Raw genomic sequence first — 55416 nt, forward strand, 5'->3', positions numbered from 1 at the left:
CGAGAAGGAGCCGGATGGTGGTGTGGGTGGCTTGGTCGCCGGTGACGGTGGCGACCAGCCGAGCGCCGTACCGGTCGTACTTGGTGTGGTAGGCGGTGTCGATGTCGGTATGGAGCGGGTCGTCGGCGGTCAGGCGGGTGAAGTCGACGTCGCGTTCCACGCCGCCGGCCCGGATGCGTCCACGGCCGGCGGCGACCGCCCGCCGGAACCAGGGGTTGTCGGTGCCGTAGGCCGAACGCACGTAGATGCTGGTGCCGACGGCGACGGTCCACATGGTGATGTAGCGCCGCAGGGTGCCGTCCTTGCGGTACGAGGCCAGCTTCAGCTCGGTGGCGCCGCCGATCCGGGTCAGCTCGTCGGGCGTCCAGCCGTTCTGGGTCACGTCATCTCCTCCTTCGCGGGCCTGCTTCACGGCCGGACCAGGACCTGGAGGGCCTCGCGGTCGTCCATCGCTCGGTAGCCGGCCGCGATCTCGTCGAGCGCGACTTCGCGGTCGAAGACCTTGCCGTGGTCGACGGTTCCATCGAGCACGGCGGGCAGCAAGGTCTCGATGTAGGCGCGGGCCGGGGCGGGACCGCCGGTGAGCGTGATGTTGGGTCCGAACAGGCTGCCGAATCCGACCGGGGCGGCCTCGTACTGCGGTACGCCGACCCGGCTGATGACACCACCTGGCCGGACGACACCGACGGCCTGCTCGTAGGCGGGCATGTGACCGACAGCCTCGATGACCACGTGGGTGCCATCGCCTCCGGTCAGCTCGCGGACCTTGGCGATGCCCTCCTCGCCCCGCTCGGCGACGACATCGGTGGCGTGACCGTGGTCCGCGGGTTGACGTTCGCCTTGATTGCGGCGTGGTAGCCGGTCCCGTACACGTCGGACAGCGTCAGCAAGGACGGGATCAGCGCGGACGTCTCCTCGACCGGTACTGCGACAAGCGTGCCGTCGGCGAGCGGGACCCGGACCGCCTCGGCCTGTCCGCCGCCGACCCCGGCACTGTTCCAGAATCCGCCGCACCGGCAGGAGGTGTGCAGTCGCACCACGCGCACGATCGCGTCCGTCGGCTCCTTGACGATCGGATCCGGCACGTCCACCACCAGAACGTCGCCGGCGCCGTACATGTAAGTCGCTCGCATCGAAACTCCTTGCTCAGTGCTGGGTGAACACGTCTCTGGCGACCGTGATCGCGGACATCGCCCGCGGCCAGCCGGCGTAGAACGCCAGGTAGATGATCGCTTCCTTGAGCTCGCTCTCGGTCAGGCCGTTCTTCTCAGCTCGGGCGCCCGGTCACGGTTGCTCCTGGTTGTACTCGGGATCGGTCACGTGATCGCCCCAGGTGGTCTCCGGGCCGTCGCCGGCGCCTTCCCAGATGGCCAGATGGGTCATGAAGTGGGCGTCGGCGGCGCCGTGCCAGTGCCACTCGCCGGGTGGGGTATGCACGGTGTCGCCGGGTCGCATCACGATCACCTCGCCACCGCGCGCCTGGACCAGGCCGACCCCCTCGGTCACGTGCAGTGTTTGTCCGACCGCATGCTTGTGCCACGCAGTACGCGACCCCGGTGCGAAGTGCACGGAGTTGACCCGCACCCGCGACGGCTCCTCACCGCGGTAGATCTGGTCGAACCAGACCTCACCGGTGAACCACTCCGCCGGCCCTCTACCGGTCGGTGCCTTCGACAACTTCTTCGCCACGAATCGTTCCTTCCTTCGAAGTCAGCACGGTGATCAAGCACAGCACCAGCAGCCCGCCGGGGTGGGACGGGGTCGGGGAGTCACGGTCCCAGTGAAGGGGTATCGGCGCTGTTGTGGGAGGACCTGCTGATCCAGGTACTGGCAGTCCCTCCTTCGCCGGCTCGGCGCCCCCTACCGTGGAGGCATGGACAACCGAGCAGAGGTCCGCGAGTTCCTCTCGTCGCGCCGGGCCCGGCTCACCCCCGAGCAGGCAGGCCTACCGGCGGACGGCGGGAATCGCCGTGTCAAGGGCCTCCGCCGCGAGGAAGTGGCGATGCTGGCCGGCCAGCGTCCTGGAAGTCCTCGAGGCCATCACCGAAGCCCCCGCCTGGGTCCGCAACGCCCGCCACGACCACCTCGCCGCGAACCGGCTGGACGTCGCGTTGTACGCGCCGATGCTCGCCGACCCCCGACGGCCCGCTGGGCCGCCCACAACGTCCGCTTCCACCGCACCGGCCGGAAGAAACTCCACCACCCCGCCGTCGGCGACCTGGACCTCAACTTCGAAGCCATGGAGCTGCCCTCCCACCCCGGCCTCACCCTGCTCGTCTACACCGCTCCCAAGAACACTCCTACCGCCGACAACCTCAAGCTGCTGAGCGCCTGGGCGGCCACCACTCAGGTCGGGTCCTGATCGAGTGGTTTGTCCGGGGTGGCCAGGAATCGTGTGGGGTCGCCGCCGGCGCTGGCGGTTGAGGCCAGCCACGCCTGCAGGCCCGCGGGGTCGCGGCGCTCGAGCTCGTCGAGGCATCGCTCGCGCGCCTTCACGATGCGCAGGCGGGCTGACAAGGTTGCCGCTTGGCTGAGTGCTTGGTAGCTCTCATGCCACTCCCGGCACAGCTGCCGCGTGCTGACGGGAACCCGCGAGGGTGCCGAGTGACGACCGAGCCGGCGCAGACACCACTCGATCGCCCACGGTGAGCTCGCACCCAGCAGCACGAGGAGATAGGCCGCACCCTCATGAAGTACGGCGGCCAGTCCGAGAACGCCGAAGATCGCGAGACAGATGGTGACTGGTCGCAGTACGGAATGCGGCGTGACAGGCGCGCGCCTGCCCGCGACCACACCGGCCGCGGCAGTCGTGAGCGTGAGGACGACCGCCACGAACACCACCGGGACCCACAGCTCTCCAGGCAGCAGGACGGCACCGGCCGCTACTCCGGCTGCGAGGATGACGCAGCAGAGCCCTCGCCAGATCATCCGATAGACCGTCATCCGGCGGTCGCCTCGGCGACTCGCCCGTACTCCTGCCAGCCCGTCAGCAGATGCTCGGCGAACAGGTTGTCCACCACCACCGAGCACCGGGCGCCGAACAGTACGTCGGCAATCGCGTCGGGATGCTGTTGCACGTAGCTCGCGCAGAGGTCGTGGGCGGCGATCTGCTCGTGGACGGCGTCGGCTTCGACGTGTTCCGTGAAGTAGCGAGCCTGCTCATCCGACGCGCCGAGTCTCGCGGCGCCGGCGGCGTACTGGCGGTTGGGAAGCGTCGAGGTCATCTCGAGTGCGGCCAAGTGCCCGAGGAGCGCGGGCGTCCAGCGGCGATGGACCGCGAACAGCGACATCACGTTCGACACCGCCAGCGTGACCGCCGGGACCTCCGGGACGTAGTGGCCGTAGCTGTCGTCGAGTCCGAGCCAGCGCATCGTCGTACGGAACAGCTCGGAATGCATGCGCTCCGGGCGACCACCGCCGTACTCGTCGGACTGGATCTCGACCAGCGCCGCCTTGGCAGCACCGTCCAGGCGCGGGATGCCGAACGTGTGCGGGTCGGCCTCCTTGAGTTGGTAGACGGACCGGTTGAGCACGAACTGCCGGAACTGCTCCACCGTCGCATGCCGACGCAGGTACGGCGCCAGTCGCGGACCATCATCGGCGTCGAGCACAGCGCGCAACTGCTGTGCTACCGGTCGATCGGTCGGCAGGATCCGGCAGTTGCCCTCCAGCCAGCCGATCCAGGGCCGCTCCAACTCGGTGCGGAACGCGATGACGACCGGATCCCACTGGTGATCGGGGTGTACGCCGTCGAAGCCGCGGTACTGCAGTTCGTACGCGACCCAGAGGGCGAGCTGGAGATCGTCGTCGTACGGCCGGCCGGACGTCCCGACCTCAGGCGCTGCGTTGTCTTGTCCGGTGAGCCGGTCGTTCAGCCAGGCGCTGAGCGGCCCACGTGGCGGTGGTAGCTGCATGCGCGAACCGGTACCCGGCGGATAACGGCCGCGAATCAGGGTGGGTACCGCCTGTTCATGACCTCGAAGGACGAGCGCCCGGCCGAGATCCGCGCGTACCCCGACGGCCCGCTCCTGGTCCGCGGCGACTTCCAGCTCCTGGACGAGAACGGCGATCCGATCCCGGCCCAGCGCCGTACCATCGCCCTCTGCCGCTGCGGCCGCACCGGCATCCCACCCCTCTGCGACGGCACGCACACCCTCCCCCGTCCAACCGCCTCCCGGTGAAGACCATCATCAACACCGCGTAACCGCCCGACGGTTGATCGGCGCCCGCAACAATCCAGCTACGAAGTCGTCGCCTCCGCGCCGCCGCGAAGCTGATCCCGCCGCCGCTCGAGGACCTCGAGCACCGCGCCCCGCTCCCCATGGTTGCGCTCGTACCCGATCAACTGCTCCACCTGCTGAAGATCAAGCGTCCCGATCCGCCCCGCCAACGCCCCAGCCGGCACTCCCTCGAACTCCGGCAACGGCAAAGACCCACGCCCGCTGGTCACAAAGCCCTCCTCTCCTCCGCGAAGGCCCCCAGTACCCACTGACCAAACGGCCGACCACTGCTTAACTGGGGAGTGGGGCCGCCTCGGCGTTGTCTGTGGTGGGTGGGGTCATGCGTGCCTCCTCCGGATCACCGACGACCAGATCCACGACCGCTTCAGGGAGAACTTCTTCAAGGTCCGCGACGCCGCCGCCCTCACCTGGCAGACCAGCAAGTACGAAACCCCCAGCGACCACAACTTCAACTGCAAGTAGTCCTGGTCCTCAGCCTTTCAGGCCGGTGGTGGCGACTCCTTCGACGATGCGTTTCTGGAAGACGAGGAAGATGACCACGACGGGGACGAGGGCGATGACGGACATCGCGAACATCGGTCCCCACAGTGATGCGCCGCCCATGTTGTCCATGAAGCCGCTGAGCGCGACCGGGACGGTCTGCTTGGCCGGGTCGGTGAGGTAGATGAGCTGCCCGAAGAAGTCGTCGTACGTCCAGACGAAGGTCAGGATCGCGGTCGTCACCATCGCCGGGGTGAGCAGCGGCAGGATGATGTGCCAGTAGATCCGGGCCGGGCCGCACCCGTCGATGACGGCAGCCTCGTCCAGCTCCTTCGGGAGGCCGCGGATGAACTGGACCATCAAGAAGATGAAGAACGCGTCGACGGCGAGGAACTTCGGCACGGTCAACGGCAAGAACGAGTTGACCCAGCCGGCCTGGAAGAACAGGTAGTACTGCGGGATCAGCAGCACCTGGTGCGGCAGCATGATGCTGCCGAGCATGACCGCCAGAGCCGCGCCGCGGAACCTGAAGCGCAGCCGGGCGAATGCGTACGCCGCCATCGAGCAGGACAGCACGTTGCCGACGACGCAGACGCAGGCGACCAGGAACGAGTTGACGATCGCGGCGCCGAACGAGTTGCCGGCGCCTTCCCAGCCGGTCGCATAGTTGGACAGGTCCCACGACCGCGGGACCAGCGAGGTGGTGGTGAAGATGTCGCCGGCCGGCTTGAGCGAGCTGCTCAGCATCCAGGCGACCGGGTAGAGCATCAGGACCACCCCGCACAGCAGTACGGCGTGGCGCGCCCAGGCGAAGCGGCGGCGGTCAGTGTTCGTCGTCATAGAAGACCCAGTAGCGTGAGAAGAGGAAGTTGACGGCGGTGATCGCGGCGATCCCGACCAGCAGGACCCAGGCGATGGCGGAGGCGTAGCCCATCTTGACTCGACGAACGCGGCCTTGTAGAGGTACAGGCTGTAGACGAGCGTCGACTCGGCCGGACCGCCTTGGCCGTCGCCGACGACGTACGCCTGGGAGAAGGTCTGGAAGGCCCCGATCACCTGCATGACGAGGTTGAAGAACAGGATCGGCGTCAGCAGCGGCAGAGTGACCCGGAAGAACCGGCTGACCGTCCCGGCCCCGTCCACGCCGGCCGCCTCGAGCAGGGTCCGCGGGATCTGCTGCAACCCGGCGAGGAAGATCAGCATCGGCGTGCCGAACTGCCAGACGGCGAGCGCGACCAGGGTGTAGATCGAGTAGTCGGGGTTCGAGACCCAGCTCGGCGCGTCGATGCCGAACGCGCCGAGGAACTGGTTCACGACCCCGTCGCCGGTGAACAGCTGTCGCCACATGATCGCGACCGCGACACTTGCCCCCAGCAACGACGGCAGGTAGAACACGGCCCGGTAGAACGACAGGCCCCGCAGCTTGGTGTTCAGCACCATCGCGACGGCGAGCGCGATCGCCAGCTTCAGCGGCACCGACAGGCCGACGTAGACCAGCGTCACCTTGATCGACTGCAGGTACGTCGCATCGTCGGTCAGCAGCTCGCTGTAGTTCTGGCCGCCGATCCAGTGCGGGCTGCCGAGCAGTCCGAAGTCGGTGAAGGAGAAGTACAGCGAGGCCGCCATCGGGCCGAGCGTCAGCAGGACGAGGCCGAGCAGCCAGGGCGTCAGGAACAGCGCACCCCAGCGGCCCTCCCGACTCCGTCCGGCGGTACGTCGTTCGCCCGGTGGCGGACTGCTGTCCCCGCTTTCCGGGGCCGACGTGTCCGGTTCGCGAGCTGTCACTGTCGGCATCTGCTCAGCCCTTCAGCGCCTTGGTCGCGTCGGCGATCAGGCTCTTGGCCGCCTCGGCGACCGACATCTTGCCGAAGGCAACCTTGTCGGCGAACGTCTGGAACGCGCCCGACACGTCGCCGCCGCCGGCCGGGAAGACGACGTTCTCCAGCGGCGTCTGATGCTTGTCCACCAGCGCGAGGTGGGTGAACTCGCGGGCCTGGTCCGGAGTCGCCGACGACTCGACCGCGGCACGGTTCTCCGGGTTGTTCGGGACGCCGAGCTGAGTCCTGATCAGCAGGGCCGCGTCCGGATCGTTGACGAGCCCGTCGAGGATCTGCGCCGCCTTCTCCGGGTTCTTGCTCCGGCCGTAGACGGCCCAGACGCGGGACGGCCGGATGTAGGCTCCGGGCCGGTCGCCCTGCGGGTAGGTGGTGGAGCCGAGCGGGCGCCCGGCGAGGGTCTGGTTGGACAGGATGCGGTTGGAGAAGTCGAAGTTCATCGCGGCCTTGCGCTTGACCAGGTTGTTGTTGTTGAAGTCGGCGGCCGCCGTGACCTCCGCGGGCACGGCGGCGCCGGTGTCGCGCAGCCGCTGCCACAGCGTCCAGAAGGCGACGAGATGGTCCTCGGTGAAACCGAGCGCGCCGTCCGGGGTGAAGAGCTCGGCGCCGTGGCCGCGCGCGTAGACCTGGAAGGTCTGCAGATCCCGGCTCGCGTCGCTCGTGCCGTACGGCTTGCGCGCGTTGGCAGCCGACACTTCGGTCGCGATCCTGGTGAAGTCGTCCCAGGTCCAGGCCGGGTCGAGCGTGGTGATCCCGGCCTTCGCGAACGCGGCCTTGTCGTACAGCAGGCAGAACGAGTTCACGCCGGTGCCGATGCTGTACTGCTTGCCGTCGACCTGTGCGCCCTTGAGCAGCTGCTGGTCCCACTCCCCGGTCCGGATGGTGCCCGGCAGGTACTTGCCGAGGTCCAGGGCGGCGTTGCTCTTCACGTAGTTGCCCAGGTCGATCGTGTTCGCGAGGAAGATGTCGGGCCCGTCACCACTCGCGATCTGGGTCCGCACCTTGGTGAAGAACGCGGCGTCGCCGCCGAACTCGGACTGGACGGTGACACCGGTCAGCTTGGACTGGATCCTCTCCAGCGCGAGGCCGACCTGCTTGGTGCGCTCGGCGTTCCCGTCGTACGCGACCCGGATCGTCACCGTGCCGCCGCTACCCGATCCGGAGCCGCCACAGGCGGTCAGGAGGCCGGATCCCAGCGCGAGGCCGCCGAGCTGCAGGACTCGCCGCCGGGAGATGTGTGCTGCCATGTCGAAGTTCCTTCCACTTTTCAGGAGAACGTGAGGTGCAGGTAGGGCCGGTTGCCGGCCGCCTCTTTGCTGGTGACGCCGGTGTGCGGGCCGTAGCTGGGAACGGTCGAGGCGACGGCGAGGCTGATGGGCCGGCCGCTGTCGATCCGCGAGCGGACGTATTCGGTGATGTCGGCCGTGCGCCAGGCGGCTGTGCCGTCGAGGGCGAGGGCGCCGAGCTGGGCGCCGAGCGGCGGGCGGTTGTTCCAGGTCAGCGTGGACTCGGTCCAGTCGCCGTCCACCGCGTACACCCCGTTGACCGTCGAGGTGGCCGTTCCGTCGTCGATCCCGCCGTACAGCTGCAATGTGGCGGACGCGATCGTGCCGCGGACCGCGGACGGGTCGAACGTCAGGTAGGCGACTCGGTCGAAACCGCTGTTCAGGCCCGGGTTGTTGCGTACTTCGAGGGCGGCCGCGTTGCCGTACGTCGTACCCGCGAAGGAACCGTTGCGCACGAAGCTGTCGGCGGTCACGTCGACCCGCGACGGGTCGATCACCTTGATCGGCGTGCGCGCGACCTTCAGCACCGGCGGCGCCGTGACCATGGCGGCGATCGACGTGGTGCCACCCGCTGTGCCGGTGACCCGACCGTTCCCGTCCACGTCCGCCACCGTGGGGTTGCTGCTGGCCCACGTGATCGCCGCGGTGGTGAGGTCTGCGGGCCGGCCGTCGGTGCGGCTCCCGGTCAGGGAAAGTTGCGCGCTGCTGCCGAGAGTGAGCTCAGGCGGCGCAGCGAGGGCGACAGTTCCCAGTACGACGGGCCGCGGTGGAGCATCGGCGTTCGCGTCGGCAGTGCTCCCGTACAGGCGGACCTCGAGGACGCTGTTGTAGTTGCTGGCGGAGTTGCCATGACCGACGAGCCGCACATACCTGGCAGTCGCTGTCGGGAGGCCGTAGACCTCGAGGTCGTCCGTAGTCCCGGACGACACGACGCCGGCCCGGGCGGTCCGCCAGGTCACGCCGTCGCTTGAGGTCAGCAGGTCGAACTTCGCGGTCCGCCGCGCTCCGTTGTAGAAGGCCACCGCGACCGCGCCGACGGAGCGTGCGCGACCCAAGTCGTAGGTGATGTGCTCCCCGTCCCCCGCAGCGGACCATCGGGTCGCCAGACTCCCGTCGACCGTGTTCGGCGCGGCGTTGCCGTCGTCGCTGCTGGCCCTGGCCGACGCGACCGGATACGACCGGCCGGCCTTCCCTGGCTGCCGAAAGTGGATCTGGTACGACGGTCCGCGCCGCCCGGACCGATACGTGCTGACAGTGGCGACCCCCGACACGCCCGCGGCCTGGGAGACGACTGCAACCACGTCCGACTCGGTCGAGGCGAGGACCTTCGGTGCACTGCTCGCGGTCCAGGGCAGGGTCACGTCGTACCGGTAGCGACCGGGTTCGAACTCGGTCAGCTGCTTGCCGCCGACAACGAGCGCCTTGAGGGGTGCCGAAGCCGCCGAACCCGTGTCCCACGACGCCAACGGTGAGATCGTCGGCGCGGCCGGTGGTTGCTGTTCGGTGGCCAGCGGGACCGCGCGGAGTGCGACGGTCGCATTGCTGACATCAGGAATGTTGACAATCAGCTTGCGGACACCGGACTGCGGGTTCTGTCCGGACGGCGCGGGGCTGCCGGCCAACGGGGTCGCGTCGCCGACCAGGATTCGCGCGCTCGAGGGCGCCAGCAACTGGACCCACAACCGCTGACCGCCCCGGTACAGGGTGGCGGACCGCCCGTCGGCCGCGACCACGACGTCGGCGCGAGTGTGCAGGAAGGACCAGTAGTCCGTCGGCTGGCCGGCCTGGACCTCGTCCTGGATCAGTACCTGCCTGCGGTCGTCGAAGAGCTTCACCCCGCGTTGGGCCCGCTGCACGGTCCCGCCGTACATCCCGGTGAGGTCGGTGATCTCGTGCCACTGCTGTGCGGTCGATCCGGTCTCGACGACGGGCGCGCCGTTGGTCAGCGCCGTCTGCGGGTTCGGGCCGCTGCCGAGCTGCATGGTGTTCTGGCCCTCGGCCCGCGCGACGTAGTAGTCCCACCGTCCGCCGGCGTTCTTCCTCCAGTCGAAGTACCCGGGCAGGCTGTAGCTGTCACCGCCGAGATCGTCGAACCAGCGGACGCCGTTCGCGTCCATCACGAGGTCGCCGGCATCCAGGTTCTCGTGCGCGACCACCTGGTCGTAGCCGGCGCGGAGTCCCTTCGTCGCCACCGAGACGGCGTACGGGTCGCCCCACGCACTGCGGGCCGTGGCCACCTCGGCGCCATGGAACGTCCAATCGGTCCAGCCGGGATGCGTGACGCCGGTCGTGCGGCTCGGGTCGTACCAGAGAATGTCCAGTGGGCTGGCCGATCGATCCGCCCGCGCGGCCTCCCAGGCGGCCAGGTACGAGCGGTTGTACCGGCTCGCCAGCCACATCATCGAGGGCAGGTGCCAGCCGGACGTGACGGCGCCGAACAGGTCCGTGCCGCCGTCACCGAAGTTGAACACCTCGCCACCCGCACCCGTGACCTGGATCGGGAAGTCACCGGTGATGGACAACCCCGGCAGCGCGGACAGGCCGAAGTCGGTCCCGACCGCGGTCTTGAACGCAGCCAGGTACTGGACCAGGTACTCCGTTCCGTACGCCCAGTAGACCGGACTTTCGGCGTACCCACCGCCGGGGTTGTACTCGCTGATGCCGTTCTGGATCGAGGTGATGCTCTTGCGCAGCACCTGATCGGCCAGCTCCGGACTCTCGTCACCGATCGCCAGCGCACCCAGGGCGACCGCGTTGCAGACGAGGTTCCAGTTGTGCGTCTGCGTGTAGAAGCTGGCCGGCTGCACGTAGACCGTCAGCGCCGGCTGGAGCGCCTTGGTCTCGATCGCCGTGCGGATCGTCGCCCGCTGGGCGGCGGACAGGTAGTCGTACAGCCAGTCGTAGCCGACGGCAACCGCATTGGTCATCTCGCCGACGTCGAGGAAGTGCGACGGATTCCAGTCCGGGAACGCCGAGGCCGCGAGCAGTTCCTCGGCCGCGCGGGCGGCGTACCGGCTGTCACCAGTCAGCCGGTACACCAAGGCCAGCGAGTAGACCCGGCGCTTCACCTCGCGGCTCGTGTCGACGCTGTTGGGTGGCGACTTCGGCGTCGTACCAAGGGCCGCGTCTGCGTCCTTGCGCACCTTGGCGAACCAGCGCTGCAGCCTGGTGTCGGTCTGCAGGCGCCCGCTCGCCGTCGTGAAGTCGGCCTGGCGGGCGAGCAGGCGGGGATGCTGCGGGGTCAGGAGCGCCACCACGCTGTCGGGTGGCTCGATGGCGGCAGGCGCGGCCGTGGCCTGGGGCCCGAGGTTTGCGGCGAGGGCGAGGGCCGTGGCGAGACCGACGGCAGTCAACCGCCGGCCGAGGTGAGTGAGGTGGGACCGCATGGCACGACCTTTCGTCGAGGGATCGGGACGGCTCTTCATCCGCGATCTGCCGAGAAAGTTAAAACGGTTTCACACCCGGGTCAAGAGCCAGTGACGGTCAACTGCAAGCGTTTTCCATCGCATGAGGCGTCCAGAGTGCTAGGGTTTGGTACACCGATTTAACCGACTCGAGGAGCGGCGCATGAGCGATGGGCGGCCGAGCATCCGGGACGTCGCGGCCCGGGCCGGCGTCTCCGTCACGACCGTCTCCCGGATCCTGAACGGCAGCTATCCCCCGGCGCCCAAGACCCGGGACAAGGTGATGCGGGCCGTCCAGGAGCTCGACTACGTCGCCAACCCGCACGCCCGCGCCCTGACCCGCCAGGGCACCGGCACCATCGCACTCGTGGTCATGATGCTCGACGACGGGTTCCTGATGAATCTGGTCGAGAGCATCGCCACGGGGGTCGCCGAGGCCGGCAAGCTGTGCCTGATCGGCACCAGCGGAGGCGATCTCGACCGCGAGCTCGCCGTACTGCGGCAGATGCACGCCCAGCACGTCGAGGCGATCATCCTCGTCGGCGCCGTGGTCGAGAGCGACGAGTACCGCGAGCGGATGAGCGCCTTCGCCGCCCAGCTCAGACAGTCCGGCACTCGTCTGGTGCTGTGCGCACGGCCGCCGATCGACCCCAGCTTCCAGGACGCCTCGGTCGAGTACGACAACGAGGGCGGGGCGTACGCCGCCACCAGCCACCTGCTGTCCCGCGGCCACCGCAGGATCCTGCTCCTCGGCGGCCCCGACGGCCAGAGCATCACCACCCGGCGATCCATCGGCTACCGCAACGCCCTGCGCGACCTGGGCGGCGACCTCGACCCCAGTCTGGAGATCCACCCCGCGTGGAACCGCGAGAGCGGCTACGCCCGGATGCGTGAGCTCCTCGACGCGGGCCCGCCCGCGTTCACCGGCGTACTCGCACACACCGACCACGTCGCCGCCGGCGCCATGCAGGCACTGCGAGACGCCGGCCTCCGGGTCCCGGACGACATCTCGGTCGTGGGTTTCAACAACGACTCCTTCGCCGCCGACCTCCAGCTGACCACCGTCCACATCCCCGCCCGCGAGCTCGGCCGCACCGCCGCCGCCCTGGCCATAGCCCCCTCCCCCACCGAACCCCACACCACCCTCGGCACCCACGTGGTCATCCGCGACACGGTCCGCGCTGTTCGCCGATGATCGGCAGGTGACAGCAGTCGACGAAACTCCGGTTGAATTCGTCCGGAGGCTTGTCGGAAAAACCCGCGGTTCCTACAGTGCGCTCATGCCGAGTCGCGCCGGAGTTCAAGCCTTCGTCCGGCGAACTCATGAGGAGCGGGTCCTGGGCGCCCTCCGGGAGGGCGGAGCGATGAGCAGGGCCGAGATCGCGGAAGTGGTCGGGCTGTCGCGGTCGACGCTCTCGGAGATCACCGGCAGCCTGCTGCTCCGCGGCGCCATCGTGGTCGTGGACACCGACGCGGGGCGCCGCACGGGCAGCGGGCGGCCGGCCGAGCGACTGGCACTCGACCCGGGCTCCGGCCAGTTCATGGGCGTCGACTTCGGCCATCGGCGGGTGCACGTCGTGGTGGCAGACGCCTCGCACGAGATCCTCATGTCGGGATCGGCGCCGTACGAGAGCGACACCGCCTGGCCGGCCCGGATCGAGCGGGCGTTCGGGCTGATCGATCGGCTGAGCTCCGAGGCGCGTGTTCACCTCGGCGCCCTGCAGGGCATCGGGATCGGCGTGCCCGGCCCGCACCCAGGGCCTCCGACCGCCAGGCCGCGCCACGTCGGCGACTCGGCCGGTCGTGGTTCCGCCGACGGTGTGGACGCCGCCTTCGTTCACCGCTTCGACGCGCCGGCGATCGTCGACAACAACACCAGGCTGGCCGCGCTGGCCGAGGCCATCAGCGGCGACGACCCGGTCGAGGATCTCATCTACGTGCGCCTCGGCGACGGCGTCGGCGGCGGCCTGGTGGTAGGTGGCCGACTGGTCACCGGCTCGGACGGCCTGGCCGGCGAGCTCGGTCACGTGACAGTGCAACCGGACGGTCGGCAGTGTCGCTGCGGCAAGCTCGGCTGCCTCGAGACTGTTGCATCCGTTCCGGCCATCCTCGCCGCCTGTCGGGCCGGCGGCGTACTGGTCGACAACCTCGACGACCTGCAGGCAGCCGCCGCGCACCCGAGCCCGGTCGTCGAGCAGGTACTGCGGACTGCGGCGGCCGCGGTTGGCCGAGTCGCTGGACGGTCCGCGATGGCGCTGAACCCGGCCAGAATCGTGATCGGCGGCGGGATCACCCGGGTTGCGCCGGTCATCGTTCAGCAGGTCACCGCCGCGGTCGCCGACGAACTGTTTCCCAGTGGCGTCACTCCCCCGTCCGTCCGGGCCGCCGAGCTCGCGGAGGAGGCCGGCGCAGTCGGCGCACTGGCAGCCCTGTTCCACAACAGCCCACTACTGGTCGGCTACCCCCAAGCTGACACCCTTGCTCGCTGACGAGCCCGGTTCGAGATCCCTTTTTGTCGGCTGTTCACCGTCGAAATGAACGTCGTTAGCGTGTGCTTTCCGCAGGGCACGGGAGCCCAGCACGACGAAGGAGGATTCGCGGATGACCAGCAACGAGAGCGGGTCGCACGTCGGTCGACGTACCGTCATGGCCGGTATGGCCGGATTGGTGGGCGCGGCCGCACTGCCCCCGGTGACCGCGGCCGGCGATCCCGGAATCCAGTCGGCGGGGCGCACTTCGATGCGCCGCTACCCCTCGCCCTGGCCTGAGCTCGAGCCCTACGGCCTGGCCGACACCCGGCCCGAACTCTGGCCGCGGGAAGACAACTCCTTCGTCCTGCCACTCGAGCTCCGCCCGCGCGACGACGAGCTCGGGCGGGTCTGGATGCGTGACACCTACGTCAACTGCTTCCTTGTCGACGGCAGACCGCAGTACGTCGCCACGGGCACGACGCGCGCCCCAGGTGTCAGCGGACCCGCGCCCTGGAACGACGGCCTCTTCGTGTGGGTGTCGAGCTCGCTCTCCGGTCCCTGGCGCCTCGCCGACACGACCGGGATCCGGCCGGACGTGGAGAAGGGCAAGGTCTGGTCGCCCGAGTTCGTCGGTGAGAACCGGTCCGGGCGAACTGTCGTCGCTCCTTGGCAGGAGTACTGGTACGACGAGCAGTTCGGCAAGCGGGGAGCCGTGTGGGCTCCTGAAGTGCACTTCTTCCGTGGCACCTGGTACATCGCCGCCTGCATGGGCGACCACTCCCGCAAGGTCGGCTCTTTCCTTCTGGTGAGCGAAGGTGGGGTGGAGGGCCCGTACCGTCTTGCCGAGGGCAACGTCGACAAGCCGTTCGGGGACTCCTTCATCGGAGGGCCGGCGTTCATCGAGCCCGGCGCCTACCACCACATCGACGGCAGCATCTACACCGAGAACGACGACGCCTGGCTGGTGCTCCACAACGACCTGTACGCGAGATTCCGGGACGACATGGAGGACATCATCCCCACCACCGGCCTGCCGAGGTTCCAGCAGCGCCCGTACGAACCCGAGCCGTATCTCGAGGGCGCGTACGTGTTCAAGTACGGCGGCAAGTACTTCCTCCTCCACGCTGCGTGGAACCGGACCTCGACGAACGCGGACGGCACCACCCGGAACGCCTACGACCCGGCCGGGCCGGGGAGGGTTCAGTATCACTACGACGCGATCATGGCGGTCGCCGACCACTTCGAAGGCCCGTACTCGAAGCGGTGGACCGCAGGCGTCGGCGCCGGCCACAACAACATCTTCCAGGACGCCGGTGGCCGGTTGTGGGCGACGTTCTTCCGCAACCCCCGGTTCGGCTACTGGTCCGACCCATCACGCCGCGACAAGGCGACCGTCCCGGGCGTCGTCCGAATGGAGTGGACCGGACCTACGACCAACCGTCTCTACGTACAACGACCGAGACACTGAGCTACAGGGTCTTCATCGTGACGTACGTCGTCACGGTGGCGACGGCGGGCAGGCTTGCCAGTTGGTTGGCGTGGAAGTCTTCGTACGCCGAGAGGTCCGCGAGCTCGATCTGGAGCAGGTAGTCGAAGTTGCCGGTGACGTGGTGGCAGTACACCACCTCCGGCAACTCGACTACTGCCTGCTCGAACGCGACCACGTCGACCCGGGCATGCCGTACCAGCCGGACGCCTGCGATGACGCGCAGACCACGTCCGATCGCGGCCGGATCGATCAGCGCCCGGTAGCCGCGGATCACGCCAGTCTCCTCGAGCCGGTGCACACGCCGCAGACAGGGCGACGGCGACAGCCCGACGCGCTCGGCGAGCTCCGCGTTGCTGATCCGCCCGTCCCGCTCCAGTACGGCGAGGATCGCCCGGTCCACATCATCCATGGGCAGATTATTGCGCGCGAGCGACATCTACCACATCATCTACGCGGCTTCACGGAGCAATTTGCTGCCAAAGTTGCGCTGATCCGCGTCTCCCGCCGGATCCCTAGGTCAGGCTGTCCCTATGACCGGGACCTCCACAATCGCTGTTCATGCCGACCGCGATATCCATCCGAGCCGCGCCGTGGCACGGCCCATCTTCCAGACGGCGACGTTCTGGGCCGAGGACGGCGAGCAGTTCGCTCAGGTCGCCGTCGATCGCCGGGGCCACGATTTCTACACCCGCTACGGGAACCCGAACCATGCGCAGGTCGCGGCCGTGGTCGCCGAGCTCGAGGGCACCGAGGCGGCCATGGTCACCGCGTCCGGGATGGCCGCGCTGACTACCGCCGTACTCGCGCTGGTGTCCGCCGGCGACCACGTGATCGGGCAGCAGTCGACGTACGGCGGTACGGCGTCGGTGCTGATGAACCTCCTGCCGCGCCTCGGTGTCGAGACCACTCTGGTCGACCAGACCGACCCGCAGGCGTTCGAGAAGGCGCTGACCCCGCGGACGCGGCTGATCCTGGTGGAGTCTCCGAGCAACCCGCTGTTGCAGATCACCGACCTGCGCGCGGTCGCGGACCTCGCCCGCGCACACGGCGTGCTGACTCTTGCCGACAACACCTTCGCAACTCCCGTCAACCAGCGACCGGTTGCCTTCGGCATCGATCTGGTCTGGCACAGCGCCACGAAGTACCTGAACGGCCACTCCGACGTCTCGGCCGGAGTACTTGCCGGAGCTGCGGAGGTCCTGGATCGGATCTGGGACGTCGGCGTGCTGACCGGCGCTGTCCTCGGACCGATCGACGCGTGGCTGCTGCTCCGCGGCCTGCGGACTTTGCCGCTGCGGATGGAACGGCACAACGCCAACGGTCAGGCACTCGCAGAGGCACTGAGCATGCATCCGGCAGTAACCCGCGTGCACTATCCCGGCCTGGCCGGCCATCCGCAGCACACGTTGGCGAACAGTCAGCTGAGCGGGTTCGGGGGCGTCCTGGCGATCGAGCTCGCCGGCGGGTTCGAGGCAGCAGATGCATTCCTTGGCCGGCTGCGGTACGCCCGCCGGTCGGCCAGCCTCGGCGGCGTGGAGTCACTGGCCGTCCATCCGGCCTCGATGTGGCGCGGGATGCTCAGCCAGGAGCAGATCGCGGCCTCGGGAGTCCCGCTCGGCCTGGTTCGGCTGGCCGCAGGTACTGAGGACACCGCGGACCTGGTCGCCGACGTACGCAACGCATTGGAGGCGGTCGACCGATGAGGAGCCTCATTACCGGCGGCATCGTGGTCACCATGGATCCGGCCATCGGTGATCTCGACCGGGGCGACGTACTGATCGAAGACGGCGTCATCGTCGCCGTGGCCGAGCGGATCGAACGACCGGACGCCGAGGTCATCGACGCGACCGATCGGGTCGTGATGCCCGGGTTCGTCGACACTCACCGGCACACCTGGCAGACCGCGTTCCGCGGCGTCGGCGCGGACTGGACGTTCGCCGACTACGCGACCGTGATCCACGGGATGCTCAAGCCGCAGTACCGGCCCGAGGACGTCTACCTCAGCAACCTGTTCGGCCGGGTCGACGCCTTGCACTCCGGCGTGACCACGATGCTCGACTGGTTCCACGCCGCGCAGACGCCCGAGCACGCCGACGCAGCAGTCGCCGCGCTGCGGGACGCGCCGGGGCGGTCGATCTTCTGCTACGGCGCGGGCTACCGCACCGACGACTCCATCGACAGCGAGGTACGCCGGATGCGCGCGCAAGTCCCCCACGACGGCCTGCTGACCATGGCACTCGGGCTCCGCGGTCCTGACGAGACCACGATGGACAACGTCGCCGCCGACCTGAAGCTCGCCGACGAACTGGGCCTGCGGACCAGCGTCCACGTCGACGGACTCGACGGCCACCGCCCGATCGCCGCCCTGCGCGAGCACGGTCTGCTCCGGGACACCACGACGTACGTCCATGCGAACGGTCTCAGCGACGAGGAGATCCAGCTGATCGCCGACAGCGGCGGCTCGGTCTCGATCAGCCCGGACGTGGAGCTGAAGATGGGCTTCGGCCAGCCGGAGACCGGCCGGATGCTCGCTGCCGGTATCGCCCCGACCCTGTCCCCTGATGATGTGCCCGCGGTCGCAGGTGACATGTTCGCCACCATGCGCACGGCGTACGCCGCTCAGCGAGGCATCGACGGCGGGCTCACTTCCCGAGACCTGCTCACGTTCACCACAGTCAACGGTGCGGCAGCATGCGGGCTGCCAACCGGCAGCCTCACCCCGGGCAAGGCCGCCGACGTCATCCTGCTGCGCACCGACGATCCAGCCGTCTTCCCATTCAACAATCCGGTCGGCACCATCGTCACCGCAGCCCACCCCGGGCTGGTCGACACCGTCCTGGTCGCCGGCCGAACGGTCAAGCGCGAGGGACAGCTCGTCGACATCGACCTGGGCGCCTTGCAGACCCGGCTCCTGGACTCCCGCAACCGCATCGCGACCGCAGCCGGCTTCCCACTCAACGGCACCTGGCACCGGTGACGACTGTTGTCACCCTCTCAGGGAGCAGAGGGGATGCCTCGGTGGCGCAACCTCGCAATCAAGGAGCTCGGAATGACCCCCTTCACGTCAGGTCGGCTTCCGTGTTGGCCTGAACCCGTTGCCCTGGGTCCTGACCCCCGAGGGCTTCAACCTGACCGAAGCGGTCTTGCGGATCCCTCGCCGGTCGCTGAGAAAGGAACAGATGAACGGGTACACCGAACTGTTCGACGGACGGACACTCGACGGCTGGTACGCCGTACCACGCACCTATGACGCGATGTGGCCAGGCGGACCGTCCGTACGGCGGTGATGCGCTGCTGCCGAAGGTGGTTGACGGTGTCGGCGTGGCCGCCGAGGCCATCACATCCGAAGGTGTCACCCCGGCCCTGCACCCCCACGTCGGCAGCACCATCGAGACCGAACCCGAGATCCGTGCGGTCCTGGACGCCGTACCCGCATCGATTCTGTCCTTCGGGCCCGACACCGGTCACCTCGCCTGGGCCGGTACCTCAAGGACGTCCACCTGGCCCAGGCGCAGGCCGCCCGGGACGCCGACGCGAACTAGCTGGCTCATCGTCGAGGTCGACGTCCCCGAGGCCGAGACCAACCTCGCCTCGACCCAGCTCTCTGCTCAGTGGATCACTACGCACCTCGGCCCGGAGGTCTTCTGATCGTTCGTCAGGTGCCGGCCTGGTAGTCGGCGTCCATTGCCGTCAGCACCTTCTCCGGGGTGGACTGCCCGCTGAAGATCTCCTGGAGGCCGCTGAGCATGGTCTGCTGGACCTTCGCGTTGGGCCAGAGCTGGTCCATGAACGGCACGGTCCGGTCGTCGGTGATGAACTGCGAGAGTTCGGTCAGCGACGGGTCCGGAGTGAACCCGGTGTCCGGCAACGTGGGCAGGCCGCCCTGCTTCTTGACGAACAGGTTCATGCCCTCGGGCGACATCACGTAGTCGACGAACTTCAGCGCGAGTTCCTTGTTCTTCGCCTTCGCGTTGACGCCGTAGCCGGCGCCGGCCGCGGCCGGGACCAGAGCCGTGGCCGGGTCGTCCGTCGCAGGCAGCGGCTTCCAGGTGAACGTGCCGGACGGGTTCTTGCCCTTGAGCAGGGCGATCACCCAGTTGCCCTGGACGAGTCCGAGCGTCTTGCCGCTGGCCGCCAGTGTCTGGCTGGCCTCGTAGTTGGTGCCGAGCGGGTTCTTCTGGAAGCAGCCGGTCGCGTTCATTTCCTGGTACTTCGCCATCGCCGTCGTCCACGGAGAGGCAGCGAAGGTGGCCTGGCCTGCCTGCATCTTCTTGTCGAAGTCGCGGTCGGGGCCGTAGACGGTGGTGGCGACCAGCGCGTACAGAACCAGCTGGGTGACCCAGTTGTCCTGAATTCCGAGTGCGAAGGCAGGTGTGCCCTTGGCGGCGGCTGCCTTGCAGAACGAGAGCAGTTCGGTCCACGTGGTCGGTGCGGTCAGCCCGGACTTCGCCAGCGCCTGCTGGTTGTAGACCGCGCCGATCCCGTTCAGGCCGAACACGCCGTTGTAGGTCTTCCCGTCGTACTGCGCGACCGTCTTGACCGCGTCGGGCAACTTGGACGCCCACGGCCGGTCGGACAGATCGAGCAGGTAGCCCGGTTTTGCGAGGACGTAGGTGGCACCGGGGTTGCCGTTCCCCGGCCAGACCGACATCACGTCGGGTGCGGTGCCGGACGACAGCTGGGTGCGGATCTGCTGCTGGTACTGGTCCGCTCCGGCGGTGGTGAAGTTGACCTTGACGCCCGGGTTGGCCGCCTCGAACGCCTTCACGACGTCCTCGATCGACCCCTGGTCGACCGAGGCCAGCGACAAGGTCTGGGACTCGCCGCCGGAGTCGCCGCCGGACGCGGCCTTGGTACCGCCGCTGCAGGCGACCAGTGCGAGGGTCGAGGCGATCGCGACCGCCACGGCGGGCAACGTACGTGTCTTCATGGTGTCTCCTGGTGAGAAGTGAGTGTCATCCCTTGAGCCCGCCCGCGAAGCCGCTGATGATGCTGCGCTGCAGCGCGAAGTAGACGGCCAGGATCGGGACGATGCTGATCGCCAAGGCGGCGAAGATGAGGTTCCAGTCGGTGACGTACTGGCCGACGAAGCCGGCGATCGCGACCGGCATGGTCTGCTGGGTGCTGCCGCTGAGGTACAGCAGCGGGGTGAAGAAGTCGTTCCAGACCGACACCGCGTTGAGCACCAGCGCGGTGACCGTGATCGGCTTGAGCATCGGGAAGACGACGTACCGGAAACCCTGCAGCGGCGTGCAGCCGTCGATCAGCGCGGCGTCCTCGAAGTCGCGCGGCAACGCCCGCAGGAAGCCGATGTAGAGGAACGTCGTGAACGGCACCTGCAACCCGGCGTAGAACAGGATCAGCGCCCACGCTGTGCCGAGCAGCCCGAGGTCCCGCATCGTCTGGTACAGCGGCAACGCGGCAAGCTGGAACGGCAGCACGAGGCCGAGCATGATGAGCAGGAACGTCACGCGCGACCAGCGTGCCGTTGCCCTCGCCAACGGATATGCGGCCAGCGACGAGACCGCCAGCACGATCACGACGCTCACGACCGTCACCAGCACACTGTTCATCAGCGCACCACCGAGTGCGCCCTGCTGCCAGGCCTGGCTGAAGTTGTCGAAGGTCGGCGAGGACGTCGGACGGATCGGTGACGACGTGTCCGACGGCGCCCGGACCGCCAGGTTGACCAGGACGTAGATCGGGAACCCGACCACGAGGGCCACCCCGACCATGACCAGTTCCAGGCCGAAGGTCCGGAATCGGTAGCGCCGCTTCACGATGCCGCCCTCTCGTTGCGGGCCAGTACGACGTACTGACCGCTGGCGGCGATCGCCACGATGATGGTGAGGACGACCGCGAGCGCGATGCTGTAGCCGAACTCCCCGAGCGTGAAAGCGTCCTTGTAGATCAACGTCGAGATGGTGTCCGTGGCGTGCCCGGGGCCGCCGCCGGTGAGCGCGTAGACCTGGTCGAACAGCTTGATCCCGCCGATGATCGACAACATCAGGTTGATGGTGAACGCCGGCGCGAGCAGCGGCCGGGTGACCGACCAGAACCGTCGTACCGGACCGGCCCCGTCCATGTCCGCGGCCTCGTAGATCTCCTGCGGCACCGACTGCAACCCGGCCAGGAAGATCACCATCGAGTAGCCGCCGAACTGCCAGACGATCACCGCGACGATCGACCACAACGCGAGCTGCGGATCACCCAGCCAGTCCTGCCGCCACGAATCCAGGCCGACCGCGCCGAGCAGGCTGTTGACCGCACCGTCCGGGCCGAGCAGGTTTCGCCACAGGTAGGCCGTCACGATCGGGGTCACCACCGCCGGAGCGAACAGGAAGACCCGCAGCACGTTGCGCGACTTGATGGCCGAGTTGACGCCGAGTGCCAGGAGCAGGCCGAAGCCGTTCTGGATGATCGTGATCGACACGGCGATCACGAGCGTGTGCCAGACCGCCTGGCGTGCGTCCGGATCACGCCAGAGTTCCGCGAAGTTGTCCAGGCCGACGAACGCGAAGTCCGGATCGAGGCCGTTCCAGTCGGTGAAGGCGTAGTACACGCCGCGCGCGCTCGGGATCAGGACGACGAAGGCGAAGAGCACCATCGCGGGCAGCGCGAACCACCACGGCGGCGCGGTCCGCCGGCGGACCGGAGGGTTGCGCTCGCGGCGGCCGCGCGGCGCGTACGCCGACTTCGCCTGGTACTTACTCGGGGCAATGGTCACGTGCTGGATCCCGCCTTCATGAAACGTTTCAAAAAGCCGCCGGAGACCGCCTGCGGCCTGCGCGTCAGGGAGTGGGTAACGTTTTACAAATCTTGCTGCGACTGTAAGAGCCGTCGTTCCGGGGCGTCAAGATGTCGGCGCTGCGACCTGGCGATTTGCCGCATTCGGTCACTTACACTCATCAGGCAACGTTGCCCAACATCGAGGGAGAACCGATGGAGCCGGTCACACCGCCGCGACGAGTCACCATCGTCGACGTCGCACAGCACGCGAAGGTGTCGACGACTGCGGTCTCCAAGGTGCTGCGCAACGCCTACGGCACCAGTCCGACCATGCGCGCGAAGGTGCGCAAGGCGATCGAGGAGCTGGGCTACCGGCCGTACGCCGCGGCCCGGGGTATGCGCGGCCAGACCTACACGATCGGCGTCATGCTGCCCGACATCCGCAACCCGTTCTTCCCCGAGATCCTCGACGGCATCACCGATTCGTTCCAGGACACCGACTACCAGGTCCTGCTCGGCCCGGGCTGCAACGGGGTCGCCGCCGAGGCCCGGGTCACCGAGGCGATGGTCGACCGCGGCATGGACGGCCTGGTCCTGATCGCGCCGGTCTCACCCCGCTCGCACCTCGAGCGCATCGCCGGCCTGGTGCCGACCGTCGTCATCGGCCGGCACGGACCTTCCGCCGCCTACGACACGGTCACCGACGACGACCTCGCCGGCGCCGCGCTCGTCATCGATCACCTGACCGGACTCGGTCACCGCCGGATCGCCCACATCGAACATCACGAGACCGACCCCATCCGCCTCATCGAGATGCCGAACGCCGTCCGAGCCGACGGCTACCGGCAGGCAATGCACGCACACAACCTCGCCGATCAGATCGACATCGTCTCCACCACCTACACCCAAGAAGGCGGCTACCTCGGCGCGCAGCAACTCCTCGCCCGGCCGCAACGCCCCACCGCGATCTTCGCCGGCTCCGACTTCACCGCCATGGGCGTCCTGGACGCCCTCGCCGAAGCCGGCCTCTCCGTCCCCGGCGACATCTCCCTCGCAGGCTACGACAACACCACCTTCGCCGCCCTCGGCCAGGTCTCCCTCACCAGCGTCGACCAGGCCGGCCACCACATCGGCGCCAACGCGGCCCGCCTCCTCCAGGACCGCATCACCGACCGCCACCGACCCACCACCCAGATCAAGCTTTCCCCCACCCTCATCCCCCGCCGCACCACCGCTCCCCCACCATGATCCAAGCGAGCCGCGCAGTTACATCTACTTGAGCTCGGCCGAGGTTTTTCCGAGGAGTCTGCGCGCCACGATGAGTTGCTGGATCTGCTGGGTGCCTTCGAAGATGTCCACGATCTCGGTGGCGCTGAGCTGCGTGACCGGGTCAACACCGCCGATTTCGCATCTGACCTGCACGTCTACTACTCATCGACAGCCACCGATGACCGATGATTGTCAGCGTTCGACGGAGCAGTCACGGAGCAGGACCGAGCCGGTTCCAGCCCGCCGCGACCCACCGGACTGGTCGTACAGGGCCTTCGAACCACTCGCGGACCGCGCGATCTATACGATGTCGTATAGTTAGCTGACAATGCGATGTGGAGACGGCGAAAGGTGAGGTGGAGCGCGGTATGGGTGCGACGACGCGGACGCCGCGCGAGCGCTGGATCGAGGAGGGGCTGCGGGTCCTCGGCAACGGTGGGCCGGACGCGGTCCGGATCGAGACGCTGGCGAAGAACCTCGGCGTCACCAAGGGTGGCTTCTACGGCTTCTTCGCCGACCGCAACGCCCTGCTCGAGGAGATGCTGGACACCTGGGAGCGGGAGAGCATCGACGAGGTGATCGACCGTGTGCACCAGGAAGGCGGCGACCCGAAGACCAAGATCCAGCGGGCCGGCGTCCTGACCTTCTCCGACGAGCGGCTGCGGCCCATCGATCTCGCGGTCCGCGACTGGGCGCGCCGAGACCCCGCGGTTGCCGCGCGGTTGACCCGGGTGGACAACCGCCGGATGGACCTGCTGCGCGAGATGATCGGCACCTTCTGTACCGACCCGGACGAGGTCGAGGCCCGCAGCCTGATGGCGTTCTGCGTCGCCATCGGCGAACACTTCCTCGCCGCCGAGCACGGCCCCCGCACCCGGGCCGAGGTCATCGCCCGCGCGGCCGACCTGCTGCTCGACCGCAAGCGCCCGCAGATGAAACTGGGCCGGCAGGCGCCATGAGCGGCACCGGAACGATTCGCCGCCGGGGATCGGTATAGCCGTCGGCGTGTGTCTTGGTGTGTGTGCATCGGCCTGTTGGTGGTCGACAACCTCGGCCTGACGCTCACCTTCGGCGTGGCGATCGGCGCGGGACTGGGCGCCGCCGTCGAGTCGGCGACGAAGTGTCGCTGAGGGGACGACCACGATTCCGCGCCGCACTCCAGCGGGTGATCAACCCCGTGTCATCCGACGGTTAGCGTGTGAGGCCTTCGCCCGTGCAGCGAAGTTGATTGCCGCGGCGGATGGGTTCTGTTTCGGGAGCACGATCGCAAAGGTCCACCAGGCGGGCCAGTGGGATGACCACTTCCGGCCTCGGTTGGGCCGTCGAGCCGGCAGGATGCTGACTCCGCAGCCCGCGGCGACCGGGCCGACGATGGTCTGCAGTTGATCTGCCTCCGGCGTGACGGTGGGCGCAAAGTCGCCGCGCCTGCACGCTGCGGTGATCTCGTCGTACAAGCCGGGACCGAGAGTACGCAGGAACAGCACGATGGCGTGACCCACGCGTTGCACAGTCACACCGACGAAGCATTCGCTAGCGGTCCGATCTCCACCGACCGAGAACCACCGAGTTTCCACGCCCCCGACCGGCGCGATGGCCGACAGCCACAACTTGCCAACGGCACCCAACTCTGGAACGCCCACCGGATCCGAGCCCGCACACTCAGCCTGCGCGGCGAACACGACTTCTGGTCCCGCCCCTCCGACCTCACCTCCCAACCGCCCAGGGAAAGGCAAGACCCGCTTCGTCCCGGAACTCACCAACTGGCTACGGTGACGTCATCGCCAACGTAGCGCCGAAGCTGCCCAGAGATTGGGGTTCCGTGTCCGAGTTGAGCTCGCTCGCTGAGATCCGCGGCCGCATTGACGAGCTGGACGAGCAGTTGACCGATCTGCTGGCCAGGCGTCAGGACTTGGTGCGCGCCGCCGCGGCCTTCAAGAAGGACGAGCACGCCGTTCGCGCACCCGACCGCGCCGATGCGGTGATTCAAGCCGCCCGGAGGCGTGCCACCGCCGCGGGTTTGTCGCCCGATGTCGCCGAAGCCATCTGGCGCGCGATGATCCAGGCCTTCACCGAATACGAACTCGCACGTCACCGCGAAGAGGAAGGCGCACCGCGCGGCAACGCCACGGACTGAGCCGTGCTCGCCCCGGCTGCCCGCGCCACGACGACGCGGGTCGCGGGAAGCTCCACCGGTCGGGCAGAGCCGGTTGGACGGCGGTGCAACAGCGCTCGGCCGAGCGGTGCTGCATCTGATCAATCTGCGGGACAACCCCGCGGGGCTCCTGGCGCGACGACGATGTGACGTATCTGGACCTGCGGCCGGATCAGCGGCCTGGCCGTGATACTCCACGTCCCCGCCGGCGGGATGAACATCCTCAACTGTCTGACTGTCACCCCAACAGGCCCCCGGTCGGCCGGACCCTGTGGAACGGGTATCGCGTCAGGTGGTTCGGAAGCCTTCAAGGGCCATGAGGAGTCGCTCGGCATCGACAGGCGAGACGGTGGCGCGAAACCGATGCTGCCGCGTTCGTCGGCACGAAGACCTCCTCGCCCCGCCGCTTTCAGTCATCGGCGCGTAGTCGGCGTACAACTCCGGCTGCGCATCGCCACCGCCGCTGACAGGAGCTCTGCCGGCCCGCTGTAGGTGGTCGCATCCTCGACGAGGGCGTGCCCCACTAGCCGAGAGCTACGTCGGGTTCGGCACTCGATCGAACTCCCTCCCCGCCCGAGCAGGTCGTCGTGGCGCTCGCGCAGGAGCGCAGGTCGCCCCGAGGACGAGGTTGCCATGGATCGCCTTCATCGAGGCGGAAGCCCGAGCAGTCCGCGTACCGCTCGCTCCGTGATCTCCTGATCCTGCGAGTGACCGCGGACCGCGGTCGTGACCCCTTCGAGGACGCCGAGGTAGGCCGCGGCGAGGGCGCGAGGGGAGGGGCCTGGCGGGATGCTGCCGGCCCGGCGTCCGCGGGTGATGAGTTTCACCAGCTCCTCCTTCAACGGCTCGATCATTCCGCTGAGTGCCGCTCCGACGGGATGATCGCGGTCAGCGAACTCGATGCGCAGGCTCATCAGGACCGCGGCGATGTCCCGGCGGCAGTATCTGGCGTGAGCCCGCGCGGTCCACAGCAACCGCTCGGCCGGGTCGGCGATCTCCTCGGCCGGCTCCCCCACCTCGGCGCGCCAGGTACTCCCGACCCATTCGACCACCGCCAGCGCGAGCTCCTCCTTGTTGGCGAACAGGTGGTAGACCGCGCCGCGGGTGTAGCCCGCCTCGCGGGCGATGTCGTCCAGGCGAACGTTGGCGTAACCGTCGGTGGAGAATCCTCGCGCCGCCGACTCCAGCAGGCGGCTCCGCGTCAACTCGACGCGCTCCGCCTGCGTGCGGCGGCGACTCCCGGACGGGCTGGTCGGATTCGGCATGCTCCCCTTCCGTTCAATCTCACTCCGGAGCGGCGATACCAAATTTAACATACATACGCGTACGAATGTATGATGCTTCCGCGGAACCACCAGGGCGAACCGTCCGGCCACTGACAAGGGAGCTGATACCCGGATGCAGTTGACAGCAATGCGAGTTGGCGCAGCCGCCTGGATCTTCACCGGCTTCGTGCACGACGTCCTCGAATTCGCCCTCCCGGGCGATCCCGAACTCAACGAGACCATGCGCGGCTCAGTCATCGAGATAGGCCCCATCTCCATGAACGCGGAGTCCGTGAATCGGGGTGTCAGCCTGGCGATGGGTCTCGCGATGATCGTCGTCGGGCTCCTCCTGCTCATGATCACGCAAGCACTCAAAACCCAAGCGCATCAACTGCGGCCCTTCGGTGTCGTCGCACTGATCGCCACCGCCTGCACGCTCACCCTCGCCTTGGCGTTGATCCCCGGACCGCCAGTCGCGACGTTCTCCGTCGCAGTCGTTGCCTTCATCGTGGCACTGACTGCGAAGACCAGCCCACGGCCGCACCCCCACGCGGCAGAGTGACGACCAGGAGCCAACCATGCCGAGTCCGACGAACACTCACGGCCCGGATCTGCTGACCGAGCGCCAGGTCCGGGTCGGGGAGCGGACGATCAACGTCGCCGAGGGCCCCGGCAACGGGCCGGCCGTCGTGCTGCTGCACGGTCAGGGGTCCAGGTGGCAGGACCACCGGCGGGTGCTGCCCGCGCTGGGGGCGGAGCATCACGTCTTCGCGATCGACATCCCCGGCCACGGAGCCTCAGCCGCGGTACCGCCGTCGTCGTACACCCTCGCGGACATCGGGGTTGTGCTCGCGGAGACCATCGAGCAGGTCGTTGGACGAGCGGCGATCGTGTCCGGCCACTCTTCAGGCGGACTGCTCGCACTCTGGATCGCCGCCAACCGACCCGACCTGGTCCGCGGCCTGCTCCTGGAGGACCCTCCCCTGTTCTCCTCGGTCCTCCCTAGGGGCGAGAAGACCACCGGGGGAACACTCCACCGGATCGCCGCCGCCTACGTCCGGGAGCGCCCACACACGAGCTTCCAGCGCTACTACGTGGAGCACAGCAACTACTTCGCCTTCTTCGGCCCGTTCGCCCGTCCGCTCACCAAGTACTCCCTGCGCTGGATCGACCGCCACCCGGGCCAGCCGTTGCGGATCTGGTTCCTGCCGCCGTTGATCAACGTCTACTTCGAGGGACTTGTTCACTACGATCCGGCCTTCGGCGCCGCCTGGGACACGGAACAGTGGTACGGCGAGTTCGACACCGCCGTGGCACTCGCCGCAGTCGACGCGCCTACCGTTCTGATGCACACCACCTGGTGGCAGGACCACCACGCGACGTCCTACAACGACGCCGGCGTACTCATGGCCGCCATGGACACCGACGATGCCGCGCGGGCGGCAGACCTGCTGCCCAACGCCGAGATCGTCACCGTGAGCTCGGGGCACCTCGTACACTTCGAACGCCCCAAGGACTACCTCGCCGCCTTCAACCGCCTGACAGACCGCATCACCCGGCACTGAAGCCCCCGCCGTCAAAGGCGTCCCTCGCGTACGTAACTGGACTGCAAACGCCCGACCAGCAGGACATCGGCCGAGTCGTCAGGCCATTCCTGTCTCCCACCGGCCACAGGCGACCGCGACGGAGCCTTCGCTGATGCAGACTCGCACAGTCACCGCGGTACCCTCGTGGAGATCGAACTGGACCTTCTTGTAGCTGCCATCGCCGTTCGATGTCGTGAATTTCCAGTCGAAGTGGCCCGAGGCGCCGAACGGCTCGATGTCGACCTGGAGCTGAGCGGAGTGGCCGTCGGCGCAGTCGTCGTACACCCAGAAACTGTCGCCGTACGCTACGAATCTGCCATGGGCGGAGAGATTGTCGAGCGCCGGGCAGTCAGAGCTGCTGATCTCCGCTGTCGGCGTGTCGACTCCGGCGGCCGCCACTGTCGGCACTGAGGCGACGATCGCGACGGCGGCGACCGTGGCCACGCCGGCCCGTCGAACAAGGCCTCTGAGGCGAGCGAGCGTCGGGCGCTTCTCGTGCGTGTGCGTCGAATGACCTCCATGAAGTCAACGGCCGGAACGGTGCAGCGGGATCACCCCTGCAGGCGCTCGACGACGGGGCCGAGGGCGTGCATGAACGGTTCCTGGACCGTGAAGTAGTTGAAGCCGTACTGCTCTCTTCGCTCATGGAGTTGATCAGCGATCTGATCTTCGGTCCCGATGAGCAAATGGGGCGTTTCGAGGGCCTCGTCGACAGTCAAGGTCCGAAGCTGAGTACTGACCAGCTTCTCCGCGGCGGCGCGCCGGTCAGCGGTCACGAGGACCAGCTGCACGATCGTGTTCAGATCCATGCCGGGGAACCGGTCCCCCGCCGCCTGCCGCACGAACCGCGCCCGTTCCTGGGTCTCCCGGGCCGTGCCGAGCCGGACCGCACCCAACGGCGATCCCTTGATCTGATGGGTTCCGGAGATGCTGACTATGTCCGCCTGCCGCGCCGCCAGCTCCAGCACGGTGTCGCCGGTGCCGCCCACGAGTAGCGGCGGCCCGAGCCCACCGAAGCCTCGAGACTGCAGCGGGGCGAGAATCGGCAGATCCAACATCTCACGCAGCGAACGCTGCTGCTCGTACCCCTGGCCTCCGAAAAGCCTGCTGAGCTCATCGATCGTCGCCTGCAGCCGGTCGGTCCGAGTGGTGAACCGATCCCATCCGATCCCCGCTTCCTCGTTCTCCCAGCGCACGTATCCGGCACCGAGACCGACCTCCAGGCGTCCACCGGTGAGCCGGTCGACGGTGGCGATCTCGCGGGCGAGCACGTGGGGATTCCACAGCGCGGTGTTGAGGACGAACGTGCCAACACGCAGCCGAGTCGTGGCATCAGCCGCCGCGGTGAGCACCGGAAAGGGCGCCGGCATCCCCAAATGGTCGGCGGCCAGCACTATGTCGAAGCCGTACCGCTCGGCGGCGCGACACTGCTCGACGAGCTCCTTTCGAGACCGGATCCCCAGCACACTGAATCCAAACCGGAAATCTCGCAACGGACTCCTCCTCAATGAATCAGGGCCCTCGCGGCCTATTCCATACGATGGCGTATATATGGAGCCCAACCTTTTCTATACGGAGCCGTATAGATCACTGGGCTGTGACGGCTGTCCCACCACTGGTGGGCTCACCGATCTGGGCCTTCGACTCGAGGGAAGTGGCCGGCGGGACCGAGAACATCCAGGCCTGCAAGGTACGGATCGTCGACGGCGACTGGTACGAGATCGATGCCGGCTACCGCGATCGGCGTCGCGAAATCGTGCAAGGCTCGATGCCAAGTCGGACCTCGAATTGCCGAAGTGGCGCCGAGGCCAGTCCGAACCGAGTACAAGAACCGCGCCAGCGGTTCCGCACGACTCAGCCACCTCGCCGCCACTGCCGTCAGGTGACTTCCTGCCGAGCGGTACTGCGAGTCTCGTGAGCGGAGGGCGGCAGGGAGGAGATGTCGCCGACGATCGCGCCCGTTCGGCGGGGCCAGAGGAGGTACTGGTAGGCCAGGTTGACCAGGGTTCCGATGCGGTTGCGGCCACCGAGGAGGAACCAGATGTGGAGCAGCACCCAGGTTGCCCACGCGATGGTTCCGGTGATCCGGGGCCCGATGGACAACTGGACAACGGCGGCCCGGTTGCCGATGGTTGCCATGGTGCCCTTGTCCCGGTAGCGGAACGGCTGGGCGGCCTTGCCTCGCTCGAGCCTGGCGATCTGGCGTGCCGCGTGCTTGCCCATCTGCATCGCGGGTTGCGCAAGCTGCGCCATCGGATCGGCCGGATTGATCGCCGCGTCACCGACCGCGAAGACAGTGCCGAGGCCTGGAACGCGAAGGTCGTCGTCGACGACGATTCGTCCGCCACGGCCGGTCGGCAGCCCCCACCCGTCCTCCGCGCCGCCGGTCATACCAGCGGCCCAGACGACCAGGTCCGCCGGCCAGGTCGAGCCGTCCTTCAGATCGACACGGTCCTCGTGAACCGAGGAGATCGCCGTAGTGAGCCGGACATCGACGCCGCGCTTGATCAGCTGGCGGTAGGTGTAGTCCTGCAGACGTTCGTCGAATGGTGCCAGGAGAGCGCCGGCCATCTCGACCAACGTGACCCTGACACGAGACTCGTCAAGCTCCGGGAACGCCTTGGACACCATGGATTGCTTGAGCTCGGCGATCGCACCAGCCATCTCGACCCCGGTAGCACCGCCCCCGACGACGACGATGTGGAACTCGTCGGCTCCGGGACCTGACTGACCGGCGAGCCTTTCGAGTCCGCCGAAGATCCTGTCCCGTACGGCGAGCGCATCCGTGCGGGTGTACATCGACATCGAGTGATCGGCCGCCCCAGGGACACCGAAGTGATCGGCGACCGTTCCGATGCCGACGATCAGGTAGTCGTACGGGATCGGCGCACCGGCGTCGACCAGCACCTGCCGGCTCGTGCGGTCGATGCCGAGCACGGTCGCCCGCCGGAACCGGACCTTATGCCGAGCGCTGAGGTGCCGCAGTGGGTACGTGATGTCCCCCGCGTTCAGGCCACCGGTCGCTACCTGGTACAGCAACGGCTGGAAGGTGCTGTAGGGGTGCTGATCCACCCAGGTCACGTCGACATGTGCACGCGAGAGCTGGCGGATCGCCTGGACGCCGGCGAAGCCGGCTCCCAGCACCACGACCTTTGGCCGCTCTTGACTGGTCATTGTTCCTCCATTCAGTACCGATGATCTGGTCAGACGTGGCGCCAGGGAGCAGAGGCGCTCCCAGCGGCGATCAGGGTGAAGATCTGGCAGGACCACTGCCGGGTCCTGGCCGAGTTGGTCGAAACCACATCTCGAGCGAGCGCTAACGGGCGATCGCTGCTACAGCAACTGTCGTGGCGAGCAGGCACAGCCCGAGACACAGCGGTGAGTCGAGGATGGAGTTCCATCGCCGGAACTCGGCGGCCCGGCCAGAGTTCATGAAATAGCCGCCGACACCGCGGCCGAGCATCACCAGGACAAGGCCGAACATGCCCGTGTGTTGGAGCCAGTCCGGTCCGATCCCGGGAAGGGTGTCGTTGACCATGAGGGTGAGCGTCGCACCGCCGAGCAGTGCGACCCCGACAAGCGCCGACAACAGCGGTGGCGGCATGTCGCCGCTGTCACTGCCGTAGATCGCCTTGCTGAAGGACACCTGGTCGCGCCAAGGCCAGGGCGTGACCGCCCAGACGAAGTGAAGAAGGCCGATCACGACCAGAACGAGCACGAGGATGCCCGGGACCACGCTGCGGATCATCAGCAGACCTCTCTACGGCGAGGGAGCCGGACGCCGGCGTCACGGCTCCCTCGGCGATCATCTACGGGGTTGTCGAGTGCCACTCGTAGTACGACCAGTCGAACGAGCTGTCGCTCTTGTCGCTGTAGACGGCGCCGGCTGTCGGGCTCGTCCGCAGCAGGCTGATCAGATCTCGGTTGATGATGTAGCCGGGGGTTCTCCAGAGCTGGCCGCGTACGTCGTTGTCGGTGCTGCAGCGACTCGTCCACACTGCGTTGACCTGGCTCTTGTAGTCGGTCATGAGGCACTCGCCGGTCGCGCGGTTCTTGAGGCGGTAGTAGCCCTGTTCGTCGCCGCCCGCCCACGTCCACTGCTGATACCAACTGCCGTTACAGGACGAGACGAACACCGTCCCGGTCTTGCCACCCGTCAGACAGGTGCGCGAATGCTCGTTCTTGTACGCGTAGTAGGGAGCTGCCTGAGCCGGTGCCGCAGTGAGTCCCGAGGCGATCGCGACGACTGTTACGGACAGCGCCGACCCGGCGATGCGTCGCAGAGGTTGTGTCATGGCGCCAAACACCTTTCCTGAGTGGACATTTCGTGAGAATCAAGCCGCGCCCAGCACGGCACCGACGAGGTAGAGAAGAGTTGCGAGCGCGAGACCGGTACTTGGCACGCTGAACCAGTAGCGGACGCTGGCGAGGAGCATCGCCAGCAGATAGGCTGCACCGACCACGATCAGGTACGGCGATTCGGACACCATCTCGTCGTGCACGAGGGCGAGATAGCTGTACGTCAGCCCGAAGACCAGCGCGCCGAGGGCATGGCTGGCGTTGAACCCGACCCACAGCCGTAACAGGTTCGTCGCGTCGGACAACGGGACCACGGACACCGAGAGACGCTTGCCCAGATCGTCGTCAGGACTCAGCTTCGGGCTCGCGTACAGCAAGGTCAGATGCGCTCCCCCGAGCAGGGCCACGATGATCGCCGCGACCGCGACGAGTGCCCCACTCACCGGACCGGACTCACAGCGCCTGCGACGCTGCCCCATTCGCGTTCCATCGCGCGCATCAGTGCCGGATAGACGATCCAGTAGCGGAACGGCGCGATGGCGGACATGTACAGGCGACCGAAGAATCCGTTCGGCCGTACCAGCACGGCCATCTGGGCGTGGTACCGACCGTCCCCGTCCGGCACCCACCCGATGTGCATCACCCCATGCATGGTCCGGTTGGCCATCTCTGCCGCCCACTCGTCCTGCAGCTGGTAGAGCGGTGAGAACGGCAGCCCGGTGAACTCCGGCCCCGACGGCCCGTCGCGCAGGTCGTCCGGCAGCCGATCGCGCAGGGAGGGAACCCTTGTCGTCAGGCCGTGCTCCGGGTCGTCCCAGCCGAACAGCTCGCCGAGCTTCCAGCGGATCGCCCACAGCGCACGAGCAGGCCAGGCCCAGTTTGCCGACGGGTCGTTCGTACCCGTGACGTCCGCGACGAAGAGCCGGAGGTCGTCAGGACCACCGGGTGTCGGCAGCCGCCAGACGTCCTCCAGAGTGAAGTCCGGCGTGATCTCGTGGATCCGCCAGGGCCGCGCAGTGTGCTCCGACTTCGGAATCCTCATCTATATCCGCCCAATCCATACGATTGCGTATAGATGGAGCGTAATCCCATCTATACGGCTGCGTACAGATAGCAGTCCTGTGACACCCGTCGCAGGTCCGCGCGGCGTACTCGCGGCCGGCCGAGTCGTGATCTGTGCGATGTGACTTGGCTAGTCACCGGCGTCGACCGACGACTGGAGCGACTTGCCGGGCGGTTGACGGAGCAGTCACGGAGCAGGGCGGATCAGAGCCCGGAAGTCGATAACCTCGACAGCGGTCCCGATCTGCTGTGATAGTCCACTCAGATCCCTTGCAAACAAGGCTATTTCAGCTCAGCAGATGTCTTGCCGAGGAGTCTGCGGGCGACGATGAGCTGCTGGATTTGTTGGGTGCCTTCGAAGATGTCCAAAATTTTGCTGTCTCGGGACCATTTTTCGAGGAGGTGGTGTTCGGAGTAGCCGAGGGGGGCGGTCAGTTCTACGCAGCGGAGGGTGATGTCGTTGGCGGTGCGGCCAGCTTTGGCTTTGGCCATGGAGGCCTGGAGGGAGTTGGGCCGGCCGTTGTCGGCCATCCAGGCGGCCTGGAGGGTGAGGAGGTAGGCGGCTTCCCAATCGGCTTCCAGGGTCAGGTACGTCGCTGCCGCCGCCGGCTGCAGGTGGACGGGGCGGTCGTAGTCGATCTCGACGCCGGCCTCGGACAGCATCGAGCGGGTGAGCTCCAGCGACGCCCGGGCCACGCCGACCGCCATCGCGGCGACGAGTGGGCGGGTGTTGTCGAAGGTCTGCATGACGCCGGCGAAGCCTTTGCCGGTGTCGATGCCGGGCGAGCCGAGCAGGTTGGCCGCGGGCACCCGGCAGTCCTCGAAGCGGATCGTGGCGGTGTCGGAGGCGCGGATGCCGAGCTTGTGCTCGAGGCGTTCGACCGTCATCCCCGGGGGTGTCCTTCGGTACGACGAACGACTTGATCGCAGCGCGGCCGAGCGACTTGTCCAGCGTCGCCCACACCACGACCGCGTCGCAGCGGCCGCCGGCGGTGACGAAGATCTTCTCGCCGTTCAGCACGTAGGAGTCGCCGTCGAGCCGCGCCGTGGTCTGGATGTTGGCCGAGTCGGATCCGCAGTCGGGTTCGGTGATCGCCATCCCGGCCCACACGCCCTCGAAGCGCCGGAGCTGCTCGTCCGACGCCACCGACGCGATCGCCGAGTTGCCGAGTCCCTGCCGCGGCATCGACAGCAGCAGCCCGACGTCACCCCAGCACATCTCCATGACCGACAGCACCGACGACATGTTCGACCCGTTCACGACACCGTCGGCCGCCTCGACGGACCGCCGTACGCCGGAGGCCCCGGCGCCCGAACCGGTGCCCGAGGCACCCAATCCGTCGACCACCGCGGCGAGCATGTCCAGCTCGACCGGGTAGGCGTGCTCGGCCAGGTCGTACTTGCGCGAGTTCGGCCGCAGCATCTCGGCCGCGACCTGGTGCGCCTGGTTGACGAAGGCCCTGAACTTGCGAGGGGTTTCGAGGTTGATCATCAGACCAGCACCGCACCTTCCATGACGCCGATGGCCCGGAGGTCGCGGTACCACCGCTCGACCGGGTGCTCCTTCACGAACCCGTGTCCGCCGAGCAGCTGCACGCCGTCCGTCCCGATCTGCATCCCCTTGTCCGTGCACAACCGCCGTGCCAGCGCGACCTCGCGCGCGAACGGAAGCCCTTGTTCTGCACGCGATCCGGCCCGGTACGTCACCAGCCGCATGCCCTCCAGCTCGATCCCGATGTTCGCGACCATGAACGCCACCGACTGCCGATGGCTGATCGGCTCACCGAAGGCGACCCGCGAGTTCACGTACGGCGTCACGTAGTCGAGCACCGCCTTCGCCGCACCAAGGGACAACGCACACCACCCGAGTCGCGACAGCCGCACGCACTCGGCGTAGTCCTCCACAGTCCCCAACTGCACAGCCGGCACGTCCTGCAGGATCACCCGACTGAGCGACGCAGCCCGCAATCCCATCGACGGCTCGGCCTCGATCGTCACCCCAGGATGATCGGACTCCACCAGGAACAACGCCGGCCGACCGGACTCCGACGCAGCCGCGATCACGAACAACTCGGCCTCGGCGCCCCGCGGCACCAACGACTTCACCCCGTTCAGCCGCCCACCAGCGAAGGTCGTCTGCAACGAGAACGGATCGAACAGCGGCCGCGGTTCGAGAATCGCCAGCGCCGCCGCCGGCACCGACGACCCGGTGAACGCCGGTAGGTACGTCGCCTGCTGCGTCTCGTCGCCCCACAGCGAGATCGCCGTACTCACCGCCGCCGGCGCCAGGCACGCGACGGCCTGACCCAAGTCACCGTGGGCCATCGCCTCGGCCACCAGTACGCCGGTCATCGCCGACCGCTCGGTGACGATGCCGCCGAGCTCCTCGGGTACTTCGATCAGACTCAAGCCGAGGTCCGCGGACGACGAGAGCACCTGGGCGTCGGTCGCGCACGCCGTGTCCGCGGAAGCGGCCGCCGGACGCAGCACCTCGGCCGCGTACTCGCGCACGACCTCGACCACCATCTGCTGGTCTTCGGTCGGCGTCAGGTCGAACCGCCCGGTGCCGCGGGCCGCGGGCAGCCGGGACGGCTTGGCCAGCTTCGACGCCGCGGTGAACCGGCGGGAGCACGCGCCGGCCGTCCGGAATCCGGTCTTGGTCGCCTCGAACACCGCCCGCTCGGCCGGCTTTCGCAGCCCGAGCCGGTCGATCGCCCGCGAGTTGGCCAGCCGGTTCAGCAGCGCCACCCCGACCCCGATGGCGTCCCGCCGGCTCTTCAGCACAAGACTCATACCGGCCACTGTAAACCGAAGTTACAACTCAGGTCACGTGACCCGGGCCACTACGATCCCCTCATGGGTACGACGGACGACACCCAAGCGCTCGCCGATCGACTGCTCCGCCACGCCGGTGCGGCCCTGGAGATCTATACGGTCTACCTCGGCGAACGCCTCGGCCTGTACCGGTCGCTCGCCGAGCAAGGCCCCGCGACCTCGACCGAGCTGGCCCAACGCACCGGCACCGCGGAGCGCTACATCCGCGAGTGGCTCGAGCACCAGGCCGCCAGCGGACTGCTCGAGGTCGACGACCCGACTGCAGAAGCCGCCGTACGGCGGTTCAGCCTGCCGCCCGCGTTCGTCCCCGTCCTGGCAGATCCGGACGACGTTCGCTACCAGGCGCACCAGGGTGTCGAGATCGCCCGCGCCGGCCGCCGGCTGCCCGAGCTGGTCGAGGCCTTCCGGACGGGCGACGCGCCACCTCCACTCCCCTGGGAGCCGGAAGGTCGAGCGGAGTGGAACCGGCCGCTGTTCCTCAACCTGCTGGCCAAGTCCTGGCTGCCGGCGATCCCCGAGCTCGACCGCAGGCTGCGCTCCGACCCACCGGCCCGGCTGGCCGACGTGGCCTGTGGCACGGGCTGGGCGGCGATCGCCATCGCACAGGCCTATCCCCGCGTCACTGTCGACGGCTACGACCTCGACGAGGACGCCGTCGCCGCCGCGCGCGAAAACGCGGAGGAAGCCGGCGTCGCCGATCGGGTCACGTTCTCGGTAGTCGACGCCGCCAAACTGAAGCAGACGCCCGGCTATGACCTGGTCACGGTCATCGAGGCCCTGCACGACATGTCGCGCCCGGTCGAGGCGCTCCAAGGCGTCCGCGACATGCTGGCCGCCGACGGGACCGTCCTGATCGTCGACGAGCTCGTCGAGGACGAGTTCACCGCCCCGGCCTCGGACATCGAGCGCTACCACTACAGCTGGAGCGTCCTCTCGTGTCTGCCCGACGCGATGGGCGACCCCGAGACCGCGGCAACGGGAGCAGTCATGCGCCCGTCAACGCTGCGCCGCTACGCCACCGACGCCGGCTTCACCGACGTACAGACCCTTCCGATCCAGGACGACTACCTGCGCTTCTATCTGCTGATCCCCTGATCGAGGCGGCGAACTCACCGATCCGCGTCATCGCCTGCTGCGCCTCGGGCAGGAACGACCAGAAGAGCTGGAACACGTGGGTGTCGGCCGGATACAGCTCGGCTACCACGTCGACTCCAGATTTCTCCGCCTGCTCGATCAGCCGGCGCATGTCGTCCCCGACCGGATCGCCGGTGGCCGACTGGACCAGCAACGGCGGCAGGCCGTGCAGGTCGGCGTTCAGAGGGCTCAGCAGCGGATCGTCCAGCGGATGCCCACCGACGTACCAGGAGGTGACGCGCGCCATCGTCTGGAACTGATCCTGCGTGGCAAGCGGTGAGCTGCCGTCCAGGATCGCGGCCACGTTCAGCCCCGGGCACAGCAGTACGGCGCCACCCGGCAGCGGCAGGCCCTGCTCGCGCAGCAGAAGGAGGAGCGACATCACCAGCCCGCCACCCGACGAGTCCCCGGCGACCAGAAGCTCCTCCGGGGCGACTCCTTGCTCCAGCATCCACAGATACGCGTTCCGGGCGTCGTCCACAGCGGCGGGGAAGGGGTGCTCCGGCGCCAGCCGGTAGTCAGGCACGAGTACGCCGGAACTCGTGCTGACCGCCAACGCCCCGGCCAGCGCCCGGTAGCCGTACGCCGATCCGAGCACGAACCCACCACCGTGGAGCAGCAGCACCGAAGGCGGACCACCCACCTGCAAGGACGGAACCCCTCCGGCGGTCACCGGCACGACCGGGACGTCGGCCGGCGGCTCCACCTGCGCGAGCATCCCCTCGTACGCCGCCCGCATCCGGCCGACCTCTCCCTCGAAACCCTCCTCCGCCAGCGGCGCCCACATCCGGTTCACCCGGTTGGTCAGCTCGCCACCGACCGAGCGGGTGGTCGCGATCGCGCTGTCCAGGTCGCCGAGCAGGGTCCGGGCCCGGTCGAGGAACGCCTCGCCGGCGAGTGTCAGCTCCACCCGATGCGTCGAGCGCCGGAGCAGATCGCAGCCGAGGAGCCGCTCCAAAGCCCGGATCTGCCGGCTCAACGCGGGCTGCGACAGGTACAGCCGAGTGGCCGCCCGGCCGAAGTTGAGCTCCTCGGCGACCGCGACGAACGACCGCAGGTGCCGGAGCTCGATCGCATCCGGGGTCTGCGGCATCGCCAGTACGTCGGCTGTGTCCTCACCACGCCCGTTGTCGGTCATGACGTTCATTCTGGCCCGGATCGGCGTCGGATGGTGATGCCGATGACGCACCACCGTCATGCACGATCGGCCTTTCCCTCCGGTCCGTCGCCGGTGCCAGCGTGTGAGCCATGACGACCGTACGAAGTGCCGCGGTTCAGCTCCGCGGAAGCAGCGGGCCGATCTGGGCCCGGGTCTACTGGCCCCCGGCGAGCGGCACGAGCCCGCCACTGCTGGTGTTCCTCCCCGGCGCCGGCGATCCCGACCCCGAGTGCCGGCAGCTGTGCCGGCGCGGCGGACTGGTGATCCTCGCCGGCCCGACCAGCCCGCAGTACGACGAAGCCGTCGCCGACGCCAAGGCGATCGTCGGCTGGGCCGCGGACCATGCCGTCGAGCTGCAGGCCGATCCCGCCCGCCTGCTGATCACCGGCACCGGCGACGGCGCCCGGGTCGCGGCGGCGGTGACCCGGCTCGCGGCGGACGAGGGCTGGCCCGACCTGGTGCTGATGCCCGACCTGATCACGACTCTTGAAGGGACGAACCGATGAAGGCGACCAAACGAGAGTGGACGGGCCTGGCGGTCCTCGCGCTCCCGACGCTGTTGCTGTCGCTCGACGTCAGCGTGCTCTACCTGGCCCTGCCCAGTCTGAGCTCCGATCTCGGCGCCGACAGCACCGAGCAGCTGTGGATCCTGGACATCTACTCGTTCCTGCTGGCCGGCTTCCTGGTCACGATGGGAACGCTCGGCGACCGGATCGGTCGGCGGAAGCTGCTGCTGATCGGCGGCGCCGCGTTCACGGTCGCGTCAGTCCTCGCGGCGTACTCGAGCAGCCCCGAGATGCTGATCGCCAGCCGGGCGATGCTCGGGATCGCCGGAGCGACCTTGATGCCGTCGACGATGGCGTTGATCCGCAACATGTTCCACGATCCGGCCCAGCTCGCGCAGGCGATCGGTCTGTGGTTCAGCTGCTTCATGGTCGGCATGCTGATCGGCCCGGTGGTCGGCGGGTTGCTGCTCGAGCGGTTCTGGTGGGGTTCGGCGTTCCTGCTCGGCGTACCGGTGATGCTGCTACTCCTGATCGCGGGTCCGCTGCTGCTTCCGGAGTACCGGGACACCTCGGCGGGCAAGCTCGACCTGCTCAGCGTGGGGTTGTCGCTGGCAACGATCCTGCCGGTCGTCTGGGGACTCAAGGAACTGGCCCGCCACGGCTGGGCGACCGCTCCGCTCGTTGCGATCCTGGCCGGGCTGCTGATCGGCATCGGCTTCATCCGGCGCCAGCAACAGCTGGCGCATCCGTTGCTCGACCTGCGGCTGTTCCGGACGCCGAAGTTCAGCGCCGCCCTCGGCATCTCCGTCGCCGCCGGTGTGGTGATGGCGGGGATCTCGCTCCAGGCTGCGCTCTTCCTGCAGGTCGTCGAGGAGCTGACTCCGTTCCAGGCCGGGCTCTGGCTGCTGCCACAGAGCGTGGCGATGATCTTCGGCCTGTCGCTGGCGCCGCGGATCGCCCAACGGCTGCCGACGTCGACCACGGCCGCGATCGGCCTGGCGATCTCAGCAGCCGGCCTTCTGGTGGTCACCGGCGGTGGGCTGGGCTTCCTGGTCACCGGCCTGACCCTGACCTCGTTCGGCATCGGGATGCCGATGGCTCTCACGATGAACCTCATGCTGGCCGCGGCTCCGCCGGAGCGGGCCGGGTCGGTCGCCTCACTGGCCGAGACCAGCGGCGAAGGCGGTATCGCACTGGGAGTCGCGCTGCTCGGGAGCCTGGGGACGGCCGTCTACCGCAAGCAACTCGACGTGCCGGCGACGTTGCCCGACGACGTCGCCCGGCAGGCAACGGAGAGTGTGGGCGCCGCCCATCAACTCGGTTCCGACCTGGCGGTGGCCGCGAAGGCAGCGTTCGTCAGTGGGCTGAACGTCGTCGCTGTCGTCGGCGCCGTCGCCTTCCTCGCCTGCGCACTCCTGGCCGCGCTCGCCCTGAAGGAAGCTCCGGCCGAAAACAAGGTCACCGAGTCGGTGTGATCCCGCGCGTCAGCCGCCGGTCGTCCCAGACGGGATGCCGGCGGCCTTCGCGTTCAGGTAGCGCTGCTCAGGCAGGCTGGTGGTACGGCGCGCCGCGGCCAGGTAATGCTCCCGCGCCTTCGCCGGCGCCCCCGCCCGTTCGTACAGATGCGCCCGGACAGCGTCCAGCCGGTGGGTCTCGGTCACGTTCTTGTCGTCGTCGAGAGTTGCCAGCAGGTCGAGACCGGCCTGCGGACCTTCGACCTGAGCGAGGGCGATCGCGCGGTTCAGCGTGACCATCGGGTTCGGCGCGAGCTTCTCCAGCAGCACGTACAGCCCGAGGATCTCCCGCCAGTCCGTCTCCTCGGTGCTCGGCGCCTCCGCATGGACCGCCGCGATCGCCGCCTGCACCTGGTACGGCCCGACCTCACCCCGAGCCAGCGTCTCCAGGATCAGCGCGACACCTTCCTCGATCTGCTTGCGGTCCCACCGGCTCCGGTCCTGCTCGTCGATCGGGACCAGGCCGCCGTCGGCCGTCGTCCGCGCCGTACGACGGGAATCCGTCAGCAGCATCAACGCGAGCAGGCCCGCCACCTCGCCGTCGCCGGGCAGCGAGTCGTGCAGCATCCGGGTCAGCCGGATCGCCTCGGCGGTCAGCTCGACCCGCTGCAACGCCTCCCCCGAGCTGGCCGTGTAGCCCTCGTTGAAGATCAGGTACAACACCTGCAGGACGACACGCAGCCGGTCGGCCCGCTCCTCCTCCGGCGGCATCGCGAACCGGCTGCCGGCCGCCTTGATGCTCTTCTTCGCCCGGCTGATCCGCGGCGCCATCGTTGCCTCCGGCACCATGAACGCGCGGGCGATCTCGGCCGTGGTCAGACCGCCGACCGCACGCAGCGTCAGCGCGACCTGCGACGCCGGTGTGACAGCGGGATGGCAGCACAGGAAGAGCAGGGTGAGGGTGTCGTCGGCGTCCGGTGGGGCGTCCACATCGGCGCCTGGGGCAACGAGTTCCTCCGGCCCGGCCATCGCCGCTACGGTGTCCTCCCGGCGCCGCCGCGCGTTCTCGCTGCGGAACTGGTCGGTCAGCCGCCGGGTCGCGACCGTGATCAGCCAGCCCCGCGGATTCGCCGGCACCCCGTCCACCGGCCACTGCGTCGCCGCCGCCAGCAAAGCCTCCTGTACGGCGTCCTCGCACAGGTCGAACTGCCCATGCCGCCGAGCCAGGAACCCCAGCACCTGCGGCGCCAACTCCCGCAGTACCCCTTCCACTCCACCCATCACGCCTCCACCCTAGGTGAGTCCCCACTCAGTCGTGGAAAACGGCGCAGATCCGGCCCGATCACCAACCGAAATCGACAACTCAACGGTCGGCCGGAGGGCGGGAGGGCGGGGAGGTGGGGGTGGCGAGGATGCCGGATTCGAGGGTTTGGAGGACGGTGGCGGGGGCGGTGAAGCGGGTCAGGTCGCCTTCGGTGATGCCTTCCCAGCCGATGTAGACCATCCACCAGATCATCCGGCTGATCCAGGCCGGCGGCAGCGACGGCGCAAAGACTCCGTCCGCCTGCCCCCGGGCGATGAGCTGGTCGATCGGCTTGCCGACCTGGTCAAGCCGGGTGAAGAAGTCCTGCACCCACTGCGCCGCTTCCGGATAGGTGGTGTTGAAGCTCGGCTCGTTGTACAGGAAGAACAGCCGCGGGCCGAGGTCGAACCACCCGGTCATCAGGCGCTGCAGCGCCTCCCTGGCCGGCCCCTGGTCGAGCTGGGCCTCCTGGATGGTCCGCTCGGTCTGCTCCAGGACGTCCTCGGCGAGTGCCCGGATCAGCGCCTCGCGGTCCGGGAAGTACCGGTGCAGGGTGCTGCGCGCGACCTGCGCCTCGGTCGCGATGTCGCCCAGCGAGGCGGTCCGCCGCTTGGCGAACACCACCACCGCAGCCTCCAGGATCGCCCGGTCCTGGACGGCCTGGCCGCGTCGACACCGATCACGTCGGCCGTGGCGCTGCTCGTCGTACTGCTGGTGGTCAGCTCCGGGCTCGGCCTGGTGCAGTGGATCCTGCTCGGCAAGATGGGCGAGCGGGTCGTGCTCGACGCGCGGAGCTCGATGGTGCGGCGCCTGTTCCGGGTGCGCGTGGGTGAGCTCGCGGGCCGCTCCCCCGGCGAGCTCGTCACCCGGGTCACGTCCGACACCGTGCTGCTCCGCGAGGCCGCCGCATCGAGTCTGGTGCAGCTGGTCAACGGCGTGATCTCGCTGGTCGGCGCGCTGGTGCTGATGGCGATGCTCGACGGCGTGCTGCTGCTCACGACACTGGGCGCGCTGGCCGCGGTCGGGATCATCGTTGCGTTGCTGATGCCGCCGATGGCGAAGGCCCAGGAGCAGGCGCAAGGTGCGGTCGGCCGGCTGGGCGGCTCACTGGAAGGTGCGCTGCGGGCGATCCGGACGGTCAAGGCCAGCCGGGCCGAAGCGCGGGAGAGCGACCGGGTCATCTCCGAGGCGACCGAATCGGCGCGGCAGAGCGTCCGCGCGGTCCGCTATGAAGCCGTCGCCTGGACCGCGGCCGGCTTCGGGATCGGGTCCGCGACCCTGCTCATCCTCGGCATCGGCGCCTGGCGAGTCAGCGAGAACCTGCTGACTGTTTCGGCCCTGGTCGCGTTCCTGCTGTACGCCTTCCAGCTGATGGAGCCGGTGGGCACCCTCACGCAGACTGTCAGTGGTCTGCAGTCCGGAGTCGCGGCCGCGATGCGGATCCGCGAGGTCGACGCCTTCGAGCTCGAGCCCGCCGACACCAATCCCGGCCGTACGACGAACGTGCCGTCAGCGCTCACGTTCGAGAACGTCACCGCCCGCTACGCGCCCGGCGCGGCACCGGCGTTGCAGGACGTCAGCCTCACCATCCCCCGCCGCGGCCACACCGCGATCGTCGGTCCGTCCGGAGCCGGCAAGACCACGATGTTCTCGCTCCTGCTCAGGTTCCTGAACCCGGACTCCGGCCGCCTGGTGCTGGACGGCGTACCGCTGCCGGAGTGGTCGCTGGAGGACCTGCGCCGCCGGATCGTGTACGTCGAGCAGGACACGCCCCTGGTTCCCGGCACCCTTCGGGAGAACCTGCTCTACACCCACGAGGACGCCGGCGAGCCCGCGCTCTGGGAGGCGCTCCGGGCAGTCCGCCTGGAGGACCGGGTTCGCGAGCTACCGGACGGCCTCGACACGGTGTTGTCCACCGCGGCCATCTCCGGCGGCGAGCGGCAGCGCATCGCCCTGGCCCGGGCGCTGGTCAGCGACCCCGAGATCCTGCTGCTCGACGAGGCGACCGCTCAGCTCGACGGCCTGACCGAGGTCGCCGTCCACGAGGTGATCGCCCGGATCGCCGGGACCGGCGCCGTCCTCACGATCGCCCACCGGCTGTCCACGGTCATCGACGCCGACCAGATCGTCGTCCTCGAGTCCGGCCGGGTCCGCGCCCGCGGCACCCACCAGGAGTTGCTCGCGACCGACGACCTCTACCGCGACCTGGTCGCCGCCCTCCGGATCGCGACTCAGGTGTAGGACCAGCCCGACCAGTTCTGCACCTGGACGGCGATCACCGGCCCGCGCGGCGGCTCGGCGTCGTACTGCGGGTACTTCGCCTGCAGCAACTCGACCGCCGCCGGCAAGGACGGCAGCACCCGCGCGACGCCGTCGAGCCGGACCCACCACAGGTGCGTCCAGTCCTCGTCGTACTCGTCGACGAGGACCGCGACCCGGTCGTTCTCCGCGATGTTCCGCAGCCGCCTCAAGTCTGTCGTCGTCTTCGGCTTGTGGTCGATCGCGACGTACACCTCGTCCCCGTGCACCGCATAAGTCACTGGTACGACGTGCGGCCGCAAGTCAGCGCCTACGGTCGCCAGCCGCCCCACCCGCGCCGCCGCAACCCGGGCCCTGCAGTTGGCTTCGTCGAGTCGCACGTCACTGTTGGAGTCGTCGGAGTGCGGCCGTCGGGAGGGTGCGGGTCAGCGGGCCGAGGACAGAGGCGTCGCGGAGCGCGGTCCGGGCCGCCAGGTGACCGCAGGCGCCGTGGACGCCGCCGCCGGGGTGGACCGCCGAGCTGCCGAGGTAGAGCCCGGAGACGAACGTCCGCGGACTTCCCAGCCCGATGGTCGGCCGGAAGATCAGCTGCTGCTGGAGTTGCATGGTGCCGCCGCCCACCGCACCGAGCCCGAGCGCGGCGTTGCCGGCTTCGAGGGCGCTCGGGATCTGCACGTCCCGGTCGATGATCAGCTCGCCGAACCCGGGAGCGAAGCGCTCGATCGCCCGCTCCATCCGGTTCGCCAGTTTCGCCGCGGACTCGTCGTCCGCCACCCTGCGGGGCAGGTGCGCGTAGGCCCAGACCGCCTCGGTGCCCTCCGGTGACCGCGACGGGTCCGCCTTGGTGGTCTGCCCGATCAGCAGGAACGGCGTCGACGGGAGCCGGCCGGTGTCGAGGTCGGCGGACAGGTGGACGAGGTCGTCGGCGGTGCCGCCGAGGTGCACCACGCCGGCGGACCGCGCCTCCGGCGAGCGCCACGGGATCGGCCCGCTCAGCCGGAAGTTCAGCTTCACCGTCGGGTAGTCCCACTCGAACCGCTCGTCCAGGTCCCGCCGCAACCCCGCCGGAATCGTTGCGCTTGGCAACAACGAGTCGTAGAGCGTGGGCGCGGACGTGTCCGCGATCACCGCCCGGTTGACGACGACGGTCTCCCCGGACGCCGTCCGTACGCCGGTCACCCGCCCGGACGACACCTCGATCGCGGACACCGGCGTCCCGCGAACGAGCAACGCACCGGCTCGTTCGGCCCGCCGGACCAGCGCGCCCGACAGCGAGCTCGATCCACCGGCCGCGACCGGGTAGCCGACATCCTGCGCGAGCATGACGAGCAACCAGCCCATAGTGCCGCTGACGGCGCCGGACAGCGGGGCGTCGGCGTGCAGCGAGTTGCCGGCGATCAGGGCCGGGCCGCGCGATCCCTCGAACAGCTCCTGGCCCATCCGGTGCATCGGCATCGCCATGAACCGCGCGAAGCGCAGCAACTCCCCCACCGACCCGAGCTTGCGGGCCAGCTTGATCCCCGGCACGATCGGCGGCCAGGTGGTGAGCAGCGACTTCAGCAGCGGCTCGCGGATCGTGACGTACTGCTGGTAGAGCCGCAGCCACGCGTCGCCGTCACCCGGGTGGTCGACACCGATCGACTTGGCCGTGTCCTCCGGGTCCGGGTGGATCGCGACCGCGGCGCCGTCCTCGTCGAGCAGGTGCACGAGGGGCAGCGGCGCGTGCGCCCAGCGCAGACCGTGCTTCTCCAGCTCCAGCGCGCGCAGCACCGGTGAGGCCACGCCCAGGGGGTAGTTCGAGCTGAAACGATCACTGATCCAGCCGTCACTCTCGGTCGACCGGACCGCGCCGCCGAAGGTCTCCTCGGCCTCCAGCACCAGCACGTCCCAGCCCGCGTCGGCGAGGGCGATCGCGCTCACCAGCCCGTTCGGCCCCGACCCGATCACCACGGCATCAACACTGCGCGGCAGCATGCCTACGACCTTAGCTCGATCTCTCGCATCAGGGTGCTCACTTCGCGGGCGCGCCCCACCATGGCGGGGTCGACCATCCGGCCGTCGGGCAGGACGATCACGCCGCCCGCCGACACGCCGGCCTTCTCGACGGCGGCGAGCAGGGCCTCGGCCTCGGCCACCTGTACGGCGGTGGGCGTGAAGCACTCGACGATCGTCGCGAGCTGCCGCGGATGGATCGCCGTACGCCCGACGAAACCGAGCGCACGACCCTCCAGCGACGTCTCCCGGAGGCCGTCGAGATCGTGCACGTGCGGGTAGACCGACATCATCGGCGCCCCCAGCCCGGCGGCCCGGGAGGCGGCAACCAGCCGGCCGCGCGCCCACGCCAGACCGGCGGGGCCGTCCACGCCGAGCGAGCTCTGCAGATCCGCCTCACCCAGCGCGATCGCGGTCACCCGCGAGTCGGCCGACGCGATCTCGAACGCCTTCTCCAGGCCCAGCGGCGACTCGATCAGCGCCGTAATCCTTGCCGACGGCACCTGCTCCAGCACGGCGTGCACATCGGCCGCGCTCTCCACCTTCGGCAGCCGGATCCGGATCCGCGGTACGGCGGCCACCGCGGCCAGGTCGTCCTCGATCCACGGCGTGCCCGGCGCGTTGACCCGCACCTCGACCGATCCCGAGGCGTTGGCAGCGATCCAGGCCACCGCCCAGCCGCGTGCGGCCGCCTTGTCGTCGACCGGTACGGCGTCCTCCAGGTCGAACACGACCACATCCGCTCCCGCGGCGACCGCCTTCGCGAAGCGGTCCGGCCGGTTCGCCGGGACGTACAGCGCTGTGAGCACTCAGACCACGCCGGCTTCGCGCAGGGCGGCCAGTTGGGCAGGCGTCACCCCGATCTCGGCGAGCACCTCGTCGGTGTTCGCGCCGTGCGGCCGGCCGGCCCACCGGATCGACCCCGGCGACTCCGACAGCCGGAACAACACGTTCTGCATCTGCACCGGACCCCCCAGTTCCTCGTCGTCCACGGCAACGATCGTCTGCAGCGCGGCGTACTGCGGATCGGCCATGATCCCGCGGATGTCGTGCACCGGCCCGATCGCGGCCTCCGCCTTCTCGAACTCCGCCATCACCACGTCCAGCGGCCGCTCGGCGATCCACGACCCGACCGCGTCGTCCAGCTCGTCCGCGTGCTGCGCCCGCTCGCGCCCGGTGGCGAACCACGGCTGCGCGACCAGATCCGGCCGGCCGACCAGCGTCACCACCCGCTCGGCGATGCTCTGCGAGCTGGTCGACACCGCGACCCACCGGCCGTCCGCGGTCCGGTAGACGTTGCGCGGCGCGTTGTTCGACGACCGGTTCCCCAGCCGCGGCTGCACGTACCCGGTCTGCTGGTACGCCGTGATCCCGCCGCCGAGCATCATCAGGATCGGCTCGATGATCGCCATGTCGATCACCTGCCCCTGGCCGGACCGGTCCCGCTCGCGCAGCGCGACCATCACCGCGTACGCCGTGGCCAGCGCCGTGATCCCGTCCGCGAGCCCGAACGGCGGCAGCGTCGGCGGCCCGTCCGGCTCACCCGTCACCGCCGCGAACCCGCTCATCGCCTCGGCCAGCGATCCGAACCCGGGCCGGCCCGACCACGGCCCGACCTGCCCGAACGCCGTCACCCGCGCTATCACCAGCCGCGGGTTCGCCGCCAGCAGCACGTCCGGGCCCAGCCCCCAGCGCTCCAACGTCCCGGGCCGGAAGTTCTCGATCAGTACGTCGTTCTCCCGCACCAGATCGAGGAACACGTCGCGACCGCGGGACAGGTCGAGCGTCGCCAGCCGCTTGTTCCGGCCGAGCGTCTTGAACCACAACCCGACGCCGTCCTTCGACGCGCCGTGCGTCCGCGCCGCATCCGGCCGCGCCGGATGCTCGATCTTCGTGACGTCGGCCCCGAAGTCCCCCAGGAACGTCGCCGCCAGCGGCCCCGCAAACAGCGTCGCCGCCTCCAGCACCTTCACACCCTCAAGCGGAACAGTCCTCATCCTGCAATCCTGAAGCCGATGGTTTCGGAGCGGTCCAGGCCGGCGCCGGTGAGGACGAGTTTGAAGCTGACCTCGGGGGGCTGTGGGCCGCCGTCGGCGTACCAGTCGGAGCCCTCGGCAACGTAGTGCGACCCGCCCTTGAGGATGCAGAACCGGCTGCGGCCGTCCCGGTGCTCGCTCTCGGTCAGGTTCCACACCAGCGGCTCGACCCGGGTGAACCCGTCCAGTCCGGCGGCGACCTGCCACTCGTCTTCGGTCGGCAACCGTCCGCCGCGCCAGTCCGCGTACGCGCGCGCATCCGGCAGGTCGACGTACGTGACCGGCTGCGCCTCGGTCCCCGGCACCGGCGCCCCGTCCACCCAGTGCTTCAGGAAACGGTTCGGGATCCGCGGCCGGTAGCCGGTCGCGGCCAGGAACTCGGCGAAGTCGACGTTGGTCACCTCGGACACCGCGACCGAGATCCCGCTCAGCGACACCGAGCGGCTCACGGTCTGGATGTCATGCAGACGTGGCGGCAGCGGCTTCCACTCCTCCACGTACGGGGCTTGGTCGTACAGCCCGGTCTCCCGGCGCCGATGCCGGACGACCAACTCCCGCTCCCCCGCCGGTACGACGACCGCCGGGCCGATGTCGGCGTTGCCCGAGACCTCCGGGACCGGCTGCCGCTCGGCCGGCGCCATCGGGAACGCGGAGTCCTTGACATGCGGCCGCGGCAGCGTGCCCAGCCGTCGGGCCGTGGCCCGGCAACTCGATCCCGCGGTCGCGCCGACCCGGACGATGCCGGTGACACCACGCCCCGGCACGACCAAGTGGACACCGTCGTCGTCGGCGGTGATCGGCACGCCGGACGTCACGTCGTACCAGTCGCCGACCTGGTCCTCCGAGCGCAGCACGATGCCCTCGAAGTCCTCCTCGTCGCGGTTGATCAGCGTCCAGAAGGTGATGTCGGCCAGGTCCCAGCGGGAACCGTAGATGCCGTGGTCCCGCGCCTTGTCCGGGACCTCCGGCGTCAGCTGGATCCAGTCGCCGTTCAGCAGCACCGGCGCGAACGCGCGCTGCGCCGCGACCATCCGGCGCAGGGTCGCCCGGTCGCGCGCGCTCCAGCCGACCCAGGCCGAGAACACCGACTCCCAGACCAGCATGCCGACGCCGTTCACCCAGGCTGACTGCAACTCGTCGCTGTGGTCGCGGTTCCAGCGGCGGGTGTGGTGCATCATGTGCCGGCGCTCGAACAGGTGTGCCCGCAGCACGCCGGGTGCCCGGGTGTCGGCGAACCACTGCGCCCAGGACAGCGCGTGGTCCCCGATCCTTGCCATCGGCAACCGGGACTCGCCCTCCAGGGCGATCGACGGGTTCGCCTTGCGCAGCGCGCGGGTGAGCTTCGGGTCGCCCTCCTTCAGCGTGTCCAGGAAGACGCCGTCGACCGCGTACTCGGTCACCAGTGCGGCGAACTCGTCGGCGTCGGGGCGCGCGGCCCGGCGGGTGCCGACGTCCCACGGGTTGTAGTCGAAGAACACCTTCAGCCCGAGTCGGTGCAGGTCGTCGACCAGCTCGCGCAGCTTCGGCACGTCGCGGTAGAAGTCGAACTGGTTGCGCGAGTCGATCCCGATCACCGGGTAGGCGTGCCACAGCACGATCGCGTCGTACCCGCCGAAGTCGTCGACGCCGTGCTGGACGAACTTCTCCGGGGTGAACTTCCCGGTCCGGACGTCGTACAGCTGGTCGTCCCAGAGCCAGACGAGCGCCACCGAGTACGCCGTCTGGGTCCACTCCCGACCCGGCACCTCGTAGTGGGTGCCGTCGTACGGCGTCCGGTCGTAGGCGCCGATCAACCACTCGGCGAGCTTGCCGCGCCACCGCGGCAGGTCGGCCGGGTCCTCCGGCGCGCCGAGGATCTTGGCGTCGTCGAGGTAGGCCAGGTCGGCCCGGAGCCCCAGATCGACCCTGCCGGGCAGATCGATGGGCCGCGGCTCGAGCGGATTCACAGGTACACCTCCGCATAACGCGCGTCGATTGCATCCCCGTGCGGCACCGAGGAAATAGCCCCCGCGGCCTGAACACTCAGTGAAGCAGCAACGTTAGCGCGTCGGACAGCATTCGTCAGGTCGCTTGCCGTGATCGCATCGGTGGTTGACACGGCAGCCAATGCTGCCGCCAACACACCGCAGAACGTGTCCCCCGCGGCAGTGGTGTCGACCACGTCCACGGGCACCCCGGGGACGGCGATCTCGTCGGCGCCACGGGTCAGGATCACTGCGCCGGCGCCGCCCAGCGTGACCACCGCGGCCGGCACCCGCTTGAGCAGCGCGGACCGGTCGGAGCCGGCGATCAGCTCGGCCTCGGTCTCGTTCACCACCAGCAGGTCGACCTCGGCGAGTAACTCGTCGGACAGCTCGGCCGCCGGGGCGGCGTTGAGGACGAAGTACGAGCTCGCCGCGGCCGCCGCCTGCACGGTCGGGAACGGGATCTCCAGTTGGGAAAGGACGATTTTCGCTCCGCTCACCGCCCGGCTCGCTGCCTCGGACAGGGTCAACTCGCCGTTCGCGCCCGGCGCGACCACGATCGAGTTCTCCCCTGAGTCGTCGACCGTGATGATCGCCGTCCCGGTCGGAGTGGCTTCCAACCCCGAGACCAGAGCGAGGTCGACACCGGAGGCGGACAGCGCGTCGCGGAGGAGCTCACCCGCGTCATCGACGCCGAGTGAGGCAACGATTGCAGTACGTGCACCCGCCCGCGCCGCCGCGACGGCCTGGTTCGCCCCCTTGCCGCCCGGGCCACGGGTCATCTCCCCGGCGAGGACGGTTTCGCCGGGACGTGGAATCCGCCGGACCGGCAGCACCAGATCCACGTTCGCGCTACCTACGACGACAACGTCAGGCTCCACCCCGCGACACCTCCACAGTCCTCGCAGCCAGCCCGTCGATCGCGATCTGGTTCATTCCCGGCAGGCTTGTGGCCACCCGGTTGTCCAGTGGTGCAGACCACTCTGCCGGAACCCCGCGGACAGCGCCAAACACCGCACCGACCGTGGCGCCGACCGAGTCGGTGTCCCACCCACCCATCACCGCACGGCCCACAGCGTCGCCGAAGTCGGCGGCGGTCAGCGCGTACGCCGTCAGCGCCGTGTTGTTCACCGCGTGCACCCAGTGCAGGTCGCCGTACTCGCCGTGCAGAGCGTCGAGCGCTTCGTCCAGGCCGGTGTCCGCGAGCTCCAGCCCGAAGCGGACAGCTTGTGCGATTGCGCCGTCCTTGGCCACGACGTCGAGCCCGGCGACGGCCACCTCGCGCGGGTCGTCCAGGACCATCGCGGCTGCCGACATCGCGGCGACCCACAACGCGCCGTCGACCCCTGCGCCGGTGTGGCTCAACCGGGCGTCCACGAGCGCGAGCCGGGCGGCCGCCGTCCGGTCGCCCGGGTGCGCCCAGCCGTAGGCGTCGGTCCGGATCTGGGCGCCGATCCACTCCCGGAACGGGTTGCCGACCACCGCCGCCCGTGCGGGCTCGACCCCTTCGAGAAGGTTGCGGTAGGCAACGCGCTCGGCGGTGAACACCCGGCCCGCGGGCAGGTCGTTCAACCACGCCAGCGCGACGTCCTCCGTGGTCAGCGCGGAGCCGTGCCGCTCCAGCAGCTGGAGGGCGAGGATGGCGAAGTTGAGGTCGTCGTCCTCGGGCATCCCGTCGATGTTCTCGCGCAGGCTGGTCGGCATCGAGCGCTTGTTCCACGGCCAGCGCCGCTGCACCTCGTCCGGCACACCGATCGCGGTGATGTACTGCGTGAGCGGCCACTGGCCCGACGTCTCGAGGATTTCCCGGATCCCCTCCCGCGGGATCTTCTCGACCACCTTGCCGAGCAGGTTCCCGGCGGCGCGGCCGAGCCACGCGTTCAGGACCCGCGACTCGTCCGGCGTGCCGAGCACGGGCAGGTCGGGGACGTCCGGCTCCGGCCAGCCGGTCCACCGGCGGTCGAGCTCGTCCATCAGCTCACGAGCCAGCGACCGGAGCTCCGGCGAGGCGGGAGCGTCCGAGGCACCCGAGGCCGGGGCGTCCGTGCTCCCGCCGGCCGCGAGCCAGCGCTCCTCGACGTCGGTGACGTCGACCCCCTCGGATCTCGATTGGACCAGTTGATGCGGCAGCAGGTCTTCGGGCTGCACCCAGGTCAGTCTCATCGGGCTACTTCCTTCCCCTGTTGCAGCAGGCGAAACGCACCGCTGGTTCGCCGTCTCACGACTGCCTGATACTCCGTCACATGCCCACCCGCCGTAGCTTTCTGACCGCGACCGGCGCCGCCGCCGCTCTCGCCCTCACCGGCGACCTTCCCGGTCTTGGACCAGTAGGAATACCGCATCGCACCGACAATCGGCCGCTGTTCACTCTGGGCGTCGCGTCGGGCGACCCAATGCCGGACACCGTGGTGATCTGGACGCGTCTCGCGCCGGGTCCGCTGGAGCCGTTCGGCGGGATGGACGACCGCTCGGTGAACGTCGACTGGGAGGTCGCCGAAGACGAGACGTTCCGCAGAGTAGTACGACGCGGCACCGCTCACGCCCGGCCGGAGTACGCCCACACGGTGCACGTCGACGTACGTGGTCTGCGTCCGTGGCGGCACTACTTCTACCGCTTCCGCGCCAAGGGCCAGCTCAGTCCGATCGGCCGTACGCGGACCGCGCCCGCGCCGCAGGACCAGCCCGCGGTGACGATGGCGGTCGCGTCCTGCCAGGCCTTCTACGACGGCTACTACACGGCGTACCAGGACGTCGTACGGCGGGACCACGACGTGGTGCTGTTCCTCGGCGACTACATCTACGAGGTCGGCGTCGGTCCGACGGCCGGTGTCCGCAACCAGGCCGTGCCGGTCGACTTCGCGGGCGAGATCTTCACGCTGGACGAGTACCGGGCGCGCTATGCGTTGCACCGGACCGACCCCGACCTGCAGGCTGCGCACGCCGCGGCGCCGTGGGTGGTGACGCTCGACGACCACGAGGTCGAGGGCAACTGGGCCGACTATGTCTCCGAGGACGGCCTGCCGCACGACGACTTCCTGGTACGGCGTGCCAACGGCTTCCGCGCGTACTGGGAACACATGCCGCTGCGCCTCGACCAGTCCGCCGACGGACCGTCCATTCGCCTGCACCGCCACCTCCGCTTCGGCCGCACTGCGGACCTCAGCGTCCTGGACACGCGGCAGTTCCGCGACGACCAGAGCGGAACCGGCGGCTGGCTGCCACCGGACGACGTGACCACGGACCCGTCCCGGACGATCACCGGAGACGCGCAGGAACGCTGGCTGCTCGACACCCTCGGCCGGTCCAGCAGCCGATGGAACGTCGTCGCCCAGCAGGTCGCGATGGCTCAGCTTGACCGCAAGACCGGGCCGGACCTCGAGCTGCCGATGGACACCTGGAGTGGGTACGCCGCCTCCCGCGACCGGGTGCTGTCCGGCGTCCGCGACCGGCGGGTGCGCAACTTCGTCGTCCTGACCGGAGACCTGCACCGCAGCGTCGCGTCCGACCTCCGGGTGAACTTCGCCGACCCGGCGACTCCCGCGGTCGGCAGTGAGTTCGTCACCACGTCGATCTCGTCCGGCAAGGACGGTGTCGACGCCGACGCCACCGGCCGAGCCCTGCTCGCCGAGAACCCGCACGTCAAGTTCCAGAACGTCCAGCGCGGCTACCTCAGCTGCCGACTGGACCGCACCCAGTGGACGTCGGAGTTCCGCATCGTCGACCGGGTCACCACGCCCGGCGGCACGGCATCCACCCGAGCCACCCTGGTCGTCGAGGACGGCCGTCCCGGAACCCACCTGGCCTGAACGGACCCCGCCATGAACCGCGCCGCCCTGCTCCTTCTCCTGGTCCCGGCAGTCGCAGTTGCCGTCAGCAACAACAACGCCGTCGAGATCAGCGCCACCCCGCAGCCGGTCGAGGTGGTCCCATTGCCGTGCTTCCCGTCCGGCAAGCTCACCCTCGGCATGACCAACACCGGCCGCAAGCCGACCATCGCCGACATGCGGATCAGCAGCGACCCGGAGCTCACGCTGTCCCGCCACCAGTTCTCCAGCTACCTTCCGGTCGACCAATTGGTCAAGGCGCCGCTCGAGATCACCATCCCGCGCGGCACCGCCCCCGCGACGTACGACGTGAACCTCAGCGTCGGCCGGGAGCGCCTGCGCGTCCCCGTCACCGTCCGGCCCGTGCCTCCGCGCGACAACCTGCTCCTCGGCGAGCAGGCCATCGCATCGTCCACGCACGGCAACATGCGGTTGTGCGGCGGCGTCGACGGCAACGCCGACTCCGAGCAGTGGGGCGCCAGCGGCTGGCACGACGCCACCAAAGGCGTTTTCCCCGACACGTACGGCGTCGACTTTGAGCAACCCACGACGGTCGGCCGCATCGTCCTCCAGACCCTCGACTCGGCCCGCTACCCCGCGGCCGTGATGGGCCTCCGCGACTTCGACATCCAGGTCCGCACCGCGGGCGCCTGGACGACGGTCGGCGAGGTGCGCGGCAACGTGCAGGGTCGCGTCACGGTGACCTTCCCGCCGCAAGCGGTCGACGCCGTCCAACTCGTCAGCCACGACTCCAACGACCACGGGTACTCGCGGATCGTGGAGCTGGAGGCGTTTGCCAACTGACATTCAGACCAGCGCGTCCAACACGGCCGTCCGCCGGGCCCACCGCTTGGCGTCGGCCGTGCGGATGTCCTCCGCCACCGACGCCATCACCCGGCCTGGTCGCTCCAGGTTCGTCTTGCTCGCCTCGGCGACGTCGGCCGCCCAGTCCGCCGGCACGCCGGCCAGGCCGTTCAGCGCACCCGTGATCGCGCCGGCCATCGACGCGATCGAGTCCGCGTCCCGGCCGTAGTTCGTGCCGCCGAGGACGGCACGCCGTACGTCGCCTCCGGAGACCAGCACGAAGCCGAGCGCGACCGGAAGCTCCTCGATCGCCTTGGTCCGGCTCGGCCGGCGGGCGTCCAGCGACTGGTCCCGGTAGTCCGGCCCGACGGTGTCGAACGGCTCGATCGCCTTGCGCAGCAGCGGAATCGCCTGCTCCCAGTCGATGATCCCGTCGGCCGCGTCGGCCACCGCCTCGACGGCCCTCCGAGTGCCGTCCTTGGCCAGGCTCAGCGCAGCGTCCACCGCCGACGCCGCGGTGGCGTCCGGGGCCATCGCGGCGGCGACGGCGGCCGCGAACACCCCGGCCGCCTCCCGCC

Annotated in this window: 55 protein-coding genes and 2 pseudogenes (1 of these 57 only partly in view); 19 read left to right on the forward strand and 38 right to left on the reverse strand. The window is 68.9% G+C overall.

Annotated elements, in window-relative coordinates; translation table 11 throughout:
- The 5 genes and pseudogenes from ACIBGM_RS43440 to ACIBGM_RS43460 form a co-directional block, all read right to left on the reverse strand.
- Positions 1 to 382: DUF2255 family protein (locus ACIBGM_RS43440; protein ID WP_396388890.1), on the reverse strand; the 382-nt coding region annotated here is incomplete at its 3' end.
- 26 nt (positions 383 to 408) lie between these two features.
- Positions 409 to 774, reverse strand: a complete 366-nt coding sequence (locus tag ACIBGM_RS43445) for a zinc-binding dehydrogenase (protein ID WP_396388925.1) — start codon at positions 772 to 774, stop codon at positions 409 to 411.
- Positions 753 to 1133 (reverse strand): hypothetical protein, encoded by a 381-nt coding sequence (locus ACIBGM_RS43450; protein WP_360532130.1) that lies wholly within the window; start codon positions 1131 to 1133, stop codon positions 753 to 755. Before ACIBGM_RS43450 ends, ACIBGM_RS43445 begins: the two co-directional genes overlap by 22 nt.
- A 13-nt stretch (positions 1134 to 1146) precedes the next feature.
- Positions 1147 to 1266, reverse strand: a pseudogene (locus tag ACIBGM_RS43455) (carboxymuconolactone decarboxylase family protein); the annotation flags it as partial.
- Positions 1267 to 1284: 18 nt separating this feature from the next.
- Positions 1285 to 1689, reverse strand: a complete 405-nt coding sequence (locus ACIBGM_RS43460; RefSeq protein WP_360532106.1) for a cupin domain-containing protein — start codon at positions 1687 to 1689, stop codon at positions 1285 to 1287.
- A 184-nt stretch (positions 1690 to 1873) separates the two neighbouring features.
- On the opposite strand from ACIBGM_RS43460, the gene ACIBGM_RS43465 reads away from it, so the two are divergent.
- On the forward strand, positions 1874 to 2362 hold the full coding sequence (locus ACIBGM_RS43465; RefSeq protein ID WP_396388891.1) for a hypothetical protein: 489 nt from the start codon (positions 1874 to 1876) through the stop codon (positions 2360 to 2362).
- Here ACIBGM_RS43465 and ACIBGM_RS43470 read toward each other — a convergent pair.
- Both ACIBGM_RS43470 and ACIBGM_RS43475 read right to left on the reverse strand, forming a co-directional pair.
- Positions 2347 to 2928: a hypothetical protein gene (locus tag ACIBGM_RS43470; RefSeq protein WP_396388892.1), complete on the reverse strand. Its 582-nt coding sequence runs from the start codon at positions 2926 to 2928 to the stop codon at positions 2347 to 2349. The two genes, ACIBGM_RS43465 and ACIBGM_RS43470, sit on opposite strands and share 16 nt — an antisense overlap.
- 11 nt (positions 2929 to 2939) lie before the next feature.
- Positions 2940 to 3914 carry an iron-containing redox enzyme family protein gene (locus tag ACIBGM_RS43475; protein ID WP_360532100.1) on the reverse strand — a complete coding sequence of 325 codons (975 nt, stop codon included), beginning with the start codon at positions 3912 to 3914 and terminating at the stop codon, positions 2940 to 2942.
- A gap of 57 nt (positions 3915 to 3971) precedes the next feature.
- Between ACIBGM_RS43475 and ACIBGM_RS43480 the strand changes: the two genes are divergently transcribed.
- On the forward strand, positions 3972 to 4181 hold the full coding sequence (locus ACIBGM_RS43480) for a CDGSH iron-sulfur domain-containing protein (protein WP_360532097.1): 210 nt from the start codon (positions 3972 to 3974) through the stop codon (positions 4179 to 4181).
- 59 nt (positions 4182 to 4240) lie between these two features.
- Here the strand turns inward: ACIBGM_RS43480 and ACIBGM_RS43485 are convergent, their stop codons facing one another.
- The 4 genes from ACIBGM_RS43485 to ACIBGM_RS43500 all read right to left on the reverse strand — a co-directional run bounded on the left by ACIBGM_RS43485 (position 4241) and on the right by ACIBGM_RS43500 (position 11228).
- Complete coding sequence (locus ACIBGM_RS43485; protein ID WP_360532094.1) at positions 4241 to 4450, reverse strand: hypothetical protein; 210 nt, start codon at positions 4448 to 4450, stop codon at positions 4241 to 4243.
- A 262-nt stretch (positions 4451 to 4712) separates the two neighbouring features.
- Positions 4713 to 6515: an ABC transporter permease subunit gene (locus ACIBGM_RS43490; protein ID WP_396388893.1), complete on the reverse strand. Its 1803-nt coding sequence runs from the start codon at positions 6513 to 6515 to the stop codon at positions 4713 to 4715.
- A 4-nt stretch (positions 6516 to 6519) separates the two neighbouring features.
- Complete coding sequence (locus ACIBGM_RS43495) at positions 6520 to 7803, reverse strand: ABC transporter substrate-binding protein (RefSeq protein ID WP_396388894.1); 1284 nt, start codon at positions 7801 to 7803, stop codon at positions 6520 to 6522.
- A gap of 20 nt (positions 7804 to 7823) precedes the next feature.
- A complete protein-coding gene (locus ACIBGM_RS43500) occupies positions 7824 to 11228 on the reverse strand; it encodes a DNRLRE domain-containing protein (RefSeq protein WP_396388895.1) in 3405 nt (1134 codons plus the stop codon).
- 181 nt (positions 11229 to 11409) lie between these two features.
- Here ACIBGM_RS43500 and ACIBGM_RS43505 point away from each other — a divergent pair, with 181 nt between their 5' ends.
- The 3 genes from ACIBGM_RS43505 (at position 11410) to ACIBGM_RS43515 (ending at position 15185) form a co-directional block, all read left to right on the forward strand.
- Positions 11410 to 12441, forward strand: coding sequence for a LacI family DNA-binding transcriptional regulator (locus tag ACIBGM_RS43505; protein WP_360532079.1), 1032 nt, complete (start codon positions 11410 to 11412; stop codon positions 12439 to 12441).
- 85 nt (positions 12442 to 12526) lie between these two features.
- Positions 12527 to 13735: an ROK family protein gene (locus ACIBGM_RS43510; protein WP_396388896.1), complete on the forward strand. Its 1209-nt coding sequence runs from the start codon at positions 12527 to 12529 to the stop codon at positions 13733 to 13735.
- A 112-nt stretch (positions 13736 to 13847) separates the two neighbouring features.
- A complete protein-coding gene (locus tag ACIBGM_RS43515) occupies positions 13848 to 15185 on the forward strand; it encodes a family 43 glycosylhydrolase (protein ID WP_396388897.1) in 1338 nt (445 codons plus the stop codon).
- Position 15186: 1 nt separating this feature from the next.
- Here ACIBGM_RS43515 and ACIBGM_RS43520 read toward each other — a convergent pair whose 3' ends face one another.
- On the reverse strand, positions 15187 to 15615 hold the full coding sequence (locus ACIBGM_RS43520) for an Lrp/AsnC family transcriptional regulator (RefSeq protein ID WP_360532070.1): 429 nt from the start codon (positions 15613 to 15615) through the stop codon (positions 15187 to 15189).
- Positions 15616 to 15736: 121 nt separating this feature from the next.
- On the opposite strand from ACIBGM_RS43520, the gene ACIBGM_RS43525 reads away from it, so the two are divergent.
- The 3 genes from ACIBGM_RS43525 to ACIBGM_RS43535 all read left to right on the forward strand — a co-directional run bounded on the left by ACIBGM_RS43525 (position 15737) and on the right by ACIBGM_RS43535 (position 18854).
- Positions 15737 to 16909 (forward strand): aminotransferase class I/II-fold pyridoxal phosphate-dependent enzyme, encoded by a 1173-nt coding sequence (locus tag ACIBGM_RS43525; RefSeq protein WP_360532067.1) that lies wholly within the window; start codon positions 15737 to 15739, stop codon positions 16907 to 16909.
- Positions 16906 to 18183, forward strand: a complete 1278-nt coding sequence (locus ACIBGM_RS43530; RefSeq protein WP_396388898.1) for an amidohydrolase family protein — start codon at positions 16906 to 16908, stop codon at positions 18181 to 18183. Before ACIBGM_RS43525 ends, ACIBGM_RS43530 begins: the two co-directional genes overlap by 4 nt.
- Before the next feature lie 269 nt (positions 18184 to 18452).
- Positions 18453 to 18854: a hypothetical protein gene (locus tag ACIBGM_RS43535; RefSeq protein WP_396388899.1), complete on the forward strand. Its 402-nt coding sequence runs from the start codon at positions 18453 to 18455 to the stop codon at positions 18852 to 18854.
- A gap of 7 nt (positions 18855 to 18861) precedes the next feature.
- Here ACIBGM_RS43535 and ACIBGM_RS43540 read toward each other — a convergent pair whose 3' ends face one another.
- From ACIBGM_RS43540 to ACIBGM_RS43550, 3 genes are read right to left on the reverse strand one after another with little or no spacing between them, the layout of a single operon-like run.
- The gene (locus ACIBGM_RS43540; RefSeq protein WP_396388900.1) at positions 18862 to 20136 is read right to left on the reverse strand and encodes an ABC transporter substrate-binding protein; all 1275 of its coding nucleotides are present in this window, start codon (positions 20134 to 20136) and stop codon (positions 18862 to 18864) included.
- 25 nt (positions 20137 to 20161) lie between these two features.
- Complete coding sequence (locus ACIBGM_RS43545; protein WP_360532055.1) at positions 20162 to 20986, reverse strand: carbohydrate ABC transporter permease; 825 nt, start codon at positions 20984 to 20986, stop codon at positions 20162 to 20164.
- Entirely contained in the window at positions 20983 to 21933 is a 951-nt protein-coding gene (locus ACIBGM_RS43550) for a carbohydrate ABC transporter permease (RefSeq protein ID WP_396388901.1), read from the reverse strand. The genes ACIBGM_RS43545 and ACIBGM_RS43550 overlap by 4 nt, the downstream gene beginning before the upstream one ends.
- Before the next feature lie 215 nt (positions 21934 to 22148).
- Here ACIBGM_RS43550 and ACIBGM_RS43555 point away from each other — a divergent pair, with 215 nt between their 5' ends.
- Positions 22149 to 23183 carry a LacI family DNA-binding transcriptional regulator gene (locus ACIBGM_RS43555; protein ID WP_396388902.1) on the forward strand — a complete coding sequence of 345 codons (1035 nt, stop codon included), beginning with the start codon at positions 22149 to 22151 and terminating at the stop codon, positions 23181 to 23183.
- 24 nt (positions 23184 to 23207) lie between these two features.
- On the opposite strand, the gene ACIBGM_RS43560 is transcribed toward ACIBGM_RS43555, so the two are convergent.
- The gene (locus tag ACIBGM_RS43560; protein WP_396388903.1) at positions 23208 to 23357 is read right to left on the reverse strand and encodes a hypothetical protein; all 150 of its coding nucleotides are present in this window, start codon (positions 23355 to 23357) and stop codon (positions 23208 to 23210) included.
- A 215-nt stretch (positions 23358 to 23572) separates the two neighbouring features.
- Between ACIBGM_RS43560 and ACIBGM_RS43565 the strand changes: the two genes are divergently transcribed.
- Complete coding sequence (locus ACIBGM_RS43565; RefSeq protein ID WP_360532046.1) at positions 23573 to 24163, forward strand: TetR/AcrR family transcriptional regulator; 591 nt, start codon at positions 23573 to 23575, stop codon at positions 24161 to 24163.
- Between the two features lie 210 nt (positions 24164 to 24373).
- Here the strand turns inward: ACIBGM_RS43565 and ACIBGM_RS43570 are convergent, their stop codons facing one another.
- Positions 24374 to 24961, reverse strand: a complete 588-nt coding sequence (locus ACIBGM_RS43570) for a LysR substrate-binding domain-containing protein (protein WP_396388926.1) — start codon at positions 24959 to 24961, stop codon at positions 24374 to 24376.
- A 62-nt stretch (positions 24962 to 25023) separates the two neighbouring features.
- Here ACIBGM_RS43570 and ACIBGM_RS43575 point away from each other — a divergent pair, with 62 nt between their 5' ends.
- Positions 25024 to 25338, forward strand: coding sequence for a chorismate mutase (locus ACIBGM_RS43575; protein ID WP_360532043.1), 315 nt, complete (start codon positions 25024 to 25026; stop codon positions 25336 to 25338).
- A 662-nt stretch (positions 25339 to 26000) separates the two neighbouring features.
- Here the strand turns inward: ACIBGM_RS43575 and ACIBGM_RS43580 are convergent.
- A complete protein-coding gene (locus ACIBGM_RS43580; RefSeq protein ID WP_396388904.1) occupies positions 26001 to 26621 on the reverse strand; it encodes a TetR/AcrR family transcriptional regulator in 621 nt (206 codons plus the stop codon).
- Between the two features lie 133 nt (positions 26622 to 26754).
- Between ACIBGM_RS43580 and ACIBGM_RS43585 the strand changes: the two genes are divergently transcribed.
- Both ACIBGM_RS43585 and ACIBGM_RS43590 read left to right on the forward strand, forming a co-directional pair.
- A complete protein-coding gene (locus tag ACIBGM_RS43585; protein WP_360532038.1) occupies positions 26755 to 27183 on the forward strand; it encodes a hypothetical protein in 429 nt (142 codons plus the stop codon).
- Between the two features lie 16 nt (positions 27184 to 27199).
- On the forward strand, positions 27200 to 28186 hold the full coding sequence (locus tag ACIBGM_RS43590) for an alpha/beta hydrolase (protein ID WP_396388905.1): 987 nt from the start codon (positions 27200 to 27202) through the stop codon (positions 28184 to 28186).
- A gap of 78 nt (positions 28187 to 28264) precedes the next feature.
- Here the strand turns inward: ACIBGM_RS43590 and ACIBGM_RS43595 are convergent, their stop codons facing one another.
- The 9 genes and pseudogenes from ACIBGM_RS43595 to ACIBGM_RS43635 all read right to left on the reverse strand — a co-directional run bounded on the left by ACIBGM_RS43595 (position 28265) and on the right by ACIBGM_RS43635 (position 36361).
- Positions 28265 to 28651 (reverse strand): hypothetical protein, encoded by a 387-nt coding sequence (locus tag ACIBGM_RS43595; protein WP_360532032.1) that lies wholly within the window; start codon positions 28649 to 28651, stop codon positions 28265 to 28267.
- A gap of 107 nt (positions 28652 to 28758) precedes the next feature.
- Entirely contained in the window at positions 28759 to 29769 is a 1011-nt protein-coding gene (locus ACIBGM_RS43600; RefSeq protein ID WP_396388906.1) for a TIGR03621 family F420-dependent LLM class oxidoreductase, read from the reverse strand.
- Between the two features lie 316 nt (positions 29770 to 30085).
- The gene (locus ACIBGM_RS43605) at positions 30086 to 31381 is read right to left on the reverse strand and encodes an NAD(P)/FAD-dependent oxidoreductase (RefSeq protein ID WP_360532026.1); all 1296 of its coding nucleotides are present in this window, start codon (positions 31379 to 31381) and stop codon (positions 30086 to 30088) included.
- 142 nt (positions 31382 to 31523) lie between these two features.
- Entirely contained in the window at positions 31524 to 31955 is a 432-nt protein-coding gene (locus ACIBGM_RS43610; protein WP_396388907.1) for a DUF3995 domain-containing protein, read from the reverse strand.
- A gap of 61 nt (positions 31956 to 32016) precedes the next feature.
- Positions 32017 to 32502 (reverse strand): RICIN domain-containing protein, encoded by a 486-nt coding sequence (locus ACIBGM_RS43615; protein ID WP_360532020.1) that lies wholly within the window; start codon positions 32500 to 32502, stop codon positions 32017 to 32019.
- Positions 32503 to 32541: 39 nt separating this feature from the next.
- Positions 32542 to 32949 carry a hypothetical protein gene (locus tag ACIBGM_RS43620; RefSeq protein ID WP_396388908.1) on the reverse strand — a complete coding sequence of 136 codons (408 nt, stop codon included), beginning with the start codon at positions 32947 to 32949 and terminating at the stop codon, positions 32542 to 32544.
- Positions 32946 to 33548, reverse strand: coding sequence for a DUF2867 domain-containing protein (locus tag ACIBGM_RS43625; protein ID WP_396388909.1), 603 nt, complete (start codon positions 33546 to 33548; stop codon positions 32946 to 32948). Before ACIBGM_RS43625 ends, ACIBGM_RS43620 begins: the two co-directional genes overlap by 4 nt.
- 302 nt (positions 33549 to 33850) lie before the next feature.
- Positions 33851 to 35060, reverse strand: a pseudogene (locus tag ACIBGM_RS43630) (acyl-CoA dehydrogenase family protein).
- Positions 35060 to 36361: an acyl-CoA dehydrogenase family protein gene (locus ACIBGM_RS43635; protein ID WP_396388910.1), complete on the reverse strand. Its 1302-nt coding sequence runs from the start codon at positions 36359 to 36361 to the stop codon at positions 35060 to 35062. The pseudogene ACIBGM_RS43630 and the gene ACIBGM_RS43635 overlap by 1 nt, the downstream one beginning before the upstream one ends.
- A 63-nt stretch (positions 36362 to 36424) precedes the next feature.
- On the opposite strand from ACIBGM_RS43635, the gene ACIBGM_RS43640 reads away from it, so the two are divergent.
- Positions 36425 to 37498 carry an SAM-dependent methyltransferase gene (locus ACIBGM_RS43640; RefSeq protein WP_396388911.1) on the forward strand — a complete coding sequence of 358 codons (1074 nt, stop codon included), beginning with the start codon at positions 36425 to 36427 and terminating at the stop codon, positions 37496 to 37498.
- On the opposite strand, the gene ACIBGM_RS43645 is transcribed toward ACIBGM_RS43640, so the two are convergent.
- The gene (locus ACIBGM_RS43645) at positions 37434 to 38675 is read right to left on the reverse strand and encodes an alpha/beta hydrolase fold domain-containing protein (RefSeq protein ID WP_360531999.1); all 1242 of its coding nucleotides are present in this window, start codon (positions 38673 to 38675) and stop codon (positions 37434 to 37436) included. The genes ACIBGM_RS43640 and ACIBGM_RS43645 overlap by 65 nt on opposite strands.
- Before the next feature lie 110 nt (positions 38676 to 38785).
- Between ACIBGM_RS43645 and ACIBGM_RS43650 the strand changes: the two genes are divergently transcribed.
- Both ACIBGM_RS43650 and ACIBGM_RS43655 read left to right on the forward strand, forming a co-directional pair.
- Positions 38786 to 39202: an alpha/beta hydrolase fold domain-containing protein gene (locus tag ACIBGM_RS43650; protein ID WP_360531996.1), complete on the forward strand. Its 417-nt coding sequence runs from the start codon at positions 38786 to 38788 to the stop codon at positions 39200 to 39202.
- Complete coding sequence (locus ACIBGM_RS43655) at positions 39199 to 40677, forward strand: MFS transporter (protein WP_360531993.1); 1479 nt, start codon at positions 39199 to 39201, stop codon at positions 40675 to 40677. Before ACIBGM_RS43650 ends, ACIBGM_RS43655 begins: the two co-directional genes overlap by 4 nt.
- A gap of 9 nt (positions 40678 to 40686) precedes the next feature.
- Here ACIBGM_RS43655 and ACIBGM_RS43660 read toward each other — a convergent pair whose 3' ends face one another.
- A complete protein-coding gene (locus ACIBGM_RS43660) occupies positions 40687 to 41937 on the reverse strand; it encodes a DUF6596 domain-containing protein (protein ID WP_360531990.1) in 1251 nt (416 codons plus the stop codon).
- 82 nt (positions 41938 to 42019) lie between these two features.
- The gene (locus tag ACIBGM_RS43665) at positions 42020 to 42586 is read right to left on the reverse strand and encodes a TetR/AcrR family transcriptional regulator (RefSeq protein ID WP_396388912.1); all 567 of its coding nucleotides are present in this window, start codon (positions 42584 to 42586) and stop codon (positions 42020 to 42022) included.
- A 63-nt stretch (positions 42587 to 42649) separates the two neighbouring features.
- Between ACIBGM_RS43665 and ACIBGM_RS43670 the strand changes: the two genes are divergently transcribed.
- Positions 42650 to 44200: an ABC transporter ATP-binding protein gene (locus tag ACIBGM_RS43670; RefSeq protein ID WP_396388913.1), complete on the forward strand. Its 1551-nt coding sequence runs from the start codon at positions 42650 to 42652 to the stop codon at positions 44198 to 44200.
- Here the strand turns inward: ACIBGM_RS43670 and ACIBGM_RS43675 are convergent.
- From ACIBGM_RS43675 to ACIBGM_RS43705, 7 genes are read right to left on the reverse strand one after another with little or no spacing between them, the layout of a single operon-like run.
- The gene (locus ACIBGM_RS43675) at positions 44191 to 44598 is read right to left on the reverse strand and encodes a TIGR03668 family PPOX class F420-dependent oxidoreductase (protein WP_396388914.1); all 408 of its coding nucleotides are present in this window, start codon (positions 44596 to 44598) and stop codon (positions 44191 to 44193) included. The genes ACIBGM_RS43670 and ACIBGM_RS43675 overlap by 10 nt on opposite strands.
- Before the next feature lies 1 nt (position 44599).
- Positions 44600 to 46192 (reverse strand): NAD(P)/FAD-dependent oxidoreductase, encoded by a 1593-nt coding sequence (locus ACIBGM_RS43680; protein ID WP_360531984.1) that lies wholly within the window; start codon positions 46190 to 46192, stop codon positions 44600 to 44602.
- Between the two features lie 2 nt (positions 46193 to 46194).
- The gene (locus ACIBGM_RS43685) at positions 46195 to 47019 is read right to left on the reverse strand and encodes a CoA ester lyase (protein WP_360531981.1); all 825 of its coding nucleotides are present in this window, start codon (positions 47017 to 47019) and stop codon (positions 46195 to 46197) included.
- Positions 47020 to 48207, reverse strand: a complete 1188-nt coding sequence (locus ACIBGM_RS43690; RefSeq protein ID WP_396388915.1) for a CaiB/BaiF CoA transferase family protein — start codon at positions 48205 to 48207, stop codon at positions 47020 to 47022. It abuts the gene before it with no gap.
- Positions 48204 to 50192, reverse strand: a complete 1989-nt coding sequence (locus ACIBGM_RS43695) for an SUMF1/EgtB/PvdO family nonheme iron enzyme (protein ID WP_360531975.1) — start codon at positions 50190 to 50192, stop codon at positions 48204 to 48206. Before ACIBGM_RS43695 ends, ACIBGM_RS43690 begins: the two co-directional genes overlap by 4 nt.
- Positions 50189 to 51091, reverse strand: coding sequence for a ribokinase (locus ACIBGM_RS43700; RefSeq protein WP_396388916.1), 903 nt, complete (start codon positions 51089 to 51091; stop codon positions 50189 to 50191). The genes ACIBGM_RS43695 and ACIBGM_RS43700 overlap by 4 nt, the downstream gene beginning before the upstream one ends.
- Positions 51081 to 52373: an ADP-ribosylglycohydrolase family protein gene (locus ACIBGM_RS43705; RefSeq protein ID WP_396388917.1), complete on the reverse strand. Its 1293-nt coding sequence runs from the start codon at positions 52371 to 52373 to the stop codon at positions 51081 to 51083. The genes ACIBGM_RS43700 and ACIBGM_RS43705 overlap by 11 nt, the downstream gene beginning before the upstream one ends.
- A gap of 80 nt (positions 52374 to 52453) precedes the next feature.
- Here ACIBGM_RS43705 and ACIBGM_RS43710 point away from each other — a divergent pair, with 80 nt between their 5' ends.
- Positions 52454 to 54016, forward strand: a complete 1563-nt coding sequence (locus tag ACIBGM_RS43710) for an alkaline phosphatase D family protein (RefSeq protein WP_396388918.1) — start codon at positions 52454 to 52456, stop codon at positions 54014 to 54016.
- Positions 54017 to 54028: 12 nt separating this feature from the next.
- Complete coding sequence (locus ACIBGM_RS43715) at positions 54029 to 54838, forward strand: discoidin domain-containing protein (protein ID WP_360531963.1); 810 nt, start codon at positions 54029 to 54031, stop codon at positions 54836 to 54838.
- A 3-nt stretch (positions 54839 to 54841) separates the two neighbouring features.
- On the opposite strand, the gene ACIBGM_RS43720 is transcribed toward ACIBGM_RS43715, so the two are convergent.
- A protein-coding gene (locus ACIBGM_RS43720) for an ADP-ribosylglycohydrolase family protein (RefSeq protein WP_360531960.1) crosses the window boundary here: on the reverse strand, positions 54842 to 55416 show its 3' portion. 559 nt of this gene lie beyond the right edge of the window; 575 of the gene's 1134 nt are visible here — the last part of the coding sequence; the start codon falls outside the window, past its right edge — the gene reads right to left on this strand; its stop codon occupies positions 54842 to 54844.

Source organism: Kribbella sp. NPDC050470, assembly GCF_044458365.1.
In the GTDB taxonomy this organism is placed as follows: Bacteria; Actinomycetota; Actinomycetes; order Propionibacteriales; family Kribbellaceae; genus Kribbella.

Coding starts and splice junctions, on each gene's coding strand:
- ACIBGM_RS43625 (WP_396388909.1), bottom strand. CDS start 33,548: ATGAGGATTCCGAAGTCGGAGCACACTGCGCGGCCCTGGCGGATCCAC.
- ACIBGM_RS43470 (WP_396388892.1), bottom strand. CDS start 2,928: ATGATCTGGCGAGGGCTCTGCTGCGTCATCCTCGCAGCCGGAGTAGCG.
- ACIBGM_RS43590 (WP_396388905.1), top strand. CDS start 27,200: ATGCCGAGTCCGACGAACACTCACGGCCCGGATCTGCTGACCGAGCGC.
- ACIBGM_RS43635 (WP_396388910.1), bottom strand. CDS start 36,361: ATGAGTCTTGTGCTGAAGAGCCGGCGGGACGCCATCGGGGTCGGGGTG.
- ACIBGM_RS43490 (WP_396388893.1), bottom strand. CDS start 6,515: ATGCCGACAGTGACAGCTCGCGAACCGGACACGTCGGCCCCGGAAAGC.
- ACIBGM_RS43500 (WP_396388895.1), bottom strand. CDS start 11,228: ATGCGGTCCCACCTCACTCACCTCGGCCGGCGGTTGACTGCCGTCGGT.
- ACIBGM_RS43480 (WP_360532097.1), top strand. CDS start 3,972: ATGACCTCGAAGGACGAGCGCCCGGCCGAGATCCGCGCGTACCCCGAC.
- ACIBGM_RS43585 (WP_360532038.1), top strand. CDS start 26,755: ATGCAGTTGACAGCAATGCGAGTTGGCGCAGCCGCCTGGATCTTCACC.
- ACIBGM_RS43565 (WP_360532046.1), top strand. CDS start 23,573: ATGGGTGCGACGACGCGGACGCCGCGCGAGCGCTGGATCGAGGAGGGG.
- ACIBGM_RS43710 (WP_396388918.1), top strand. CDS start 52,454: ATGCCCACCCGCCGTAGCTTTCTGACCGCGACCGGCGCCGCCGCCGCT.
- ACIBGM_RS43705 (WP_396388917.1), bottom strand. CDS start 52,373: ATGAGACTGACCTGGGTGCAGCCCGAAGACCTGCTGCCGCATCAACTG.
- ACIBGM_RS43465 (WP_396388891.1), top strand. CDS start 1,874: ATGGACAACCGAGCAGAGGTCCGCGAGTTCCTCTCGTCGCGCCGGGCC.
- ACIBGM_RS43615 (WP_360532020.1), bottom strand. CDS start 32,502: ATGACACAACCTCTGCGACGCATCGCCGGGTCGGCGCTGTCCGTAACA.
- ACIBGM_RS43495 (WP_396388894.1), bottom strand. CDS start 7,803: ATGGCAGCACACATCTCCCGGCGGCGAGTCCTGCAGCTCGGCGGCCTC.
- ACIBGM_RS43525 (WP_360532067.1), top strand. CDS start 15,737: ATGACCGGGACCTCCACAATCGCTGTTCATGCCGACCGCGATATCCAT.
- ACIBGM_RS43515 (WP_396388897.1), top strand. CDS start 13,848: ATGACCAGCAACGAGAGCGGGTCGCACGTCGGTCGACGTACCGTCATG.
- ACIBGM_RS43510 (WP_396388896.1), top strand. CDS start 12,527: ATGCCGAGTCGCGCCGGAGTTCAAGCCTTCGTCCGGCGAACTCATGAG.
- ACIBGM_RS43475 (WP_360532100.1), bottom strand. CDS start 3,914: ATGCAGCTACCACCGCCACGTGGGCCGCTCAGCGCCTGGCTGAACGAC.
- ACIBGM_RS43690 (WP_396388915.1), bottom strand. CDS start 48,207: ATGAGGACTGTTCCGCTTGAGGGTGTGAAGGTGCTGGAGGCGGCGACG.
- ACIBGM_RS43605 (WP_360532026.1), bottom strand. CDS start 31,381: ATGACCAGTCAAGAGCGGCCAAAGGTCGTGGTGCTGGGAGCCGGCTTC.
- ACIBGM_RS43555 (WP_396388902.1), top strand. CDS start 22,149: ATGGAGCCGGTCACACCGCCGCGACGAGTCACCATCGTCGACGTCGCA.
- ACIBGM_RS43450 (WP_360532130.1), bottom strand. CDS start 1,133: ATGCGAGCGACTTACATGTACGGCGCCGGCGACGTTCTGGTGGTGGAC.
- ACIBGM_RS43505 (WP_360532079.1), top strand. CDS start 11,410: ATGAGCGATGGGCGGCCGAGCATCCGGGACGTCGCGGCCCGGGCCGGC.
- ACIBGM_RS43645 (WP_360531999.1), bottom strand. CDS start 38,675: ATGACCGACAACGGGCGTGGTGAGGACACAGCCGACGTACTGGCGATG.
- ACIBGM_RS43520 (WP_360532070.1), bottom strand. CDS start 15,615: ATGGATGATGTGGACCGGGCGATCCTCGCCGTACTGGAGCGGGACGGG.
- ACIBGM_RS43610 (WP_396388907.1), bottom strand. CDS start 31,955: ATGATCCGCAGCGTGGTCCCGGGCATCCTCGTGCTCGTTCTGGTCGTG.
- ACIBGM_RS43535 (WP_396388899.1), top strand. CDS start 18,453: ATGACGCGATGTGGCCAGGCGGACCGTCCGTACGGCGGTGATGCGCTG.
- ACIBGM_RS43530 (WP_396388898.1), top strand. CDS start 16,906: ATGAGGAGCCTCATTACCGGCGGCATCGTGGTCACCATGGATCCGGCC.
- ACIBGM_RS43660 (WP_360531990.1), bottom strand. CDS start 41,937: ATGGGTGGAGTGGAAGGGGTACTGCGGGAGTTGGCGCCGCAGGTGCTG.
- ACIBGM_RS43580 (WP_396388904.1), bottom strand. CDS start 26,621: ATGCCGAATCCGACCAGCCCGTCCGGGAGTCGCCGCCGCACGCAGGCG.
- ACIBGM_RS43655 (WP_360531993.1), top strand. CDS start 39,199: ATGAAGGCGACCAAACGAGAGTGGACGGGCCTGGCGGTCCTCGCGCTC.
- ACIBGM_RS43640 (WP_396388911.1), top strand. CDS start 36,425: ATGGGTACGACGGACGACACCCAAGCGCTCGCCGATCGACTGCTCCGC.
- ACIBGM_RS43650 (WP_360531996.1), top strand. CDS start 38,786: ATGACGACCGTACGAAGTGCCGCGGTTCAGCTCCGCGGAAGCAGCGGG.
- ACIBGM_RS43680 (WP_360531984.1), bottom strand. CDS start 46,192: ATGCTGCCGCGCAGTGTTGATGCCGTGGTGATCGGGTCGGGGCCGAAC.
- ACIBGM_RS43715 (WP_360531963.1), top strand. CDS start 54,029: ATGAACCGCGCCGCCCTGCTCCTTCTCCTGGTCCCGGCAGTCGCAGTT.
- ACIBGM_RS43540 (WP_396388900.1), bottom strand. CDS start 20,136: ATGAAGACACGTACGTTGCCCGCCGTGGCGGTCGCGATCGCCTCGACC.